The organism is Actinomadura pelletieri DSM 43383, assembly GCF_003634705.1.
GTDB lineage: Bacteria > Actinomycetota > Actinomycetes > Streptosporangiales > Streptosporangiaceae > Spirillospora > Spirillospora pelletieri.
The window spans coordinates 513,084-570,754 of sequence record NZ_RBWU01000002.1; the positions used below are offsets into that span (position 1 = coordinate 513,084).

48 protein-coding genes (2 of these 48 cut by a window edge) are annotated in these 57,671 nt (G+C 69.9%); 31 read left to right on the top strand and 17 right to left on the bottom strand.

All coding sequences use genetic code 11. The features are described from left to right. A protein-coding gene (fxsT, locus tag BZB76_RS09155) for an FxSxx-COOH system tetratricopeptide repeat protein (RefSeq protein ID WP_121433862.1) crosses the window boundary here: on the bottom strand, nucleotides 1-1,680 show its 5' portion. Its footprint begins 849 nt before the window's first position; only the first 1,680 of its 2,529 coding nucleotides appear in the window; it begins with the start codon at nucleotides 1,678-1,680; its stop codon lies off the left edge, out of view. 706 nt (nucleotides 1,681-2,386) lie between these two features. Between fxsT (BZB76_RS09155) and BZB76_RS09160 the strand changes: the two genes are divergently transcribed. The 5 genes from BZB76_RS09160 (at nucleotide 2,387) to fxsT (BZB76_RS09180) (ending at nucleotide 12,699) form a co-directional block, all read left to right on the top strand. Beyond that, complete coding sequence (locus tag BZB76_RS09160) at nucleotides 2,387-4,063, top strand: tetratricopeptide repeat protein (protein WP_147449383.1); 1,677 nt, start codon at nucleotides 2,387-2,389, stop codon at nucleotides 4,061-4,063. Nucleotides 4,064-4,425: 362 nt separating this feature from the next. After that, nucleotides 4,426-5,805, top strand: a complete 1,380-nt coding sequence (locus BZB76_RS09165) for an MFS transporter (protein ID WP_170180555.1) — start codon at nucleotides 4,426-4,428, stop codon at nucleotides 5,803-5,805. 217 nt (nucleotides 5,806-6,022) lie between these two features. After that, nucleotides 6,023-7,498 carry a VMAP-C domain-containing protein gene (locus BZB76_RS09170; RefSeq protein WP_147449384.1) on the top strand — a complete coding sequence of 492 codons (1,476 nt, stop codon included), beginning with the start codon at nucleotides 6,023-6,025 and terminating at the stop codon, nucleotides 7,496-7,498. Nucleotides 7,499-7,519: 21 nt separating this feature from the next. Next, a complete protein-coding gene (locus tag BZB76_RS09175; RefSeq protein WP_121433866.1) occupies nucleotides 7,520-8,539 on the top strand; it encodes an AAA family ATPase in 1,020 nt (339 codons plus the stop codon). Then, entirely contained in the window at nucleotides 8,536-12,699 is a 4,164-nt protein-coding gene (gene fxsT, locus BZB76_RS09180; RefSeq protein WP_121433867.1) for an FxSxx-COOH system tetratricopeptide repeat protein, read from the top strand. Before BZB76_RS09175 ends, fxsT (BZB76_RS09180) begins: the two co-directional genes overlap by 4 nt. A 12-nt stretch (nucleotides 12,700-12,711) precedes the next feature. Here the strand turns inward: fxsT (BZB76_RS09180) and BZB76_RS09185 are convergent, their stop codons facing one another. After that, nucleotides 12,712-13,932, bottom strand: coding sequence for an FxsB family cyclophane-forming radical SAM/SPASM peptide maturase (locus BZB76_RS09185; RefSeq protein ID WP_121433868.1), 1,221 nt, complete (start codon nucleotides 13,930-13,932; stop codon nucleotides 12,712-12,714). Next, nucleotides 13,932-14,150, bottom strand: a complete 219-nt coding sequence (locus BZB76_RS09190) for a hypothetical protein (RefSeq protein ID WP_121433869.1) — start codon at nucleotides 14,148-14,150, stop codon at nucleotides 13,932-13,934. Before BZB76_RS09190 ends, BZB76_RS09185 begins: the two co-directional genes overlap by 1 nt. A 229-nt stretch (nucleotides 14,151-14,379) precedes the next feature. Between BZB76_RS09190 and BZB76_RS09195 the strand changes: the two genes are divergently transcribed. The 4 genes from BZB76_RS09195 (at nucleotide 14,380) to BZB76_RS09210 (ending at nucleotide 19,045) form a co-directional block, all read left to right on the top strand. Continuing rightward, a complete protein-coding gene (locus tag BZB76_RS09195) occupies nucleotides 14,380-15,390 on the top strand; it encodes an effector-associated domain 2-containing protein (protein WP_121433870.1) in 1,011 nt (336 codons plus the stop codon). A gap of 7 nt (nucleotides 15,391-15,397) precedes the next feature. Further along, nucleotides 15,398-16,060: a Crp/Fnr family transcriptional regulator gene (locus BZB76_RS09200; RefSeq protein WP_121433871.1), complete on the top strand. Its 663-nt coding sequence runs from the start codon at nucleotides 15,398-15,400 to the stop codon at nucleotides 16,058-16,060. A 67-nt stretch (nucleotides 16,061-16,127) separates the two neighbouring features. Next, nucleotides 16,128-16,880, top strand: a complete 753-nt coding sequence (locus BZB76_RS09205) for a hypothetical protein (RefSeq protein WP_121433872.1) — start codon at nucleotides 16,128-16,130, stop codon at nucleotides 16,878-16,880. Continuing rightward, entirely contained in the window at nucleotides 16,877-19,045 is a 2,169-nt protein-coding gene (locus BZB76_RS09210) for a hypothetical protein (protein WP_121433873.1), read from the top strand. The genes BZB76_RS09205 and BZB76_RS09210 overlap by 4 nt, the downstream gene beginning before the upstream one ends. A 149-nt stretch (nucleotides 19,046-19,194) precedes the next feature. Here the strand turns inward: BZB76_RS09210 and BZB76_RS09215 are convergent, their stop codons facing one another. The 5 genes from BZB76_RS09215 to BZB76_RS09235 form a co-directional block, all read right to left on the bottom strand. Further along, nucleotides 19,195-20,259 (bottom strand): sugar ABC transporter substrate-binding protein, encoded by a 1,065-nt coding sequence (locus BZB76_RS09215; RefSeq protein WP_121433874.1) that lies wholly within the window; start codon nucleotides 20,257-20,259, stop codon nucleotides 19,195-19,197. 470 nt (nucleotides 20,260-20,729) lie between these two features. Continuing rightward, a complete protein-coding gene (locus BZB76_RS09220; protein WP_211342914.1) occupies nucleotides 20,730-21,794 on the bottom strand; it encodes a sugar ABC transporter substrate-binding protein in 1,065 nt (354 codons plus the stop codon). Between the two features lie 313 nt (nucleotides 21,795-22,107). Then, complete coding sequence (locus BZB76_RS09225) at nucleotides 22,108-23,610, bottom strand: sugar ABC transporter ATP-binding protein (protein ID WP_121433876.1); 1,503 nt, start codon at nucleotides 23,608-23,610, stop codon at nucleotides 22,108-22,110. Between the two features lie 15 nt (nucleotides 23,611-23,625). After that, entirely contained in the window at nucleotides 23,626-24,693 is a 1,068-nt protein-coding gene (locus BZB76_RS09230; RefSeq protein WP_211342915.1) for a sugar ABC transporter substrate-binding protein, read from the bottom strand. A 23-nt stretch (nucleotides 24,694-24,716) separates the two neighbouring features. Then, nucleotides 24,717-25,781: an ABC transporter permease gene (locus BZB76_RS09235; RefSeq protein WP_121433877.1), complete on the bottom strand. Its 1,065-nt coding sequence runs from the start codon at nucleotides 25,779-25,781 to the stop codon at nucleotides 24,717-24,719. Between the two features lie 202 nt (nucleotides 25,782-25,983). Here BZB76_RS09235 and BZB76_RS09240 point away from each other — a divergent pair, with 202 nt between their 5' ends. The 13 genes from BZB76_RS09240 to BZB76_RS09295 all read left to right on the top strand — a co-directional run bounded on the left by BZB76_RS09240 (nucleotide 25,984) and on the right by BZB76_RS09295 (nucleotide 37,149). Next, entirely contained in the window at nucleotides 25,984-27,516 is a 1,533-nt protein-coding gene (locus tag BZB76_RS09240) for a GMC family oxidoreductase (RefSeq protein WP_121433878.1), read from the top strand. Nucleotides 27,517-27,539: 23 nt separating this feature from the next. Further along, complete coding sequence (locus tag BZB76_RS09245; RefSeq protein ID WP_246006842.1) at nucleotides 27,540-28,391, top strand: EI24 domain-containing protein; 852 nt, start codon at nucleotides 27,540-27,542, stop codon at nucleotides 28,389-28,391. Between the two features lie 75 nt (nucleotides 28,392-28,466). Then, nucleotides 28,467-29,624: a hypothetical protein gene (locus BZB76_RS09250; RefSeq protein ID WP_121433880.1), complete on the top strand. Its 1,158-nt coding sequence runs from the start codon at nucleotides 28,467-28,469 to the stop codon at nucleotides 29,622-29,624. 125 nt (nucleotides 29,625-29,749) lie between these two features. Beyond that, entirely contained in the window at nucleotides 29,750-30,220 is a 471-nt protein-coding gene (locus BZB76_RS09255) for a MarR family winged helix-turn-helix transcriptional regulator (RefSeq protein WP_211342916.1), read from the top strand. Nucleotides 30,221-30,508: 288 nt separating this feature from the next. Further along, nucleotides 30,509-32,137 (top strand): serine/threonine protein kinase, encoded by a 1,629-nt coding sequence (locus tag BZB76_RS09260; RefSeq protein WP_121433881.1) that lies wholly within the window; start codon nucleotides 30,509-30,511, stop codon nucleotides 32,135-32,137. A gap of 29 nt (nucleotides 32,138-32,166) precedes the next feature. Further along, nucleotides 32,167-32,934, top strand: coding sequence for an SDR family oxidoreductase (locus BZB76_RS09265; RefSeq protein WP_121433882.1), 768 nt, complete (start codon nucleotides 32,167-32,169; stop codon nucleotides 32,932-32,934). Nucleotides 32,935-32,968: 34 nt separating this feature from the next. After that, nucleotides 32,969-33,574, top strand: coding sequence for a hypothetical protein (locus tag BZB76_RS09270; protein ID WP_121433883.1), 606 nt, complete (start codon nucleotides 32,969-32,971; stop codon nucleotides 33,572-33,574). An 82-nt stretch (nucleotides 33,575-33,656) separates the two neighbouring features. Next, on the top strand, nucleotides 33,657-33,830 hold the full coding sequence (locus BZB76_RS34665; protein WP_170180556.1) for a hypothetical protein: 174 nt from the start codon (nucleotides 33,657-33,659) through the stop codon (nucleotides 33,828-33,830). Nucleotides 33,831-33,944: 114 nt separating this feature from the next. Further along, nucleotides 33,945-34,289: a DUF6507 family protein gene (locus BZB76_RS09275; protein ID WP_121433884.1), complete on the top strand. Its 345-nt coding sequence runs from the start codon at nucleotides 33,945-33,947 to the stop codon at nucleotides 34,287-34,289. A 178-nt stretch (nucleotides 34,290-34,467) separates the two neighbouring features. Then, nucleotides 34,468-35,148, top strand: coding sequence for a hypothetical protein (locus BZB76_RS09280; RefSeq protein ID WP_147449385.1), 681 nt, complete (start codon nucleotides 34,468-34,470; stop codon nucleotides 35,146-35,148). 59 nt (nucleotides 35,149-35,207) lie between these two features. Then, nucleotides 35,208-35,870: a hypothetical protein gene (locus tag BZB76_RS09285; protein WP_147449386.1), complete on the top strand. Its 663-nt coding sequence runs from the start codon at nucleotides 35,208-35,210 to the stop codon at nucleotides 35,868-35,870. Nucleotides 35,871-35,915: 45 nt separating this feature from the next. After that, entirely contained in the window at nucleotides 35,916-36,827 is a 912-nt protein-coding gene (locus tag BZB76_RS09290) for a DUF6177 family protein (RefSeq protein ID WP_147449387.1), read from the top strand. A 25-nt stretch (nucleotides 36,828-36,852) separates the two neighbouring features. Then, nucleotides 36,853-37,149, top strand: coding sequence for a Fe-S cluster assembly protein HesB (locus BZB76_RS09295; RefSeq protein ID WP_117398996.1), 297 nt, complete (start codon nucleotides 36,853-36,855; stop codon nucleotides 37,147-37,149). Between the two features lie 41 nt (nucleotides 37,150-37,190). Here BZB76_RS09295 and BZB76_RS09300 read toward each other — a convergent pair whose 3' ends face one another. Beyond that, complete coding sequence (locus BZB76_RS09300; protein WP_121433888.1) at nucleotides 37,191-37,382, bottom strand: hypothetical protein; 192 nt, start codon at nucleotides 37,380-37,382, stop codon at nucleotides 37,191-37,193. Between the two features lie 87 nt (nucleotides 37,383-37,469). Here BZB76_RS09300 and BZB76_RS09305 point away from each other — a divergent pair, with 87 nt between their 5' ends. The 5 genes from BZB76_RS09305 (at nucleotide 37,470) to BZB76_RS09325 (ending at nucleotide 43,874) form a co-directional block, all read left to right on the top strand. Continuing rightward, entirely contained in the window at nucleotides 37,470-38,117 is a 648-nt protein-coding gene (locus BZB76_RS09305; RefSeq protein WP_121433889.1) for an MBL fold metallo-hydrolase, read from the top strand. Then, entirely contained in the window at nucleotides 38,114-38,782 is a 669-nt protein-coding gene (locus BZB76_RS09310) for an HAD family hydrolase (protein ID WP_121433890.1), read from the top strand. The genes BZB76_RS09305 and BZB76_RS09310 overlap by 4 nt, the downstream gene beginning before the upstream one ends. 144 nt (nucleotides 38,783-38,926) lie before the next feature. Continuing rightward, nucleotides 38,927-39,130 (top strand): PspC domain-containing protein, encoded by a 204-nt coding sequence (locus BZB76_RS09315; protein WP_121433891.1) that lies wholly within the window; start codon nucleotides 38,927-38,929, stop codon nucleotides 39,128-39,130. A 152-nt stretch (nucleotides 39,131-39,282) separates the two neighbouring features. Beyond that, entirely contained in the window at nucleotides 39,283-42,696 is a 3,414-nt protein-coding gene (locus tag BZB76_RS09320) for a DEAD/DEAH box helicase family protein (RefSeq protein ID WP_147449388.1), read from the top strand. 71 nt (nucleotides 42,697-42,767) lie between these two features. After that, nucleotides 42,768-43,874: a winged helix DNA-binding domain-containing protein gene (locus BZB76_RS09325; RefSeq protein ID WP_246006843.1), complete on the top strand. Its 1,107-nt coding sequence runs from the start codon at nucleotides 42,768-42,770 to the stop codon at nucleotides 43,872-43,874. A gap of 563 nt (nucleotides 43,875-44,437) precedes the next feature. Here the strand turns inward: BZB76_RS09325 and BZB76_RS09330 are convergent. Further along, entirely contained in the window at nucleotides 44,438-45,169 is a 732-nt protein-coding gene (locus BZB76_RS09330) for a DUF7873 family protein (RefSeq protein ID WP_121433893.1), read from the bottom strand. Between the two features lie 147 nt (nucleotides 45,170-45,316). Between BZB76_RS09330 and BZB76_RS09335 the strand changes: the two genes are divergently transcribed. Together BZB76_RS09335 and BZB76_RS09340 are read left to right on the top strand one after the other, a co-directional pair. Next, nucleotides 45,317-45,697 (top strand): hypothetical protein, encoded by a 381-nt coding sequence (locus BZB76_RS09335; RefSeq protein WP_211342917.1) that lies wholly within the window; start codon nucleotides 45,317-45,319, stop codon nucleotides 45,695-45,697. Between the two features lie 42 nt (nucleotides 45,698-45,739). After that, nucleotides 45,740-46,270: a hypothetical protein gene (locus BZB76_RS09340; protein ID WP_121433895.1), complete on the top strand. Its 531-nt coding sequence runs from the start codon at nucleotides 45,740-45,742 to the stop codon at nucleotides 46,268-46,270. On the opposite strand, the gene lysX is transcribed toward BZB76_RS09340, so the two are convergent. Further along, nucleotides 46,267-49,596 (bottom strand): bifunctional lysylphosphatidylglycerol synthetase/lysine--tRNA ligase LysX, encoded by a 3,330-nt coding sequence (gene lysX / locus BZB76_RS09345; protein WP_246006844.1) that lies wholly within the window; start codon nucleotides 49,594-49,596, stop codon nucleotides 46,267-46,269. The two genes, BZB76_RS09340 and lysX, sit on opposite strands and share 4 nt — an antisense overlap. 134 nt (nucleotides 49,597-49,730) lie before the next feature. Here lysX and BZB76_RS36345 point away from each other — a divergent pair, with 134 nt between their 5' ends. Together BZB76_RS36345 and BZB76_RS09355 are read left to right on the top strand one after the other, a co-directional pair. Beyond that, nucleotides 49,731-51,707 (top strand): serine/threonine-protein kinase, encoded by a 1,977-nt coding sequence (locus tag BZB76_RS36345; protein WP_281273859.1) that lies wholly within the window; start codon nucleotides 49,731-49,733, stop codon nucleotides 51,705-51,707. A 135-nt stretch (nucleotides 51,708-51,842) separates the two neighbouring features. Beyond that, nucleotides 51,843-53,288, top strand: coding sequence for a serine/threonine-protein kinase (locus BZB76_RS09355; RefSeq protein ID WP_121433896.1), 1,446 nt, complete (start codon nucleotides 51,843-51,845; stop codon nucleotides 53,286-53,288). On the opposite strand, the gene BZB76_RS09360 is transcribed toward BZB76_RS09355, so the two are convergent. The 6 genes from BZB76_RS09360 to BZB76_RS09385 form a co-directional block, all read right to left on the bottom strand. Beyond that, nucleotides 53,172-53,792 (bottom strand): response regulator, encoded by a 621-nt coding sequence (locus BZB76_RS09360; protein WP_121433897.1) that lies wholly within the window; start codon nucleotides 53,790-53,792, stop codon nucleotides 53,172-53,174. The two genes, BZB76_RS09355 and BZB76_RS09360, sit on opposite strands and share 117 nt — an antisense overlap. A gap of 87 nt (nucleotides 53,793-53,879) precedes the next feature. Further along, on the bottom strand, nucleotides 53,880-54,545 hold the full coding sequence (locus BZB76_RS09365) for a response regulator (RefSeq protein ID WP_121434589.1): 666 nt from the start codon (nucleotides 54,543-54,545) through the stop codon (nucleotides 53,880-53,882). Nucleotides 54,546-54,586: 41 nt separating this feature from the next. Next, nucleotides 54,587-55,879 (bottom strand): sensor histidine kinase, encoded by a 1,293-nt coding sequence (locus BZB76_RS09370; RefSeq protein ID WP_147449389.1) that lies wholly within the window; start codon nucleotides 55,877-55,879, stop codon nucleotides 54,587-54,589. 58 nt (nucleotides 55,880-55,937) lie between these two features. Next, on the bottom strand, nucleotides 55,938-56,912 hold the full coding sequence (locus BZB76_RS09375) for a cytochrome P450 (protein ID WP_147449390.1): 975 nt from the start codon (nucleotides 56,910-56,912) through the stop codon (nucleotides 55,938-55,940). Between the two features lie 110 nt (nucleotides 56,913-57,022). Beyond that, nucleotides 57,023-57,670 carry a response regulator gene (locus BZB76_RS09380; RefSeq protein ID WP_121433900.1) on the bottom strand — a complete coding sequence of 216 codons (648 nt, stop codon included), beginning with the start codon at nucleotides 57,668-57,670 and terminating at the stop codon, nucleotides 57,023-57,025. Beyond that, nucleotides 57,667-57,671 carry the end of a sensor histidine kinase gene (locus BZB76_RS09385; protein ID WP_121433901.1) on the bottom strand. 862 nt of this gene lie beyond the right edge of the window, so only the last 5 of its 867 coding nucleotides appear in the window; its start codon lies off the right edge, out of view — the gene reads right to left on this strand; the stop codon is at nucleotides 57,667-57,669. Before BZB76_RS09385 ends, BZB76_RS09380 begins: the two co-directional genes overlap by 4 nt.

Below are 57,671 nucleotides of genomic sequence, written 5' to 3' on the forward strand. Positions count from 1 at the left end.
CATCACCTCCCGGTACACGCCTTCAAGCACACGCCGGGCGCTCCTGTAGTCGCTTCTGAGGCCATGGTTGAGGGCGAGGCTGTTGACGGCGCGCCAGGTGCCCCAGTTCCGCTCTCCCAGCTTCGTCCGGAAGCGGTTCAGCGCGTCCACGTCCATGTCGAACGCCTCTGAGAAGTCGCCGGTCGCCCTCAAGCTGGCGGCTTGACCGCGCAGCGCCCGCAGGGTCGTGTCGTGGTCGCGTCCGAGGGCCTTATCCGCCGCGCTGAGCGTCTGTGCGCCGCGGTCGGCGGCGTCCTGGTACTGGCCCAGTTCGCGGAGAAGATCGTTCAGTTCCACGTGCAGCGTCAGAACGTCCTCGTGGTCGGGGCCGGAAATCCTCGTCCACTCCTCGATGAACGACTCGACGTAGGAGCGAGCCGAAGCGTAGTCGCCCGAGGAGTACAGGTAGTTGATCATATTGAGGGCGAGTCGGCGGACTGCGGGGTCCCGGGACAGCCCGACCTCGGCCGGTCCGATATGTCCGAGAGCATTCTGATATTGGGGCCAGTTGCTCGCGGCGTTCGGGATCGACGGGAGGTAGTTGGCCAGAAGAAGATGCACCTCGTGGCGCAGGCGCTTCTGTTCCTCCTCTGGCAGTTCGTCGCGGACGAGGGCCTGAATCAGCCGGTGCACCTGGATCGTCCGAGCTTGGACATCGAGCCTCGCCAGGGCGAATCGCCCCAGCTCGCCGACGGCCCGGCTCAATCGGATGGGATCGCTTATCAGATCCAGGAGCGGAGCGCTCAACTTGGACGTGGTCATGCGAAACACGTCCCGGGGGATCGGCTCTGGACCGAAAAGAGCGCAGTAACGGAGAAGAATGAGGGCCTCAGGCATCTTCTCCTCAAGGCTGGCCACCGAAAGCGCCCATGCGGCCGTCATCGACACCGGGTATTCGGTGGGTTTGCCTTGAGAGAGAAGTCTTCTGGTGCGTTGCTCCAGGAGATCCAGATACTCGGAGACGGCGATACCGGTCTCGGCATGGAGCGCGCCCGCCTGCTCCAAGGCGAGCGGGAGGTCGCCCAGTTCCTCCGCGAGTCGGTCGGCCTCGGCCTGCGTGATCCCCCGCGGCACTCGTCTGGTGAGGAACTCGACGCTCTCCTCACGGGTGAAGACGTCGATCGGGACGGCGTCGACGACACCCGCCCACCGATGGTTCCGCGAGGTGATCAGCACATGCCCGGGGCCGTGCGGGAAGATCTCAGTCAGTTCCTCGGGCTCGTCGGCGTTGTCGAAGATCAGCAGCCAGTCGCCATAGGGCTCTCCTCGACGCAGGGCGTCCAGCACGGCGTTGGCGGCGTCCTCGACACCGCTCACCGCCGCAGACGGAAGATTGAGATGGGGTGCCAGGCTCGCCAGCGTGGAGCGCACCAGTACGGGCTGGTCGGCCGCGATCCACCAGACCAGGTCGTATTTGGAGCGGTAACGGTAGGCGTACTCGACCGCCATCTGGGTCTTGCCCACGCCGCCGAGGCCGTGCAACGCGTGCGGGACCACGGCCGTCACCTGACCGGCCAGACCTTCGTACAGGCGTGCGAGCAGGTCCGTGCGGCCGGTGAAGTTCTTGTTGCGGGGAGGGATCTTTCCCCAGACCTGGGGGACTCTATCAGGGACGCCCGATGTATCCGGATTATTGATCACTTGATCCCCTTACGTCACGCCGGTGCCCGTGGCCGGCCCCGCATCACGTCAAAGTTAAGCAATTGCCTCAATCAAGACAGTATCTTGCAGCCGCCGGTTCCGGTCTGTGTCATCAGCCACTGAATGGAGTAATCATTTTTCGGGCGCGCCTCTCTCTCGTTTTCGGAAACCCGAATTATGGAGATCAAGGTTCTGCATCTGGCGGCCGGGTCGACTTTCTGGAACCATGGTTGCGGTATTCACATGCCTGCCCGACATGCGTTGCCAATGACACCGAAGTGGTGTCTCCTTCAGGGAGGGCCGATGCTGACGCGTTCCTTCAAGCTATCCAGTGACATCCTCATGAGGAGTTCCGGAGACCGAGCCCCTGGTCTTCAGCGTGCGGAAAGGGAACTGGAGAGACCAGGGCTGCTGGCGCGTGGATTTGACAATAAGTCCGGTGGTCGTAGAGGTGGTGGCAACAATCTGACGATGCCCACGGCTTCTGGGACGGGTGTCAGCCCACGGGTGTGATGACCTTCGAAATGAGGACGATCAGTGCCCATGTCCCCATGGGCGAATAACGGCTGACCGGCTCTCGCTTTTCGGGTGCTCCCATTGGAAGGACACGGCGGTTGTCGCATTATCCGGCCATTCTGGACGGCTTACGTTACGCTCCGGCCGGCCGTCCGACACCGCCTCTGGGTGCCTGCCTCAGGGATTAGACATGATCGCGCAGTTCCCGTTCGACCCGCCTGGCTCGCAGGCGAATGGACGCGCGTTCGACGAGCCGGATCGTGAGATCATTTGCGGCCGGGCAGCGGAGACTCGTGAAGTCGTGGGCTTGTGGAGGACGAACCGGCTCACCGTACTCAGCGGCAGGGCCGGCGCGGGCAAGACCTCGTTGTTGTGCTCGGGCGTCCTTCCGTCATTGCGGGCGGAAGGGGCGCACGTGCTGTCGCCGGCGCATGTGGCGCACTGGCCGTCCTTCCCGATGGCGGCGCTGCCCGAGTACAACCGCTACCGGATGGCGGTACTGGCCTCCTGGTACACCCGTGCGTCACCCGTCCAGATCTCCGAACTGACGATCGAGACCTACGTGCGCAAACATCAGCGTATGGACCGGTTCGGCCATCGGGTGCCCACCTACGCGGCGATCGACGGGGCCGAGGCATTGCTGTCCACCCCTGGCCGGTATGAGCGACACCGCCGGGACTTCGCCCTAGAACTCGCGACGGCCATGGAACGTTCGCCGGATCTGCATCTGCTTCTGGCGGTGCGCGAGGACGCCTTCGACGAGATCTCGGAGTTCGCCGCCCGGCTCGGCCATGCTCGACCGGCCGTGTGCACCATCGAGCCGCTGAAGCCGGAAGCCGCGCAGGAGACCGCCGCGTCTCTGCTACGCCGGTCGGGGTGCCTGAACGAGGTCGTCGCCGGGGCGCTGGGACGAGACTTAGTGCGCGAGCTGCGGACGGTGCGGACCGCGCGGCCGGTGGGCGGTGTTCAGACCACCTCTCGCGTGGAGCCCGTTCTGCTCCGGCTTGTATGCGATCGCCCGCCTGAGGAACTCCCCGGCGACACGCAGATCTCACCCGAGCGGCTTCGCGCGGAGGTCAATCGTGTGCTGACCGAGTTCTGCGCCCACAGCCTGACCACGATCGCCGCCGACCACAGCCTGCCGCTCCGAACGCTGTCATCAGTGTTCCGTACCTCGTTCGGCGGACCGCAAGGCCAGGTCGGAGTTCTGGCGGATCGCCTGTACGAGGCTGTGCCCGAGCCGGTCGTCCACGCGCTGCAAGACTGCCATCTCATCAGGGCGCACATCCGAGACGGGCGCCGGTACTACGAGCTCCAGCATCCTCGGCTGATCGAACCGATCGAGGGGCTGGAAGAGAGGGCCGTCCCCATCCGCAGGCCGGGCCCGTCGGCGCGCCTGTGGCAAGCACGCGAGGCGCTGGCCGCGGGTGATTCCGAACTGGCGCGTCACCATGCGGAAGCGGTCACGCGATCCTGCGGCGAGGGAGAGATCAGGGTTCTCGGCGACGCGACGACCTTCCTGGGGGATATCGCCTTCGACCGGGGAGACACCAGTACCGCGACGGCGCGCTACCGGGAGGCGGCGGCGATCTTCGAGGCCATTCCGGACAATACGGCGGTCGGCTGGCTCCTCGCGGGCATCGGCCGGGCACTGCTGGAGAGCGCACCGGGTGAGGCGGTCCGGGAGCTCCGCACCGCGGCGAGCCGGCTTCCGCATGAGCTGTCGATTCAGACCGCCCTTGGCCGGGCCCTGTGGCGATCCGGTCGCACGCACGCCGCCGCCGCGGTGTTCGAAGGCGTGCTGGGCCATGACGCCACCAATCGAGAGGCGCTCACCGCCAAACAGGCCCTGTCCGGCATCGCCTAGGCGGAAGCAACCACTGCGGCCGCCGAACGCATCCGTCGTGATTCGGGATCCCATTCACTGAAAATCCCGAACTAAGGGCAATGTCCTCTTCCGTGCCTACAATGTAGGAACTGAGAAGCTTGGCGTGTGACGTAGGGGTGTTACTCGGTCGCCAGCGTGGTCTCACCATTTCACTACTGCTACCTTACTGATCTCACCTTGCGCCTTCCTGAGATGACAGACGAGATAATTTTAGTCACTCATGGTAATTGCTTTATGCCTGGTTCGGCTTTCCTGAACGCTCTGACTGGGCATTGTGATAGTGAGCATAAGCCGGGCGTGTGCGACGGGTGACCGTAGATCTAGGGAGGAGAAAGCGGGCGGTGACCAGCGCAGCATCCGGAACTAGTTCGAGTCACGGCGGAGCCGACGATTCCGAGGGAAAGAACGATTCATGGCGCCGTGATTTCAACCTGCTGTTGGGCGGCTCGGCGCTTTCTCAACTGGGCACGCTCGGCGCCGCCGCGGCCAACCCGCTGCTGGCGCTGGCGCTGACCGACTCACCGATCATCGCGGGCTGGGCGGCGGCCGCGAGCACGCTGCCGGGACTGTTCTTGCACCTCCCGGTCGGGTTGCTGGTGGATCATTACGACCGCAAGCGAATCATGCTGATCAGCCAGCTGATTCGCGTCGCCAACTCGGTGTTGCTGTTCATCGGCCTCTGCGCCCTCGCCGAGCCCTGGCCGATTCTTATCGTCGCGGCGGTGATCGACGGCTCATGCGCGGTGTTCTTCCGACTCGCCGAATTCGCTGCAGTGCGCTTTGTCGTGCCTGACGGCGAGGCGGAGAGTGCGATGGCCAAAAACGAGGCCAGGCATCATGTGGCCCTGGTCTTCGGACGGCCGTTAGGCGGTTTTCTCTTCACTGCCGGGCGTGCCCTGCCCTATATCTTAGACGCGCTGACCTCTCTGATCTCGGTCGTCTCCATCCTGCTGTTGAAACGGAAAAACCTTCAAAGTTTCGAGCTGGGCAGGTTAGAATTCTGGAAGTTGTCGAAAGGGAAGGCGGTGCCCTCCTTCAAGGAGGGGATGCGACGGATACGTGACGATGAATTTCTTCGCACATCGCTGGGCTTCTGCACCATCGCCAACGTCGGATTTCAGATCATCATCCTGGTGCTCGTCGTCGAGGCCGAACGGCAACGGTTCTCCGGGACGACGATCGGCCTGATGCTCGCGACATCCGGCATCTGTGGGGTTCTGGGCGCCCTGACCGCGACCCGGGTGGTGCGATGGCGCAGGCCGCGCTCGACCGTCCGGTGGAGCGTGACGCTCTGGGCCCCCTGTCTGGTGATCGTTGCTTTTACCGCGGAGATGCCGCTGATAGGAATATTTGTATGGGGTGCGTGCAGTCTCACGGGGGCCTATATCAACGTCGCGCTGGCAATGCACCAGAGCAGGGTCATCCCGCAGAACGTTCTGGGTCGGGTGGAGGGGGTCGCCCAGTTCCTCACGACCGGTGCGGTGACGCTCGGCGCCTCGGTCGCGGGATACGTGATCGAGGCGCTCGGAACCCGGGTGACCGCGGCGCTGGTGGCCGTGGTGTTCGTGCTGATCGCGGTCGGTGTGTGGTCTCCGGTCGCCTTTGCGCAAACATCCTCCCAGAGGGACCCCTCGAAAGCCGACAGGAAGGCACGCGCCGCGGTGGCCGGTGACCCCGCGTCCGGTCGAGGAACCATGGTACGGATGGGCGAGGACGGCTGAACTCGATCGTCCGCCTTCGCGACGGGTACGCACACGTGCGCCGCGTGATTTGTGCGTCGTGCCACATTCGGCTCGACCTGTTCCGGTCACTTCTTGATTGACGAATCGGCATCCGTCCGAACCGCGGTGCCGGGGTACGCTTCCTGAGTCGGATCTCGCCGGTGCTCTTTCTGTTGTGTTTCGGGTGGAGGCGGTGCGTTTGCGGACGTCGCTGAATGTGGATGATCAGCATCGGCTCGTCGAGGCGATGCTGAAAATCGAGGCGATGCGCGTACAACGCGGTCGTGCCGTTCTCCTGTCGGCATTGGAGCGGGATCTCGGGCACCGGTTACCTCTCGTCCAGCACGACCAGGAGGTGCTCGACCTTTGGGCACTGGTCGACGCGCTGCTGAACCATCCGGGAGCCGCCCAGTCTCTGGTGCGGATTCTGGAGGTCTTCTACGGGAACAGTCTGTCGGTGCGGGCCTTCGGTGACCTCGTCGCGGAGTTGCTGCCGGAGCCCTGGCTCGATCAGGGTGAGCGTCGCGTTCTGCACGAGCTGATCACCTCGCTGGAGCGAAGCGATCCGGGCCTGTCGCATCTGAGCCGTTTTCCGCTGCTCTATCGGCGAGCGGTGGGGCCTGCCTGGCCGCTTCTGGACCGGGAGGTCCACAGTCTGCACGACGTCGTCGCGCTTCTGGAAGAAATACCCGCGGGCGGAGACGGTGTACCGCCGCTCCTGGCCTTCGTCAGTGATCTGGCAGAGTACGCCGATTCCCGGACGGCGCCCCATTTCCGCGGTTGGGTCCATCGCCAGGTGGAGGCCCAGGGGGTGGACGAGGCGATCCTCGCGTGCCGGTCGGCCGCGTGCCGGTCGACCTCGGTGGAGGCGCGATCCCGACCCGAACCGTCCGAAACCTATCTGATCATCGAGTGTGCGCCCGACGCGCTGGAACCGGACCGCTACCTGGTCACCGCGTGGCTCCAGGTCGGCCGCGAACCCGGTAGCACGCTGCGATGCGACGACGAGGCGATGTCGATCAGCCGGATTACCGACCTGCTGGAGCAGCTCCTCACCTCGGAGAGTTCGGTGGTCGGACGGCGGGACCCCGATCTCACGATCGAGTTCGTGCTGCCCCGGCCGCTGCTCGACCATCCCGTCGAACAGTCCAAGATCAAGATCGCCGGGTTCGAGCACCGTATCGGCATCAAGTACCCGGTGGTCGTGCGCAGCCTCGACCGGATGCGGCTGGCCGCGACCCACCACGGCTGGCGGCACAAGTGGGCGTGGCTGCGCGGCAACGCGGTCGACACGCCGGTCTGCCTGGTGACGCGGCGCGGCGAGTACGACCAGGAGGAGCTGTACTCCAAGCTCTCGGAGGCCTCCCCGGCCGTCCTGGCGCTGGCCTACCCGCCGTGGGGCGGTGAGAACGAGGAACCGGACGAGCACTGGATCGGCCTGCTCGCCGGCACCCCGGTGATCGCGTGGTGCCGGGACGGGCGCGACCCGGCCCTGTTCGCCCGGGAGGTCAAGGACCTGCTGGCCGCTGACCTGATGAAGCTGCCCCGCCGGACGATGGAGTTGCGGCGGCAGGCGCTGTCCGACGTCCGGGAGGGCCCCGGTCCGGGCCATCTCGGCCTGCATCTGACGCTGGTGTTCGACGACGCCGACCGTATACCCGAGCCGTATGTGCGGCTCCGTCCCCCCGCGTAGCGCGTCCCTTGGAGACCTCCAATGACCACGGAGAAGGAACAGCCGACGGCAGGTGACTGGCGCATCTACCGGGGTGACAGCCGTCCCCACGAGAGGGTGCGGCGGTTACCGCCGCCCCCGCCGTGGCGCCGGTTCGCCGCGGTCGACCCGTCCGACGGGCACCGCCTCGGAGACCTGCAGCGGGCGACCTCCTACCGTCCGGACGAGAGCGTGATCGACAAGGTCAACGCGGCGATCCTGCTGCGGCGCCCGCTGCTGGTGACGGGCAAGCCGGGGTCGGGCAAGTCCACCCTCGCCTACAACGTCGCCTACGAGCTGGGGCTGGGCTCCGTCCTGAACTGGTCGATCACCAGCAACACGACGCTGGAGTCCGGGCTCTACGACTACGACGCGATCGGCCGGCTCCACGAGACGAGCCTGCGCGGCGCGGGCGGCCGGGCGGACACCGCCGAGCCGCCCGACATCGGGCGCTATATCCGCCTCGGCCCGCTCGGTACCGCGCTGCTCCCCGGCGACCTGCCCCGCGTCCTGCTCATCGACGAGCTGGACAAGAGCAACATCGACCTGCCGAACGACCTGCTCAACGTGTTCGAGGAGGGCCGGTTCACGATCACGGAGTTGCAGCGCCTGCCCGAGGAGCAGTCCCGCATCCATGTGATGACGGCGGACGGCGGCCCGCGGGTGCCCGTCGACCATGGCGAGATCCGGTGCGCCAACTTCCCGATCGTCCTCATCACCAGCAACGGGGAGCGCGAGTTCCCCCCGGCGTTCCTGCGCCGCTGCGTCCGGCTGGTGATCGAACCGCCCACCCGGGAACGGCTCGCGGAGATCGTCGAGGCGCATCTCGGCGCGGACGCCAGAGCGGCGAGCGACCAGCTCATCGAGGACTTCCTCGCCCGCAGGTCCGAGGGCGCGCTCGCCACCGACCAGCTCCTCAACGCCGTCTATCTCGCGACCTCCGGGAGTCGGCCGCCGGAGAGCACGCTGGCCGAGATCCTCGACACCGTGCTCCGCCAGATCGAGTCACCGGGCGCGGGATGATCGAGCGGCTCGTCGAGGTCCTGCGGGCGCTCGACCCCCAGCCGACGGCGGAGGAGACGGCCGACGCCCTCTGGCTCGCCGAGTGGTTCCGGGCGCATGAGGGCCCGGTGCGCCCGGCCTCCGAACGCCCCGGTGAGCCGGACGGGAACGAGCCGCCGCGCTCACCGCCGACCGCCCGTCCGGCCGACCCGCCGGGGGCGCCGGAACGCGAACCGTCGCCGCCGCACCCCGTGGAGGCGGGCCTCTACCTGACCGGGCAGGAGGTGCCGGCCGCGTCGTTCCCCGTGCGGATGCCCGCGATGCTGGCGATCTCGCGGACGCTGCGGCTGTCGCGTGCCCTGCGACCGTTGCGCGCGACCGTCCCGTCCCTGACCCGCGGGCATCTCGACGAGGAGCAGACGGCGCAGCGCATCGCCGAGACGGGCGTGTGCGAGCCCGTGCTCGTCCCCGCGCGGGAACGCCGGTACGACCTGGCGCTCGTCGCGGATGTCGGCGCGTCGATGGTCGTCTGGCGCCGGACGGTCGAAGAGCTACAGGCCCTGCTCCACCAGCTCGGCGCGTTCCGTGACCTGCGCACGTGGTACCTGGACACCGACGGCCCGCGGCTGTCGCTGCGCACCGGCTCCGCCTTCGGCGTCGGCGCCGACCGCGACCCGGCCGAACTGGTCGACCCGACGGGACGGCGCGTCACCCTCGTCGTCAGCGACTGCATCGGCACCGCCTGGCGGGACGGCCGCGCCGCCGCGCTGCTCGACCGGTGGGGCAGGGCGGGGACCGTCGCGATCGCCCAGCCGCTTCCGCAGCGTCTGTGGCGGCGGACCAGGGCCGCGGTCGAGCAGGTGCGTTTCAGCGCGTCGGGGCCCGCGGTCGCCAACGAGCTGCTCGGCGTCGCGCGGGCTCGGTTCCAGCCGCCGGACGACCGCCCGGCGGGCATCGCGATCCCCGTGGTGGAACTGAGCGAGCGTTGGCTGCGGTCGTGGGCGAACATGATCGCCTTCGGCGGCCGGAACGTCATGGGCGCCGCGCTGTTCACCGGACGACCCGTCGCGCACGTCCCGGCCGCCGACGACGAGTCCGAGGTGCTGTCGGCGGAGATGAAGGTGAAGCGGTTCAGGGCCTCGTCGTCGCCCACGGCGTTCAGGCTCGCCACCTTTCTGGCGGCGGCCCCGCTGCAGCTGCCCGTCATGCGACTCGTCCAGCGGGCGATGCTTCCGGCGTCCACGTCCGCCGACCTGGCCGAGGTCTTTCTCAGCGGGCTGCTCCGGATGGACGGTCGTCCGGCGGGTGGCGGCGAGGAGGAGATCGCGTACGAGTTCCATGACGGCGTCCGGGAGGTCCTGCTCCAAGGGTTGCGCAGACGCGAGGTGTACCAGGTGCTGCGCGCGGTGTGGGAGGTCGTCCGCGACCGGATCGGCTCGTCCATGGACTTCCCGGCGCTGCTCGCCGCGGTGGCCAGCGGAGAGGCCCGTCTCCCGCCCGACCTGCCGTTCGCGCAGGTGGCGCCGCAGGCGTTGATGGGGCTCGGTGGCCCCTACCGGGAGCTGGCCAGGAAACTGACCGCGGGTGACGCGTCGCCCGCCGCGTCCCGCGACCAGATCCCGCTCACCCGGTCGGCGGACCGGACGTCCGCGACCGGCGGGCACGGGGGCATCGAGCGCGCCCCGCTGCTCCGCAGCGGGCTCCCACCGCGCAACCGCCATTTCACGGGACGCGACCGGTTGCTCACCGACGTCCACGAGGCGCTGCGTGACGGGATGGCGGCGCTGCTGCCGCACTCCGAATCGGCACTGGGCGGCGAAGGCAAGTCCAACCTGGCGGTGGAGTACGCCTACCTCCACGCCGACGACTACGACCTGATGTGGTGGGTGCCGGCCGAGCAGACGACGTCCGCCCGAGCGGCGCTGGCGCTGCTCGCGCGGCAGCTCGGCATGCCGATGAGCGACGACATCAAGGACACCGTGGACGGCGTGCTCAGAGCTCTGCGCGACGGCCGGCCCTTCCGCCGTTGGCTGCTCATCTACGACAACGCCCGGGACCCGGAGCAGGTGTTCCCCCTGACCCCGCTGTCGGTAGGCGGCGGTGACGACGGCGACACGGGTCCGGTGCCCGGAGGCCATGTTCTGGTGACGTCCCGCGACCGCGGCTGGGAACGGCACGCGACCGTGGTGGACGTCGGGGTCTTCGAACGGCCGGAGAGCATCGCCCTGCTCCGCCACCTGGTGCCGCACCTGCCGGAGCCGGAGGCCGACATGCTCTCCGCACGCGTGGGCGACCTGCCGCTGGCGGTCTGGCAGGCGGCCGCGTGGCAGGTGGTCACGGGCGGCACCGCCGAGGAGTATCTCCAGCTCTTCGACCGGCGACTCGCCGAGTTCGCCGCCTCGGACAAGGTGAGCGACCTGCCCGCTCCGCTGGCCGCGGGTGCCAGCCTGAACCTCGATCTGCTCCGTGCGTCGAACCCCGTCGCGGGCCTGCTGCTGGAGTTGTGGGCGGTGTTCGATCCCGAACCGGTGTCCAGCGCGCTGCTGGCGGCGGGGCGAACGACGGCGCTGCCCCCGGAGCTCGCGGGACTGCTGGCCGACGAGGACCGGCTTCGCGACGCGATGCGCGACATCTCCCGGTTCTCCCTCGCCCGGTTCGACGAGGAGACGGGCAGCCTTCAGGTCCATCGGCTCGTCCGGGCGATCCTCGACGACCGGCTCGGGGAGGACGGGCGGCGACGCGTCCAGGCCCGTGTCCACGCCATCCTCGTCGCGGCGACGCCGGACGAGCGACCGGAGGTGGAGTCCACCTGGGAACGCCGCGCGCAGATCACGCCGCATGTCGTGCCGTCCGGTGTCTTCGACGCCGACGAGTTCGCGATCCGGCTCGTGGGCATCGACCAGGCGAAGTTCCTCTACCAGTCCGGGGAGTACGAGGGCAGCCGGCGGCTGGCGGACATCGCGCTCGACCGGTGGCGCGAGCGCTACGGCCCCGACGACGACGCCGTGCTCGACATCTCCCGTGTCCTGGCGAACGCCCTGCGGGGGCTCGGCGACAGCCGGGCGGCCGCCGATCTCAGCGAGGACAACCTCGCGCGGACCCGCAGGAAGTTCGGCGCCGACCACGCGCAGACGCTCTTGGCCGCCACCGCATTCGGCGCCGATCTGCGCTTTCGTGGCGAGTTCCGGCGGGCCCACGATGTCGATCTCGACGCCTGGCGGCGCATGCGGCAGCTCTACGGGGACGACCACTCAGACACCCGGCTCGCCGCCACGAACCTCGCCGTCGACCTCCGGATCCTGGGAGAGTTCCAGAAGGCGCACGACATCGACCTGGACGTGTGGCGAAGAGAGAACCAGTCCTATCGCCAACGCTTCCGCGCGACCCATTGCTACGCCCGGGATCTGCACGCCCTAGGGCTGTACGGGCGTGCGCACGGGTTGGAGGCGGCGAGCCTGGCGAATCTGCGGCCCGTCCTCGCCCCCGGCCACGCGATGGTCCTGCAGGCGAAGATGAGCCACGCGGGCACGCTGCGCAAGCTCGGACGGTACGGGGAGGCGCATCGCCTGGCCACCGAGACGTTCGCCGCCCATGCCCGCCGCTTTCGGGAGGAGCATCCGAACCGGCTGGCCAGCAAGGTCTGTCTGGCGCTCACCACGAACGCCGTCGGACGCCCCGACGAGGCGCTGCGACTTCTCGACGAGGCGTTGGAGGGGTACCGCCGGGTGATGGGGGAGCGGCATCCCTTCGTCCATGTCTGCGCGGTGAACCGGGCGGCCGTCCTGCGGCGGCTCGCGGAGGTGTACGCGGCGCACGAGGCAGACCGGACGGCCCGCTCCCTCCTCGCGGACGGCATCCTCGGCCCCAACCACTTCTATACGCTGTGCGCCACCGTGGGGCTGGCCAACGACTTCTACCTGCTCGGGGAGTTGGACGCCGCGGTCCGGCTGCTGTCCGAGGCCTGGGAGAAGGCGACCGTCTCTCTCGGCGAGCGGCACCACTACTCGCTGGTCGTCGCGCTCAACCTCGCCCGTGCTCGCGAGGGGACGGGTGAGGGCGACCAGGATGTCGATCCGATCCTGGCGTCGCTGGAGGAGGTGCTCGGTCGGGACCATCCGGACGTGTCGGCCGCCCGACGCGGCGAACTGCTCGAATGCGACATCGAGCCCACCGCGCTGTGAGACCGCCCGGGGTCAGCGGCTCGACGTCGACGACGCGAGTTCCAAGTCACGCTGGACGGTGCGTCCGATGTGGTTGATGAGCGCCAGCAGGTCGGGGCAGTACACCGAAGGGTTCAGGAAACCGGTTCCCTTCCGGTATCGGTGCGCGTAGGCGCCGCCACCGCAGATGTCACGAACCGCGCACTTCCCGCAGGTGACGGGTAAGGCAGCCCGTCCGATCTGGCGGGCGACCACGCCCGGGTGCCACAGCGCGTCGTCGAAACGGTGGTCGAAGACGGTGAGACCGGTCTCCGGGGCGCCGTCGTAGGACGTCTTCAGCGTGTCGACCTGCTGGAGTGTTCCGTCGGTGTCGACGACGAGCATGGTGACCGGTGTGAGCCCGATGTTCTCGCTGCGGCTCCCCCCGCCCAGCAGCAGATTGACGATCTCCTCGAACAGCCGGACGCCGGTTTCCTTCCGGGGCGCGTGATACCAGCGGTCGAACACCGCGATCAGCCATTCGGCGTAGGGAGCGTCGTCCACGGCGGTGCGGCGGTGGGGCGGAGGGGCCGACCAGGTCCCGTGCGGCAGCAGGAAATCGACGCGCGGTGGACGCGTCTCCAGCAGAGCCTCGTACGTTCGGATCGGGTCGTTGTCGAGGTCGACCGCGCAGAGCAGCCCCCGGTACAGCGGCCGATGCGAGGTCGCGAGCCGGTTCAGGCCGCGCATGACCTCGGCGTGGCTGCCGCGCCCGTTCGCGCGGCGCCGATGCCGGTCATGCCCGGCACGGTCGCCGTCGAGACTGACGGACACGCCCACGTCGTGGTCCGCCAGCATCGCCAGCATCGATTCGGTGAGCAGGACGCCGTTGGTCTGGGTGCTCACCTCGACCTCGCACCCGGACGGCACGGACGCGCGGAGTCGTTCGATGGTCGCGGCGATCGTCGTCCGTCCGGCCAGGAGCGGCTCGCCGCCGTGCAAGACGACGGCCACGCGGGGGAGCGCATGGTCCCGTGCGTGCTCGCCCAGCCGCTCGGCCGTGGCGTCGACCACATCCGGTCGCATCACGGTCGGCCGCGTACGCCACGTCTGGTCCGCGCTTTCGTAGACATAACAGTAATCACAGGCCAAATTGCAGCGACCATGAATCTTGAGCACGAACTCAGAGAAGGGCCTGGGACACCAACCGCCGGCAACAAGAGCGGGAATGTCAAGGCCGGAAAACGGCCATTCGCCGGTTCCGGCGCCGGGCATCAGGGGTGGTGCCAACCGCGGTCGAGACGACTGTCGAAGCCGGCCTCGGTGACTCCCGTGCCGCGCCGCTCCGCGTTGCGGCGCCGCAGCGCGTCGGTCAGCGCCTTGCCCGCGCCCGCGTCCACGCGGTCGGTTTCGACGGCAAGGCACCGGATCGTCTCGATGGAGAAGGCGCGGCCGTTGAAGCTTGTTACACCATTGTCATGAGTGACCGGCACAGCCGTCTCCCCCTCTTGTTCGCCGTCCGAAAGCGTTGTGGTTTTTGATCGGCTCAGAGACAGCCTCGCGCCGCAACGTGACGATCATAGGGATCGGACACCCCCGGGACAAAGGAATCGCCGGGATAACACCCGGGAATTTTGCGGACGCCCTTGCCGCCCGTGGGGGCGTCGAGGACGCTGGGGGAGGACGGGCCCGGGGGAGCGGCGCCGGAAGGGAGAGCGGCCGATGGGACGAGAGGTGACGCGCACGGCCACGGGCGGACGGCCGCCGCAGGGGGCCGCCACGTTCTTCCTGTGTGATGTCGCGGGGTTCTCTGACGCCGCGCGCGCCGATCCGGTGCGGGTGCGGGTGCGGAAGGCGATGTACGAGGGGCTCGACCAGAGCCTGGCGGTCGCCGGGGTGCGCCTGGACGACTGCTACCACGAGGACCGCGGGGACGGCGTGATGGTCATCCTGCCACCCCACATCAAGGTCGAGTCACTGCTGACGGGCGTGATCGATCGGCTGCGCTCGGAGGTGCGGCACCACAACGAGGCGTCGAGCGAGGCCGCGCGGATGCGGCTGCGCGTCGCCGTCAACGTGGGGGAGGCCGAGTCGGACGGACGCGGGATCGTCAGCACCGCCCTGACGCACACGTTCCGGTTACTGGACGCCGCCCCGCTGAAGGACGCGGTACGCGAGGCCGACACCGGCATCGCGGTGATCGTGTCGCGGCGGGTCTACGACGATGTGGTCCGCCACGGCCGCGGGCAGGTCGATCCCGGTGACTACTACCGGGTGCGGGTCGAGGTCAAGGAGACCGTCGACGAGGCGTGGGTCATGGTGCCGGGCGTGCGACCGGTGGTCCCGCCACCCCGCAGCCCGGCCTCCGGCAGTCCGGCGGTGCCGGAGCGGGACGCGGAACTTCCCGGCAACGCGACCGCGCCGCCGCCGGAGCCGTCCATGGCCCAGAAGTTCCAGACCGTCGAAGACCTGCTGGAGATCCCCCGCCTCCGCACCGAACGCGGCCGTGACCAGCTCGTCGGGGCGTTGTCGGCGGACATCGCGGGCGCCGTTCCCCGGTCGGGGGAGGCGCGGCCCGACCTGTTCGCCATACTCCAGACCTGTCTGGACTACCCCGGCGGGCTGCAGCAACTTCTCCAGGCGGTCCAAGGGTTCGTGGGGGAGTCGTTGGCGGTGCGCCGCCTGGAACAGTCGATCGCGGGCATGCTCCGTCCGCCACGGGACGACCGCTGATCCGGCGATGCACCGAGAGCAGGAATCCGCGGACGTGTGGAAACGGGCCTGGGCGACGCTGGTCGAGGAGGGCGTGGAGCAACGGTTCCACGCGGGTGACACCCTGCTCCACCAGGGCGATCGTCCATCGCACGTTCTTCTCCTGCTGGCGGGCAGGGTGAAGGCGCTGCTGACCCTCCCGGACGGGCAGGTGCTGCTGCTCGCCGTCCGCGGGCCGGGTGAGCTGCTCGGCGAGATGGCGGTTCTGGGCCGGGACGACCGGTCGGCGACGGTCATCGCGGTCGATCCGTGCGTCACGCGCGTCCTGTCCGCGGACCGGTTCCGGGCGCTGGTGCAGAAGTCGGGCGTGGAGCAGGAGTTGCTGCGCAGGGCGATGCGGCGACTGCGCGAGGGGGAGGAGTGGCGGGCCGAGACGGCGGCGCTGCCCGCCGGGCCCCGGGTGGTGCGCGCGCTGCTGCGGCTCGCCGTGCCGGGCGGGGACGGGCCGCCGGGCGTGGGGCTCGGCCAGTCGGAGATCGGCCAGGCGGTCGGCCTGTCCCGCGGCGTCGTCGCGGCCGAACTGGCGCGGCTCCGGGAGCAGGGCGTCATCGCGACCGAACGCGGCCGGACCGTCATCGTCGATCTTCCCCGGCTCCGCGCCCTGGCCGCATCGGGACGCGGAAGTGTCTGAATTCTGACACTGCGTTCCCCAGGTCATGGGCAAGGTGGGGGCATCTGTTCCCGACCGGAGAGTGCCCATGGATGACTTCCGCGCCGTTCTCGTCGTCGACGCCGAGAGGTTCAGCGCTCATCGCGACGTCGATCTGCCGGACGTCCACAAGGAGATCCGGGAGGTCCTGGCCGTCGCCTGCGCGGACAGCGGGCTGCGCGGTATATGGGACAACGTCAAGTTCAAGGAGAGCACGGGGGACGGAATCCTCGCGGTGCTTCCGCACGAGGCGGTGCCCGCGCTCATCGACCCGTTCCCGCGGCGCCTCCAGAGCGCCCTGGCCGAGAGCGCCCCGAGGTTACGGGCGCGTGGGCTGCGGCTCCGGCTGCGGGTCGCCCTGCACGTCGGGCTCGTGGACGACGAACGCGTCGACGCGCCCGGCATCTCCACCGCCGTCATCGACACCTGCCGCCTGCTCGACTCCGCGCCGTTGCGACGCGCCCTCGACCGCAGCGACCCGGAGGTCACCTTCGCCGCCCTACTGATCTCCGAGGACCTGTTCACCGCGTACGTGCGGGGCGGACGGAGCAGCCTGCGCGAGAGCCAGTTCGAGAAGGTCCAGGTCCAGGTGAAGCGGTACGACCGGTCGGCCTACCTCTACGTGCCCGTTCCGTCCAGGACTCAGCGGCCGGACGAGGACGACCCGCCCGCCGAGAAGCGCGCCGCGCCCCCGCCCCCGCCGTCGGGGACGTCCATCAGCGGCATCACGATCCCCGGCGACGGGACACAGAACGCCTTCGGGAACACGGTCGGCGGAGACCTGCGCCAGGACCGCCGATGACGACGATCGACGAGGTCACCGTCACCGGTGACGGAACCCAGAACACGTTCGGCAACACCGTCTCCCGCGATCTGATCGTCAACCAGCTCAGCTTCGTGCGCGGGCGTCCTTCGATGGTCCTGTCCGAGGGCGAGATCGAGGATCGTGTCGCGGAGTATGTGCGGGCCCGCAACCACGCCCTGATCGTGGACGTTCTCGCGCGGAACCACGCGATCGCGCTCGTCGGCCCCCCGGGCGCCGGGGTGGCGACGACGGCGATCGCGGCGCTGCGGGAACTGCGCTCAGATATGCCCATCCGCCTGTTCTCCACGGGGGAGGACGATGTGGAGGGGATCCCGGGCGCGGAGCGCGGTTACCTGGTCCGGGCCGGCGACGAGGACGAGACGCGGCTGCGGTCCTGTCTGGAGGCGGTCCGCGCGTCCGGCGGGTTCCTGCTGGTCGTGGGCACCGAGGGCGAGCAGGAGCCGTTCGCCGAGTTCCTCCCGGTGGTCGCGGTGGAGCCGCCGCCGGCGGAGGCCGTCTACCGGCGCCGGCTGGAACGTCGCGGGTTCGGCCGGACGGGCTGGCCGGGCTGGCCCCGGGCCGGGGAACTGCTGAAGGGCGCGCTGCCGGGGGACGCCCGCCGCCTCGCCGACCTGGTCGCGACGGCCGGTGACGAGATCGAGGTCGAGCGGGCCTATCTCGGCTGGAAGGACCAGGTGACCGGCTGGTTCGCCGACCATCCCGGGCTACGGGACCAGACGCTGCTGGTGGCCGCGGCGACGATCGCCCCGGCGGACGAGACGAGCGTGTACGGGGCCGCGCTGTCCCTGGCCCGCCAACTCAAGATCAATGTGGAGGGCGGTGGGCTGGCCTGGTGCCCGTCCACTGGGCTGAGTGAACTGCTCGGCGCGGACCGGGCGGACGAGGGGATCGTGTTCCGCCGCCACGGCTACGCCGAGTCGGTCCTGCGGCATGTGTGGGACGACTATCCGCTGGCGCGTCTGGACCTGCTGTCCTGGCTGTCGACGCTGCCCACCGACGATGTGGTGGCGCTCGCTCCCGGTCTTCGACAGAAGCTCGTGGAGGTGTTCGCCGATCTCGGTGCCGAGCACGGGGCCGCGGAGAAGATCGTGCAGATGGCGGAGGCCTGGGCGGGGGACCGGCACCGGTCGGCGGACCTGGCCTATGTGGCGCTGGCCCGGACGTGCCTGCACCCGCTGGTCGGGGGGCGGGTCCGGAAGCGGCTGTACGACTGGTCCAGGTGGCGGCAGGCTCCGCAGACGTTGAAGCTGACCGTGGCACGGGTCTGCCAGGTCTTGGGCGAGACCCATGTGACGATCGCGCTGACCCGTCTGAAGCACCTCGCGACCCACGGCAACGAGCAACTGCTCGACGAGGTCCTCGATGTGGCGAGGACGCTCGCCGTGGCGCATCCGCGCGCGGTCTGCTACGCGGCCATGGACTGGTGCAGGACGTCGGTCGACCTGGCGTCGAACCAGGACGGTGCGCGCCGCGCCCACGCGGGGTTGCGGCTGTTGCTCGATCTGGCGCCGGCGGGGTGGACGGACGCCGTACTGAAGGTCATCGGGCATCTCGCCTGCCATCGCGGGGAGCGGATGCGGCAGGTCGCGTCCGACGCCGCGCTGGAACTGGCGGTGCGCCATCGGGGCGCGGTGGTCGGCGCGGTGATGGCTTGGGTGGTCAACGCGGACGACCGTCCGTACGAGGAGGCGGCTTCTCGCACGGGGTTCGGCACGACGCTGTTCCTGCGTCTGGCGGCCGAGCGGGACGCCGCCGGGCTCGCCGTGACGCTGACCGGCCCGGACGCGGTGGCGCCGACGGCGTGCACGCCCGCGTGGAGCGTGGCACTGGCCGCCGAGGCGGGGCCGGCGGCCGGGCACGACGGCTTCGCCGAGGCGGCGGCCCTCTGGCTGGACACCGCGGTGGCACGGCCGGACCTGCGGTCCTGGATCGTGTCGATGTTCGAGGCGGCGACCGGCGACGACCCGGTGCGGTGCGCGTACATGGTGGGCTTCGTCCGCGGCTGGGCGGGCGAGCGCCGGTCCTGCCGAGACGTGCGGGACGACGTACTCGTCCGGCTCCTTCGTCCCGAGTGGCGGCGGTGGGTGCTGGCGGGCTGGGTGTGGTTGCGGCGAAGGTTCGAGGCCACGCACCGGTCGTGATGGCCCTGGCCGCCCGGCGCCTGCGGACGCGCCGGGTCCGGTCATGGGGAGGGGTGTCTTCGGGACGGTTCCGTCCCGAAGACACCCCTCAACCCGGGCTCGTGCCGAGGTTTCGTGTCAAGGATCCCTGTGCGCTGGGGATCCCCGGGTCAGTTGGCCTGTTTGAGTGGCTTGAGATACTTGCCGGGTTCGGCGAGCTGCTTGTCGGCGATGGCCTTGAAGAAGGCGATCCGGGTCTGTTCGTTGGCCTGCCGCTTCATGACGTCGTCGACGTTGCCGGAGTTGACGATCAGGGTGCCGGGGTTCCACCAACCCTCGGGCAGTTTCTTCCCGTCGCGCCTGCTCCGGACCATCATCTCGGTCGCGATATAGCCCTTGAGCCAGTGCTCGGGCGAGGCGAGGGCGAACAGGGACCCTTCTTTGACCGCCTTCAGCGCCGCGGGCTCCAGGTCGCAGGAACCGGCGAGGAATTTACGACCGGTCTGCTTCTTGATCAGGGGTAGGGAAACGCCGGCCTGGGCGCCGACTCCGAGGAAGCCGATGGCCTTCGGATTGTTCTTGACGAGTGCGTTCCAGGCGTTGTAGTTGGCGGTCGGCTCCGACTTGGTGTCGAACGGACCCTTGATCGTCAAGGTGGGGCGTTCCTTCTTGACCACCTCGATGATGCCCTTGACCCGCTGTTCGAGCACGGGCAGGCCCGGGACGGGGTTGCCGATGACGAGATCGCCCTTGGTGCCCGCCGGAACGTGCTTGATGAACTCCTCGCCGAGCGTGCGTCCGACCTCGGTGTTGCTGTTGCCGACGAACAGGTTCGTCTTCGTCCCGGGCGGCGCGGCGGCGTCCACCGCGACGGTCGGGATCTCGTTCTCCGTCGCCTGCACGAGGGGGCGCGTGAAGAGATCGGGGGCCAGGGCCTGCAGGGCGATGCCGTCGGTGGAACTACGGATGGCCGAACGGAACAACTCGACCTGGACCGGGCCGTTGACGCCGGTCGGCGCGGACGCGTTGAGCGTGACGTTGCCGTCCGCGGCGGCGGCGGCCTTGGCGCCGTACGCCATTTCCTGGAACGGGTTCTGCGTGGTGGTCGAGTAAATGAATCCGATCTTCAGTTTGCCGGACTTCTTCGCCTCCAAGCCGCCCGAACCGGAACCGCATCCCGCCAACGCGACGGTTCCTATCAGCACTGTGGCAAGAGTTAAGGGTCTGATCTTCACGTTCGCTCTCCTCGCGGGGGTGTTCAGAGACCGTTCCTGTGGCTCTCATGCCGCCTACCACGGCGTAGCCGGAGGTCGCCCGCGACGGTGGAGGGAAAGAAGCCACCGATGCCCCAGGCGTACCGGCTGACCGCGAAGGTTGCAGTATTGCAGACCGATGATGACGACGTTGGGCATAACGATAGAAAGGCGACTTGTGGTCACGCAGGGCGAGCGGCGCATTGCGGAAAGCCGACGGACGTTTTTTGGTCAATTCTTGACCGAAAAGAACGGTTGACCGCTCGGCGCTCGAACGCCAAGGGGCGTGCCGGAGCGGATGCCGCTCCGGCACGCCCCTTGGGCCGCCATGGAAGACCGGGACACCGTCCCGGATGCCGGTCTCTCGGGTCAGGCCGCGCCCGAACCGCCGGCGAGCGCGGGAACGCCGCCGAGAACTCCGGTGATGTTCTGTGCGCTCGGTTCCGTCGGATTCAGTTGGCCTGGTCGAGCGGCTTGAGGTACTTGTCGGGGTCGTCGAGCTGCTTGTCGGCGAGGGCCTTGAAGTAGGCGTTACGGCTCTGTTCGTTGGCCTGCCGCTTCATGACCTCGTCCACGTTGCTGCCGTTGACGACCAGGGTGCCGGGGTTCCACCAGCCCTGGGGCACCTTCTTCCCGTCGCGCTTGCTCTGGATCAGCATTTGGATCGCGATGTAGCCCTTGAGCCAGTGCTCGGGGGAGGAAAGGGCGAACAGGGACCCATCCTTGACCGCCTTCAGGGCCGCCGGGTCGAGGTCGCAGGATCCGGCGAGGAACTTGCGTCCGGTCTGCTTCTTGATGAGAGGCAGCGAGACGCCGTCCTGGGCACCGACACCGAGGAAGGCAATGGCCTTCGGGTTGTTCCTGACGATCGCGCTCCAGGCGTTGAAGTTGTCGGTCGGCTCGGACTTGGCGTCGAACGGGCCCTTGATCGTGAGGGTCGGACGTTCCTTCTTGATGACGGCGATGAGCCCCTGGATGCGCTGTTCGAGCAGGTGCAGTCCGGGGATGTCGTTGCCGATGACGACCTCGCCCTTGGTGCCCGCGGGGACGTTCTTGATGAATTCCTCGCCGAGCGCGCGTCCGACTTCGGTGTTGCTGTTGCCGACGAACAGTTTCGTCTTCGTCCCGGGAGGTGCCGCGGCGTCCACGGCGACGGTCTGGATGTCGTTGTCGGCGGCCTGGTTCAGCGGACGCACGAAGAGGTCGGGCGCGAGGCTCTGGAGGGCGATGCCGTCGGGGGAACTCCGGATCGCGGAGCGGAACAACTGGACTTGGACCGGGCCGTTGACGCCGGTCGGCGCGGACGCGTTGAGCGTGACGTCGCCGTCGGCCGCGGCGGCGGCCTTGGCGCCGTACGCCATTTCCTGGAACGGGTTCTGCGTGGTGGTCGCGTAGATGAATCCCAGTTTCAACCGGCCCGACTTCTTCTCCCCCGCACCGCCCGATCCGGAACCGCATCCCGCCAACGCGACGGTCCCGATCAGCATGGTGGCCAGGGCAAAAGATCTGATCTTCACGTTTGCTCTCCTCGGGGTGTGCAGAGACCGGGCCTGTCGCTCCCACGCCGCCGACCGCGGCGCAGCAGACCGTCACGTACGACGATGGCGGAAGCGGATCGCCAATGCCGCACACGTTCCAGTTGGCCGGGAGGTTGAAGTATTGCAGATCGTCTATGGCCGCCTTCACCGGAACCCCGCGGCCCGACGGCCGATGGTCACGCGGAGCGAGGGGACCATCGACCACCGGTTCGAGCCGCCATGAGGCGTGCCGGGCCGGACGGAGTCCGACCCGGCACGCCTCACCGGCTCTCGTGCCCCTGTGCGGGCGGGATCACTTCCCGTTGCCCGTGTTGGAGATCCGGACGATGGTGTGCTGGTCCAGGTCCGAGCCCGACAGATGGGCGGCGACCTTGCCGCGGTGGAACACCAGGACGCGGTCGCAGGCGGTGGTCAGCTCCTCCAGGTCGGTGGAGGCGAGCAGGACCACGGCTCCTTCCTCGGCGGCGGTCCGGATGAGGTCGTGGATCTCGGCCTTGGCGCCGACGTCCACACCCCGGGTCGGGTCGTCCAGCAGCAGAACCGTGGGAGAGGCGTCCAACCATTTGGCGAGGACGACCTTCTGCTGGTTGCCGCCCGACAGCAGCCCGACCCGCTGTTCCACGTCCCGGCACCGGATCCGGAGCCGGTCGGCGTGACCGCGGGCCCGTGTCCGCAGCGCCTTGCCGCGCACGACGAGGCCGTCGCGGCTCAGCCCGACCGAGCGGACCTGCCCGATGTTCTGCCAGATCGGCTGGTCCAGCATCAGACCACGACCGCGCCGGTCGCCCGAGACCACGGCGACACCCGCGCCGATGGCCCGCCGCAGACCCTTGGGAACGGGACGGTCACCGGGAAGCCGGACGGTGCCGCTGGTCGGGCGCCGCAGCCCCGCGACCAGTTCCAGGACCGCCAGATGCCCGGCACCCGCCAGACCGGTGACGCCGACGATCTCCCCGGCGTGAACCTGGAGGTCCACATCGGTGAGGACGTCGTCGACCGAGACGTTCCGCAGGCTCAGCTCGATCTCCGACCGCACGGTCCGCGGGGCCGCCTCGGCCGCCGCCACGGCCTCCGGCCGCGGACCCAGCATCGCCGAGACGATGTCGTCGATCTCCAGGTCCTTGCGGTCGGCGCCGCTCAGCACCGTCCGGCCGTCCCGCAACACCGTGATCATGTCGCTGAGCTGCATGACCTCTTCGAGGATGTGCGAGACGAAGACGACCCCGACCTGGCGGTCGCGCAGGACCTGCAGGATGCCCAGCAGCCGGTCCGAGCCGTCCCGGTCCAGCGCCGAGGTCGGCTCGTCCAGGATGAGCACGCGCGGGTTGGTGAGCAGAGCGCGGCAGATCTCGACCAGCTGGCGCTGTCCGAGCGACAGCTCCCGGACGAGGGTCCGCAGGTCGACGTTCAGCCCCAGCTCGGACAGGATCGGCCGGGCCGCCTCGACCATGGCGCCGCGGTTCAGGAACGGGCCGCGCCGTGGTTCGCGCAACGGAAAGAGGTTGGCGATGATGTCGAGGTCGGGGAAGAGGTTGAGTTCCTGCGACACCACCGCGACGCCGTGCCCGACGGCGTCGGCGGTGGAGTGGAACGAGACGGGGGAGCCGTCCAGGGTGAGCGTCCCGGAGTCGGGACGGATGGTGCCCGAGAGCACCTTCACCATGGTCGACTTCCCCGCCCCGTTCTCGCCCAGGAGCGCATGCACCGACCCCGGCTCGACATTGAGCGAGCCGTCGGCGAGCGCGGTGACGCCGCCGTAGGTCTTGGTGATGTTCTGTGCGCTCAGCACGGTCATGTCAGCACCGTCAAATCAGTTGGCCTGGTCGAGTGGCTTGAGGTACTTGTTCGGGTTGGCGATCTGCTCGGCGACGATCGACTTGAAGAACTCGGTCCGGGTCTGCTCGTTGGTCTGCCGCTTCATGATCGCGTCGATGTTCTCGGAGTTGATGATCAGGGTGCCGGGGTTCCACCAGCCCTCGGGCAGCTTGGTGCCCTCGCGCTTGCTCTTGGCCAGCAGCTCGATCGCGACATAGCCCTTCAGCCAGTGCTCCGGCGAGGACAGGGCGAACAGGGACCCGTCCTTGACGGCCTTCAGCGCGGCCGGGTCGATGTCGCAGGACCCGGCGAGGAACTTGCGTCCGGTCTGCTTCTGGATCAGAGGCAGGGAGACGCCGTCCTGGCCACCGACACCGAGGAAGGCGATGGCCTTCGGGTTGGCCTTGACGATGGAGTTCCAGGCGTTGAAGTTGTCGGTCGGCTCGGACTTGGCGTCGAACGGACCCTTGATCGTCAGCTCGGGCCGCTCCTTCTTGATGACGGAGGTGAGGCCCTCGATGCGCTGTTCGAGCAGGCGCAGACCGGGAATGTCGTTGCCGATGACGACCTCGCCCTTGGTGCCCGGCGGGACGTGCTTGATGAACTCCTTGCCGAGCGCGATGCCGACCTCGGTGTTGCTGTTGCCGACGAACAGCTTGGTCTTCGTCCCGGGAGGCGCGGCGGCGTCCACCGCGACGGTCGGGACGCCGTTGTCGGCGGCCTGGTTCAGCGGACGCACGAACAGGTCGGGCGCGAGGCTCTGCAGGGCGATGCCGTCCGTCGAGTTGCGTAGCGCGGAACGGAACAGCTGAACCTGCTGCGGGCCGTTGATCCCGGTCGGCGCGGCCGCGTTCAGCGTGACCTTGCCGTCCGCGGCGGCGGCGGCCTTGGCGCCGTACGCCATTTCCTGGAACGGGTTCTGCGTGGTGGTCGCGTACATGAAGCCGAGCTTCAGCGTGCCCGTCTTCTTGTCTCCCGAGCCGCCTTCGTCGCTTGATCCGCAACCGGCCAGGGCGACCGTACCTATCAGCACTGTGGCCAGGGTGAATGACCTGATCTTCACGTTTGCTCTCCTCGCGGGGGTGTTCAGAGACCGAGCCTGTCGCTCTCACGGCGCCGACGGCGACGTACCAGGCTGTCCAGCGCGACGGCGGCGAGAATGACACCGCCGGTCGCGAACGCGCTCCAGTTGGCGGGGATGTTGAAGTACTGCAGACCACTGGTGACGACGCTCAGGAGCACCGCGCCGAGGCAGGCGCCGATCACGGTCGCGCTGCCACCGCGCAGCGGCGTTCCGCCGATGATGGCGGCGGCGATCGCGGAAAGTTCGAATCCGGTACCGATGTTGGGGTCACCGGACGTGAAGAAGGCCAGCCCCAGGACGCCGGACAGGCCCGCGAGCAGACCGATCAGGACCAGCGCCTGCATGCGCACCTTGGGGATGGAGATGCCGGAGAACGTCGCGGCGTCGGGGTTCGAGCCGATCGAGCGCACCCGGTAACCGAACGGGGTGAACCTCAGGACCAGCGTGAGCAGCACCGCGACGATGATCAGCACCCACACGCTGGTCGGGACCCCGAGCGTCTTGCCGCCGAGAATCGTGAAGAACGAGCTCTCCAGCGGCAGGCCCGTGACCTGCTTGCCGTCGCTCAACGCGAGTGTCAGTCCGCGGAAGACCGACAGCGTGGCCAGCGTGGCGACGATCGCCGGAATGCCCACGAACTGCACGATCAGCGCGTTGATGAGGCCGAGGAAGCCGCCGAGCAGGATGCCGAGGATCGCCGCCGGCCAGGCCGGCAGTCCCTCGTTCATCATCACCCCGGTCGCGATCACCGTGAGCCCGAACGTCGATCCCACCGACAGGTCGATCTCGCGCATCGACAACAGGTAGGACATACCGCAGGCGAGCAGGCCCACGTAGACCGCCGACTGGAGGGTGTCCAGAAGCTGGCCGACCCGGAAGAACTCCGGGTGCAGGATGCTGATGAAAGCGACCAGCGCCAGGGTCGCGATCAGGACGCTCGTGGCCTCCCCACGCCCGGCCCGGACGGCCAGTACCGGAAGCTTGGCCTGGGTCAGTGAAGCGGCCTGTCCCCAGCCCCGTGCCGGTTCGACCTTGTTGTCCGTATCGGACTGCCGTTGGGCGGTCACTTGCGGCTCCCTTCTTCGTCCCCGTTGGACGGTGCCGAAAGTTCACCGTCTTCCCGGTCGTTGCTCTTGGCTGTGACAGAACAGTCCTTGTCTGTGACAGCACGACCAGCGGAAGCCCGCATTTTGCCATGAATCCTGCGCCTTACGCTGCCTCCACGTTTCGGTGGTTGATATCGCCCACGGAATCATCGGGAGGCCCTTCATGTCCCAAGAGCGTCGTCACCAGGCGGACGTGATCGTCGTCGGTGCGGGTTCCGCCGGATCGGTCGTCGCGCGACGGCTGGCCGACGCGGGACGGAAAGTGCTGGTCATCGAGGCGGGACCGCATCGCGACGAGCCCGCGGTGGACGACCCGGCCCGCATGCACGAACTGTGGGACTCGCCCCTCGACTGGGCATTCCGCACCGTCCCGCAGGAACACGCGGAAGGACGGCGCCTGCACCTTCCGCGCGGCAAGGTCGTCGGTGGGTCGCACGCGCTGAACGCCATGATCTGGGTGCGGGGAAACCCCGCGGACTACGACCATTGGGCTTCGCTGGGGAACAAGGGCTGGTCCTGGCGGGACGTCCACCCGATCTTCGCCCGGATCGACGGGCTCGGCGGCCCCGAGGGATTCGACGGCGAACCGGACCGGATTCTCGACGTCGTCACCGAATACGAGCCCGCCCCGGTGCAGCGTTCGATCGTGGAGGCCGCGCACCAGGCCGGGCTGCCGGTCAACCCGAACTACAACGGCGAACGCCAGGACGGCGTGTCGTTCATGCACTTCACCCTCCGGGACGACCAGCGGCTCACGACCGCCCGCGCGTACCTGGAGCCGGTGCTCGGACGCGGCGCCACGATCGTCCCGGACGCGAACGTCCGGCGGCTGATCCTCGAAGGACGCCGGTGCGTGGGCGTCGAATGGGACCGCGACGGTGAGGTGGAACGCGGGTACGCCGACGAGGTGGTCGTGTGCGCGGGCGCCATCGGGTCGCCCGTCCTCCTCCTCCGGTCCGGGATCGGCGACGCGGACGCGCTCGGCGGCTCGGGCGTCGACACCGTCGCGCATCTGCCCGGTGTCGGCCGCAACCTCCAGGACCACTGGCTGGTGCCGGTGATCGCCTCGACCGACCGTCCGTCCACCACGCCGCCGGGACTGCCCCACACGCAGAGCCACCTGTTCTGGCGCAGCCGCCCAGACCTTCCGGTGCCCGACCTCCAGCCGCTCCATTTCGGGGTGCCGCTGTACGAGTCCTGGATGGACGGCCCTCCGAACGGCGTCTCCCTCATGGCGGGGCTGGTGCGTCCGGAGTCCCACGGCGAGATCCGCCTTGCCCCCGACCCGGCGGACGCGCCCCTGATCGACCCGCGTGTCCTCTCCGACGAGGCCGACCTGGAGGCGCTCGCCGCGGCCGTCCGGCTGTGCCAGGAGATCATCGCCGCTCCGGAACTCCGCGACACGTGGGGCGCGCGGGAGCTGTACCCCGGCCCGCTGGGGGAGGGCACCGACGGCCTGCACGCCTATGTCCGCAGGTCCGTCGTCACCTACCACCACCAGGTGGGGACCTGCAAGATGGGCGTGGACGACGACGCGGTCGTCGACCCGGACCTGCGCGTCCACGGCGTCGAGGGACTGCGCGTCGCGGACGCCTCGATCATGCCGACCGTGCCGACCGGCAACACCAACGCGCCCGCGGTCATGATCGGGGAGAAGGCCGCCGCCCTCATGATCGCCGCGGCTCCCGGCCTCTAGGGACGCCCGATATGGTCGGGGACGTGAGCCAACCGTACGTCCCTCCACCGGCACCGGCACCGGCGCGCGGACAGTCAGCGTTCAGGGATCTGTTCACCGGTGCCGGATATCTGTTGCGCGGCGTCCAGTGGATGGCGCGCCGTCCGGGGCAGTGGCTGTTCGGGCTGATCCCCGCGCTGATCGTCCTCGTCGTGTACGCGACGGCGCTCGTCTTTCTGGCGTTCCAGATCGACGATCTCGCCGGATGGGTGACCTGGTTCGCCGACGACTGGTCGGACGGGGCGCGGACGGCGGCGCGGGTGGCCGCCGGGGTCGCGATCTACGGCGCGTCGCTGTTCGTCGCCGTGCTCACGTTCACGGCGGTGACGCTGCTGGTCGGGGACCCGTTCTACGAGGCCATCGCCGTCCGCGTCGAGGAGTCGCAGGGCGGGGCGCCGCCGGAGCCGGACGTTCCGCTGCTCGTCCAGATCGGCCGGGCGATCAAGGACACGGTGCTGCTAGGGGCGATCGCGCTGGGACTCGCCGTGGTGTTCTTCCTGGTTGGCTTCCTGCCCGTGCTGGGACAGACCGTCGTGCCCGTGGTCGCGGCGCTGGTGTCGGGCTACTTCCTGGCGGGAGAGCTGACCTCGGTCGCGTTGGAGCGGCGGGGGATCCTGCGCGCCGAGCGGTTCGCCCGGATGAAGGCGAACCGTCCGCTGGTCGTCGGGTTCGGCGCGGCGACGTTCCTGACCTTCATCATTCCGCTGGGCGCGGTGCTGATGATGCCGGGCGCCGTCGCGGGCGCGACCCTGCTGGCCAGGGAACGTCTCGCGGACGGCCCGGAGACGCCGGAGGTGCTCACGGCGCCGGACGGCGACTCGATCTGGAGTGACTGAGGCGAAGGAAAGTTGTGTCCTGAGCGTGATTGCCCGCCGGAACCCAACTGCTGATCTTGGCGTAACGTGTGCCGCATGTCCGATCAGGGGGAGCGCGGCGTGCGCTGGACCGACATGAGCGACGACGAGCCGCGGGACGGATCGTCCCACGATGTCTGGGGCAAGGTCGAGGAGCAGCCCGCCGAGCCCCGCGACGAGCCCCGCGACGAGCCCCGCGATGAGGACGTCCGGGTCGCGCCCGTCCCGGGGGACGAGTCGCCCCAGTGGGAGGGGTCGCTGTTCGACGGGCCGGACGGCGGCGACGATGACGGCCCCGGCGTCGCGGGATACGTTCCGGCCGTCCCGACGGGCGCGGGAACCCCGGCCAAGCCCGGCAAGCCGAGCAGCGGCAACTGGCAGATGCCGGACTGGATGGCGGACGAGGCCGCCGCCGACGCCAAACTCGGCGCCTCGACCGGGTCCCGGCACGACGCCCTCGACGGCGGTGGCGGTCGGTCCCGCGTCGTGCTGTTCGGTGGGGTGGGCCTGCTCCTGCTCGCGCTGGTCGCGGCCGGCGCCACCTATTTCGTCAAGAGCGGCGGCGACGACGAACCGGCGGAGAAGACGGACGGTAAGGCGGGCCGGGCGGCGGCGACCGAGGAGCCGGCGGTCGCCCTGGTCGAACTGCCGCCGGACAAGAGGCTCAAGGCGTTCCCCGGCCAGCCGAGCAAGATGCTGGGACGGGTCGACGACGTCCACTCGGGCCTGTCCTACCCGCGGTTCGCCGCGCCGTGGATGGTCCCCACCAAGAAGAACAAGCTGGGCACGCCGGGATGGTCCGGGCAGCAGATCCTGGTGACCGAAAGGAACGGCGGGCGGCTCTGGTACGGCCAGCTCATGACCGGGACGCTGGGGCCGAGCCTGCAGAGCGCCTACCAGGGCCCCGACAGCGTCAAGAACGCCGCAGGGCTCGCCGCGCAGGGACACGAGGCGCGGTACTACGCGTTCCCGCACCGGACGGTGCCGTTGGCGTCCCAGCCGCTGAACGTGGACGGCCGCCAGGGCTGGATGATCGCCTCGTACCTCACCTACCAGCGGGACGGGGTGCGGGCGACCGGGGAGGTCCTCGCCACGGCCGTGATCGACACGGGCCGCCGGACGCCCGCGGTGGTGTTCGCGTCGGTGCCGAACACGCACAAGAAGAAGTACCCGGACGTCAACGAGTTCTTCCGCCGGCTCAAGATCGCCTCCTGAGCAGGATTTCGCGCCGTTCCGGGGCCGCTCCGGCGTTCGTCGGGGGCGAACGCTAGACTCTCCCGTGGAGAGTCGCTCTTCATTTGTGTCTCTCTACCTTAGAGTGAGTAGGGAGGGTGAGGCCCGTGTCGGCCTCGGAACGCGAGCGGTTGGCGGCCGAACTTCAGCAGGCCATGCGGCGCAACACGATGTTCACGGTGTTGCTGCACCATGCCACCGCGAGCAAGGCCGGTATGAACGTCACCGACGCGCAGTGCGTCAACGCGCTGTCGCTGGACGGTCCGCAGACGCCGGGTCAGCTCGCGCAGCTCATGGGCATCACGACCGGGGGCGCCATCACCGCCGTCATCGACCGGCTGGAGAAGGCGGGATTCGTCAGACGCACCCGCGACCCCGACGACCGCCGCCGGGTGATCGTCGAACTCGTCGAGGAGAACGTGGGCCGGTTCGGCCGCTACTTCGCGCCGATCGGCCGGTCGTTCCGTGAACGTCTCGACGAGCACACCGACGAGCAGATCGCGGTGCTGCTCGACTGGATCCGCGGGTCCAACGAGGACATGCCCGGCATCATCGAGGAGATCAGGAAACTTTCCTGACGGCGTCGGCGCGGTTCCGGGACCGCCCCCGTCCGTCCCGGAACCGCGTCGGCATGGTCCGGGACGGCCGCGGCGGTCCCCCCGGCCGCGGCGGCCGTCCCCGGAGTCCCTGATCGAGTCGACCCGATCGGTGACACCAGAGAAGTCACCGCCTACACCCCAGGTCACACGGCCTCTACCCGGTGACTTCGGTCACATGTCGGCAATTCGGTCATCGCGCTACGCGGCCCGCCGAGTTTCCGTAAGATCGCCCGAGGTGAGCATGAGGCACGCACGGGGGAACGGCGGGTGAGCGTGGAGGCGCTGCGTCCCGAGGACCCGGCCGAGATCGGCGGCTACCCGCTGATCGCCCGTATCGGCGCGGGCGGCATGGGCCAGGTGTATCTCGGACTCACGGGCGGCGGCAGGCATGTCGCCCTCAAGGTGATCCGCGAGGACTTCGAGGGCCCGCAGGCCCTCGCCCGGTTCCGCCGCGAGGTCGCGACCGTCGAACGGGTGCGCGGCCGGTTCACCGCCGCGATGGTCGGCGCGGGCCTGGACGCGCCGCCGTACTGGCTGGCCACCGAGTACGTCCCCGGCCCGACGCTCCGGCAGGCCGTCGCCGAGCACGGCCCCCTGCCCCCGGACACCTGCCGGCGGCTGCTCGCCGCCCTCGCCCAGGGACTGCTGGAGATCCACCGGCACGGCGTCCAGCACCGCGACCTCAAACCCGGCAACGTCATCCTCGCCCCGGACGGTCCCCGCCTGATCGACTTCGGCATCGCCCGCGGCGAGGGGCAGACCCAGATCACCCAGACGGGCGCGTGGAACGGCACCCCCGGCTACGTGGCGCCCGAGGTCGTCCGCGAGCAGGAGTCCGAGCCCGCGTCGGACGTGTTCTCCCTCGCCGGCACCATCGCCTACGCGGCGACGGGACGCCCGCCGTTCGGCGGTGGACGCATCGAGGCGATCATCCACCGCACCCTCGACGGGGACATCGACCTCGACGGGGCCGACCCCCACCTGGCCGACCTCGTCCGGCGCTGCGCCTCGAAGGACCCCGGTTCCCGGATCTCGCTGGAGCGGCTCCTGGAGACCGCGGCGCCCGCCGGAGCCCTCGCCGACGACCCCGCCTACCGGCGGCTCGTGGGCGCCCCGGCGCCGGTGCCCACCAGCATCACCGACGCCGCCGCGTTCGGACTCGTCCCGCCCGAACGCACCCGCACGACAGTGGCGGGCGGCATGCCGATCCGCTCCCGCGCCGCGATCACCGCGGCGTCCGCCGGAATAGTCGCGATCGTCCTTGGCGGCGCCTTCGCCGCCCGATCGATCTTCAACGGCGACGACGGCTCACCCGCCGGCACCAACGCCCAGCCCGGAACCAACCAGAACGGGACGAATCCGGGCGACGGTTCCACCACGACACCCTCGGCGGGCCCGTCCACCTCGCGCACTCCGGGGCCCGGCGGACGTCCCCCGGACGTCATCCTGGTGAAGAAGCCCACCCAGGACTTCCGGGAGGTGACGTTCTCCCCGAAGGACCTCACCTGCCTGCCCGCACTCCGCCCCGAACCCGAGGACGAGACGCTGGCCTACCAGTTCCAGGTCTCCGCGCCCCGAACCCCCTACTCGGGACGTTCCGTAGAGTTCGGCGCGCGCTTCAAGTACGGGGCACCACCGAACTACTACGTGGCCGCCCAGGTCCGCCCGCCGGGACCGCACGGCAGCGCCGGACCCGGCTGGATGCAGAGCAAGCCGTACCTGTACCGGGGCGACCCGGGAGTGGACCTCACCTTCCCCCGCGACTTCCAGTGGAACGGCTCGGGCGCCGGAGCCGAGACCGAGCTGAGGTCGGGCGTCTGGACGGTCGTCTGGTTCCACGTCCACCCCAACGGCGACGCGTACTACATCGGCTGCGACGGCTTCACCGTCCGCTGAGCGAGCCGGACTCTGGAATCGAGGGGCACATGCGAACCGGACTACGGGGAAGGACGGCCCTGGTCACCGGGGCCTCCCGTGGCATCGGCCTGGCCATCGTCACCGCACTGGCCGCCGAGGGCGCCAATGTGGTCCTGTCGTCCCGCGGCCAGGAGGCCCTGGACGAGGCCGCGAGGCGGATCGCCGCCGCGCACCCGGACGTGGGCGTCCTCGCGAAATCCGCGCACGTGGGCGACGCGGACCAGGCCGCCGCCTGTGTGAACGCCGCCGTCGCCGAGTTCGGCGGCATCGACGTCCTGGTCAACAACGCCGGAACGAACCCCTACTACGGGCCGCTGGCCGACATCGAACCCGCCGCCGCGGAGAAGACCGTCCAGGTCAACCAGTTCGCGGTCGTCCAGTGGACACGACTCGCCCTGCGCGCGTCCCTGGCGGAACGCGGCGGCGCGATCGTCAACATCGCCTCGGTGGGCGGCCTCGTCACCGAGGAGGGCATCGGCTACTACAACGCCACCAAGGCCGCCGTCATCCACCTCACCCGCCAGTTCGCGATGGAACTGGCCCCCAAGGTCCGCGTCAACTGCGTCGCCCCGGGCCTCGTCAAGACGCGCCTCGCCCGCGCCCTCTGGGAAGGCAAGGAAGAACGAATCAGCCGCAACACCCCACTGGGCCGCATCGGCGAACCCGAGGACATCGCCAACGCGGTCGTCTTCCTCGCCGGCGACACCGCGTCCTGGATGACCGGCCAGACCCTCATCGTCGACGGCGGCTCCACCATCCGCGCCTCGATCACCTAGAGCACCCTGTCACTTTCACCCACGGCCCTCCGTTATGAACACCGAACCTCCAGCCCGCCATTACGACCCCGGACGGTGGCTGGCGCAATTCGCCGACCGAATCCTTGTGGTCTGCCCGCGATGCAACGGCCGCGCGCTCATTGTTCCCCGCCCTGGTCTGCCCGCCCCCGAATACTCCAGTGAGCTGCTGTTCCAGCCACGCCGCCTGGCCTGCGGACGGTGTGGTGCCGCCGCCGACTGGGAGCCGGAAAGACGTGGTACCGGCCTGATCGGCGCGGTCCTGGGCGGTACGGAGGACCCGTTCTTCCACCGACCCCTATGGCTTCAGACACGTTGCGTCGGCCACACCCTATGGGCTTACAACGAGGAACACGTCACCGAACTGTCGGCCTATGTAGGCGCCAAGTTGCGCGAACGCGGTGACATCCGTCCAACGATGGCAATGTTCGCGCGCCTGCCAGTTTGGATGAAGCGATCCGACAATCGCCGCGAGGTCCTGGCCGGCCTGGAGACACTGCGAACTCTGGCCACCCGTTCGACCCCCGCCGACCGCTCCGACGCCGCACACGAGCGCGACGACCGCCCCCGCCCGCACGGAAGCATGTACTTCCGAGGCGGCCCCTATGAGGGCCCCTCCTGAGAAAGCGCCATGCCAAAAGGGTCCGACCGAATACCCGGACGTCGCCCCCTGCTGTCGGCCCGTTATGTAACGATGGTCCACGATGGACATCGAACCGCCCTCCTTTGACGACGCGGAAGCCTTCTCTCAGCAGTTCGCGGCGGAGACCGAGAAGATGAACAGGTGCCTCGACCTCCTGAACGACCTGGCGGAACGCGCCGCGTCCGAGCCGCCACCTCCGGGCAACTTCCGCCCGGACAAATTCCGTCCCCGCTGATTCGGTCCTCCGAAATCCGCAGGTCCTCCACAACCAAGGCTGAAATCTGCTGACATCGTCCGATAAGCCCCTTTACCCTCGTCATTGAGGTTGTCAGAGCAACGGGGGGCGCCTATGGCGATCGACGGCTGGAATATCGAGGTGGCCGGTATCCGGGCCGCCGTCGCACGGACCATCGCGGCGATCGAGCCCCTGGAAGGCCAGGCGAAGACCTACCTCGACGCCGCGTCCTCCGCGGGCACCGCTTCCGGCAGCGGCCGGATCAATGAGGCCTTGCTGGGCTTCGCCCAGCACCACAAGTACACGCTGGCCCTCGCGACCAAACGCACCGCGAACTGCGTCAATGGCGTCACCCGCGCGACCAACGCCTATCTCCGCGGCGATGCGGAAATGGCCGAAGCCGCCCAGCGCAACGCCCGTATCGCCCCCACCCCCGCCGACCTGGGAAAGCGGAAATGATCAACCCGGACGGCATCGAACAGATCCTGCGACCCTTGGACCCGGCGGGCCTCGGGCATGCAAGAGACAGTCGAACGTAAGTTTGCCGAGTGGGAGAAGAGGAATCCCGGAGGAAGCCCCAACGATTTCTTCACGCAGCCCGAGTTTCGCACGATAGAGTCGGCCACGAAGGACCCTAATGAATGAATCCACCGGTGGTCAGGACATGATCTCGCCAGAGTTGGTGGACGTGGCTTGGCCGTGGAGTGTGAACAGCACGCCCGGAGCGGAGCGCGATCCGTCTCTCAGTCACACACCCGAAAAGATGGGCGCCGCCATTGACTCCTTGCGCGCCCTTCTCCGCTTTCTGGAACGACATGGGACCAAGGCTGAGGCGGCCCGCGAGGCGATACCAAAGCTGGATGAGATGCCGTGGGGCCTGATGGATTCGGAGTTCGATGAACTGATGCCCACGATGACCGACCTGACCCGGTCGAACTTCCGGCGGTGGGTCAAAGAGAAATTCAATCCGGCCTGGATCGGTGCCTCTTGGGACGAGCCGCCCGACGAAGTCGTCGAGGCGGTGGGCTGGATCTGGACTACCGGAAGCGTGCAAATCGCTATGAAAGCCGTTTCTGAGTGGCTGGTGCAGGAGTTTCGGCGGGACGAGGAGAACCCGGCTCTCCCGAAATTTCTGGAGATGGTTGCCGCGAGTGTACCGAAACTGGGTCATCACAGTCTCTTTATTGTGGGGATCATGTGCAGGGCTGGAAAGGAGAAGGCTCTTCCCTATTTTGATCGTCTTGGGCGGGACGAGCGCATTCCTTCAGATATCAGAGAGAGCGTGATGGATCGGTATAGGCTCATGGCAAAAAAATGACGGAAACCCGATCTAGTTGAGCGGCTTCGCTGATGAGTGGGCGTGGTGAAGCGCGGGACTTGGTCGCGGCGGAGTCGGCGGACGTGCCTCCGCCGTGGGATATGAACAGCGGTGAGGAGCTGGATGACCTTCTGGAGCGGCGACTCTCCGTCGATGCCCGGCAGATCAGGGCCGCCCTGATCTCCTACTCCGCGTTCCTGCGATTCGTGGAACTCCGGAGCGCGACGGTGGCTGCCGCGAAGGATGCCATGCCCGAGCTGGCCAACGCCTACTGGTTGGGATGGGAGATCGAACTTCTCCAGATCATGCCCAGGATGTCGGATCTCACGTGGCGGAACTTCAGGAGATGGGCCGAGAGATTCGATCCGGCGAGTATCGGGAAGAACTGGGACGAACCACCTGAGCAGTACATTGAAGCGGTGGCGTGGATATGGACCGGCGGCAAGGTCGACGGCGCCATGAGCACGGTGGAGGAGTGGTTGATCGCCTACTTCAGGCGAGTTTCGGAGCCGTTCGGGCTAACTGATTTCCTGGAGATCGTCACCACGTTCATTCCGAAGGTGGGCCGGTTCGGCGCCGGACTGGTCGGTGTTGCGGGGCGCGCGGGACAGAAGGAGGCTCTTCCGTTCTATGCTCGCCTTCTGGGTAACCCTGAATTGCCCTCCGAAGTTCGAGACGAGGTCGAACACTGGCGCGACTACTGCTCAAGCCTTCCCGGCTGAAGAAAGCGCGGTCGGTGGCGATCTTTATGTCATTTGGGGGCGGGTGTGAGTAAAGATGTGGTGGCGTTGTTGGGGCGGGAGCCTCGGGAGGAGAAGGTGCGGGCGGCGGTGGAGGTCGCCGGGGGTGTCCCGCGGGTTGTGGAGGGTGCGTCGTTGTCGGTGCGGATGGGGGAGGCGTTACGGGTCTGTGCGGAGAGCGGGCGGGAGTTCGCGCTGGCCACCGGGCCCGGTCGGATGACGTTGCCGTTGCGGCTGATGATGGGGCCCGGGGCCCGGTGGGTGGTCAAGAGCGGTGATGGGACGTACTACGACGGGCTGAGCGGGCTCCGGTTGGAGTGGGACGGGGAACGGTTCGTCCCGGGCGAGGAGATCCATCCGGTGTTCGACGACGGAGTGGAGCCGGAGGGGCGGCAGGTGCTGGTGACGGGCACCGTTCGGCATGAGGCGTCCGAGAAGCTGATGCTCGGCGGCGTCGTCGAGGTGGTCTATCGGTGGTTGGTCGGGAGCGGCCCCCACGGGTGGGGGACGTGTGAACCGGCGGCCGTTGCCTGGGAGCCGGCATCGGTGACCGAGTACTGCCGAGGGAAGGCGCCCGAGCCGGCGTGGTTCGTGCATGTGGGAGACGGGGCCATCGGCACGTCGGAGGTCGCGCGGGCGGTCGGTGGGATCGAGGAGACGTTCACCGTGGCGGTCGCGGAGGATGTGGTGCGGGCGTTCGGGAAACTCGCCGAGGTCGTGTGCTCGCGGTATTCGCTGGTGTCGCTGACCGTGCAGGCGATGCCGGGGCGCAGGGATCTGGCCGCCGAGCCGTACTTCCGGGGGTTGCCCGCACCGATCGGGTTGGCGGTCGGAACGGAATGGTTCGACGTGGGGGGCGGGTGGGGGAGCTTGTGGAACGGCTGGGTTCGGCGAGGTTTACCGGTATGGGGATCGGGGAGGGTGGGGCAGATCCGATGAAAGACAGAGACGTGAGGAGCTGATCGTGCTCACGCTGACCAGCGGTGCCGTCCAGGTCATCCGTACCGTGACCGCGAATCCGGAACTTCCGCCGGAGACCGGCATCCGCATCGAGTCCGGGCTCGACGGCTCGGACGCCCTGCGGCTCTCGGTCGCGCCCGCCCCGGAGGCGGGCGACCAGGTCGTGGAAGAAGAGGGCGCCAAGGTGTACCTGGAGGCCGGCGTCGCCCAGATGCTCGATGACAAGACCCTCGACGCCCAGGTCGACCCGCAGGGCGATGTGGCGTTCACCATCGCGGAGGGGCCCGGGACCCCTACCTGACGGGCTCGCGGAGCCGGGGCGCCGGTCCCGGCGCCCCGGCTTCAGCGCACCGCCGCGATCACGGCCACCACGGCCAGCACGAACGCCACCGTGGTGAGGACCATGAACGCGGCGACGACCACGCAGGCCAGACCGCGTGGCTGGTCGCGCCATGACCCGAAACGGTCACGCGCCTGTCGGTCCAGTTCCTCCCGCGACGGCCGCCCCGCGTCCTCGGAATCGGGGGAGGGCATGGGCGTCACGGTCGCCAGTCTGGCAGACGCGGCGACGGACGCGGGGTGGTCCGGGCGATCGGACGGCCACCGTGAAAAGATCTCCGGATGCGTCTCACGAAGCTCGGCCACGCATGCGTCCAGATCAGTAGGGACGACCGGACGATCCTGATCGACCCCGGTTCGTTCAGCGACGCGTCCGAGGCCCTCGCCACCGCCGACGCGGTCCTGATCACTCATGAGCACTTCGACCACTTCGACGCGGACGCGCTGCGCGCCGCCATGGCCGAACGTTCGGACTTGCATGTCTGGACGTCCCGCGTCGTCGCCGAGAACCTTGCTGACCTCGGTGGACGCGTCCACCAGGTCGGTCACGGCGACGCCGTCACCGTTGCGGGATTCGACGTCCACGTGTACGGGGACGAGCACGAGATCCTGCACCCGGATGTGCCGCCGATTCCGAACACGGGGTTCCTGATCGAGGGTGAGGTCTTCCACCCTGGGGACGCGCTGACCGTCCCGTCGGAGCCCGTCCGAACGCTGTGCCTGCCGGGCAACGCGCCCTGGATGAAGATCCCCGAGCTGTACGCGTACACGCGGGAGGTCCGGCCGGAGCGCGCGTTCGTCATCCATGACGGGCTGCTGAACGACATCGGCCTGAAGGTGATGCAGACCCATGTGACCAAGGCGGGCGAGGAACTCGGCAGGGAGTTCGTCCGGCTCGCCCCCGGCACCACGGTGGACCTGACCGCATGAAGCCTGGTCCGCCGCCCCTTCAGGCGGTCTTCTTCGACATCGGCGAGACGCTGATCAACGAGGGGGAGATCTACGGGCGCTGGGCCGACTGGCTGGGCGTGCCACGGCACACGTTCCTGACCAAGCTCGGCGCGGTGCTCGCGACCGGCGGCACGCACATGGACGTCTTCGAGTACTTCCGTCCGGGGTTCGACCTGCGGGCGGAGGAGCGCGGGCGGCGGGAGGCCGGCGTCCCCAACGGGTTCGGCCCGGACGATCTGTACCCGGACGCCCGCGCGTGCCTGTCCGGGCTTCGTGACCAGGGTCTTTTCGTGGGGATCGCGGGGAACCAGCCGGTGGAGGCCGCCGAGCAGATCGCGGCGCTCGGGTTGGACGCCGACGTGGTCGGGATCTCCGACGTGTGGGACGTCCAGAAACCGGCCCGCGAGTTCTTCGAACGGTGCGCGCAGCTCGCGGACGTGCTGCCCGACCGCGTCCTGTACGTGGGGGACCGCATCGACAACGACGTCCGGCCCGCGCTGGCGTTCGGGATGCGGGCCGCGTTCCTCAGGCGCGGCCCGTGGGGGCACATCCAGGAGGACCCCGAGGCGTTGCGGCGCTGCCTGTTCGTCCTGGACGATCTGGCCGGTCTCCCCGAACTCGTCGCCGCCCATAACGCCCCCTAAGGGACGTCCCCTAGCCCCCGAGTATGGCGTGGAACAAGTCGTACGACCGATGTGGCGTCCGCTGTCCGGTTCGTAGCGTGGAAGACATGGCCGTGAAGGGCGCGGCCATGTTCACACTTCAACGATTCGGGGAGAGAAGACCTCATGAACGGCTTGTATCGTCCGCGCGACGGCAGGATCATCGCCGGTGTCTGCGCGGGGCTCGCGCGCCGGTTCGGTATGACGCCCACGACCGTCCGGCTGCTGTTCCTGCTGTCGTGCCTGCTGCCCGGCCCACAGTTCGTCGTCTACCTGGTGCTCTGGGTGATGATGCCCACCGAGGACCGTTACATGGCGGGCGTCCGCTGACGCATGATCATCGTTGACCCTTGGCCGGGCCGTCTCGGAGGTGTTAGATCGTGGCACCACCGTGAATCCGTTTCGTCCCCGGTGGCCGGACCCGTTGGGTTTTCGGTGACCGGACGGAGAGGATTCACCCCTTAGGGAGGGAAGGAGCCGCGGTGCCTGAGGAGGGCGGCCCGGGTCCAGGCCGGTTTCCCGGCGGGGGGACGGCCCCCCGCGAGCTGTCGGTGCCCGCGGATGGCACGCTCCCCGGGGAACCGCAGGGGGACGTCGACGAATCCGAATACGCGGCGCGACTGCTGCGTTACCTGCGCGATCTGGCACGCGCACGGCGCCGCCCGTCGCGGGACGTGTCCCGGCACGACCACGTCTACTGGCTGTGCGAGCTGCCCGGCGACGTCTACGTGGAGACGGACGCGGGGCCGGGCGACGTTCTGTTCAGCGTTCCCGTCATCCCGCTGACGCCTCCGGCGGTGCTGGAGGAGTTCGACGGTTGGCTGGGCCTGCGCAACTGGTACCGGATTCTGCGTGAACTGGCCGACCAGGAAGTGGTCCTGGCGACCGGACTGCTCGCCTGGCGTCCCGTCGTCCACGACCATCTGCTGAGCACACCCGTGCGCATCGTCGTGGACGAACGCACCGAACGTATCGACGTCATCCTGGCCGGGCACACGACCCTGCGCGACAGGGAACTGCTGTCGGGCCATCCCGGGTTCCGCGCCGCCGACTCGGTGTCGTACGCGGTTCGGGACGGGCAGGGGTTCGGGTTGCACGCCTCGGTCGGGGACGTGCTGCGCACCTGGTGTTCCGCCGCCCTGTCCGCGCCCACCGGTTACCGCGACGACTGGACGCCCGACCCGGGTGAGACCGCGCCCGTCCCGCAGATCAGGCTGGCTCCGGCGCTGGTCGTCCGCCCGCAGGGACGCGCGGCCGTCGCCGACTACCACGCCACGCTGCTGCGGCTCCTGCCCCGCGGCGTTCCGGAGGGCCTCGCCCGGCTCGCCTCGCCGTCCCGGCGGCCGCATGTCATGCACGTGCCGGAACGCGAGCCGCAGACCGTTCGGGACCTGGTCGTCGGCCTCCTCGGCCGCGGTCACCGTGTGCTGGTCGCCACGTCCGGCGCGGCGGCGTCGGGCGCGCTGCGCGCCGCGCTGCCGGAGGGACTCACCGGCCTCACGGTCGCCGACCCGGCCACGGCGGTGCGGACGGCGGACGAGATCCTCACCCGTCCGGCCCCGGACGTGGACGCGCTGACCGAACAGGAGAAGGCCGCCGCCCGGCACGCCGCCCGCCTCCGCGACCGGCTCCGCGACGGTGTCGACGACGCCGTCGGTGACGGTGGGCAGGGCCCGGAGGCGGAACTGCGCGCCGAGGCCCCGGAGCTGGCGTGGATGCCGGTGCGCCCCGACCTGCCGCCCGGCCCGCCGATCTCCCGCGCCGAGGCCACCGAACTCGTCGTGCTGCTCGCGGAGGAGACCGCCGAACGCAAGGCCCGCACCGCGCAACGGGACGTCGACCCGGGCACGCTGCCGAGCGCCGCCTACGTCCGGACGCTGATCGAGGCGGAGTCCGCCGCTGCGGAACGTGCCGAACGCTCCGAGACCGACCTGTCGCGGCGGCTCCGCGACACCGACGTCACGTTCCTCGCCCGGCTCGACGGCAACGCCTCCGTCGTCGGCGCCGCCCTCCGCGACCTCGGTCTGGACGGTCATCCCGGGGGCTGGAACTCCGCCGACCTCGCCGTCCGGGCCTTCGGGGACGCGCTCGCCGGCCGCCGTGCGCTCATCTGGACGCGGGTCGCGGAGATGACGTCCCGCGTCGGATGGGCCGACCAGGCCGTCGCGCAGGCGACCGGCCATCGCATCGACCTGCCCGCCGACGCGGACCTGCGGGCCCTCGCCGCGGCCGCGTACGACCTGCGCGCCCACCTGGTGGGCGGCGGCGCGCTCAAACGCGGCCCCCTGCGCTCGGCCGCGCAACGCCAGGCGGAGCCGTTGCTGGCCACCGTGCGGGTGGACGGAGCGTCGCCCACCACGCCCGAGCTGCTCGACCTCGTCCACACCGACCTCCTGGTGCGGATCACGTGCCGGGAACTCCAGTACGTATGGGAGGCGGCGGGCATCTCGTTCCCCGCCGACCTGCCGCCCGCCGAACGGGTCGCCCGTTTCGTCCGCGCCCACGCGCGCCTCGGCCGCGTCCTGGACGCCATGCCCGCCGTGGACGAGACCAGGGCGCTCCTCAACCGGTTCGGTATCGCCGTCCCGTTGGAACACCCCGTCCACTGGCACGAGTACGCGGCGGCGCTCCGCAACGCGCTGGACGGCCTCGGCGTCGACCGCGCCGCCGCCGACCTGGACGCCCTACGCGACTCGATCGGCCCGGTCGGCGACGCCGACCCGCCCGAACTGCGCGCCGCGCTGACCGCCATCGGCGCCCGCGACCCCGACGCCTACGCCCGCGCGCTCGGCGCCCTCGCCGAGGCCCGCCACGAACGCTCCCTCCAGGTCCGCTGCGAGGAACTGCTCACCCGCCTCCGGGCGGCCCATCCCGACCTCGCCAACCTTATGATCGCCACCGATGGCGACGAGGCATGGCACGACCGCGTCCGCCGCTGGGACGAGGCCTGGTCATGGGCCCGCTCCGCCGCCCGCCGCATCGCCGAGCGGACCGAGTCGGAGGAGGAGCGACTCCGCGACGCGCTCGCCGAGGCCGAGGAACGCCTCCGCGACATCCGCGCCGACCTGACCGCCGCCCACGCCTGGGCGGCCGTCCGGACGAACCTTCCCGAGACCGCCACGAACCCGCCGGACATCGTCCCCGTCTGGATCCTCCCGCTCTGGCGCGTCCCCGAGGTCATCCCGCCCGCCCCCGGGTCGTTCGACGTCGCCATCGTGGACGGCGAACACGAGGCCGGTGCCGAGGCCCTCTTCCTCCTCTGGCTGGCCCCGCGGATCATCCTGGTGGGCCCACCTGGTTCGAAGCTCCCGCCGCTGGAGGGCCCGTCCCCGTCCACGGATCTGCCACCCCACCTTCAAGGGGTGATAACGCCGACGTCTCCCCTGTTCTCGGCCCTCACGACTCGTCCGCCCACACCCCCGGCCCCACGCCCGCCCGCACCGCCGCAAGTGGAGCCCGACCGCTCTCCCGTCTTCGACGAACGCCCCGCCGCCCCGCTCCCGGACACCAATACCCGCCAACCACAACCTGTCGAGACCGTCCCGGTCGAATCCGTGCCGGTCGAATCCGTGCCGGTCGAATCCGTGCCGGTCGAGACCGTCCCGGCCGAGACCGTGCCCGCCGACCCTGCCGCGACCGCGCCCGTCCCCATTGTCCGGCCGGACGACGCGTCCACCCCCGAGGCGGCCCAGGTCACGCGTGGACGGTCGATCGTCACCTACAAGCGGCCCGAACTGGTCGAGCTCGTCGGCCATATCGCCGATCGCGAACCGGACCTGACCGACGACCAGATCGTGGAGTTGGCCACCCGCCTCCTCGGCTGCCCGCCCGACGAGGAACTCCTCGTCGGCGCCCGCCTCCGCTACGCCGTGCAGGCGTACCGGGGCCGCGCCTGACCCGACCCGCCTAGAAGCGGAATGTGGCATTCCGTTTCTGATATAGTGGATCGGAACGATTCGTTCCACCGATGGCAGGGGTCACGATGCGGGTACTGGACCGGCGGACGCTGAACCGGGCGGCGCTGGAGCGGCAGCTTCTCCTGAAGCGATCCGACATGTCGGTCAGGGGCGCGATCGAACGGCTCGTGGCGATGCAGGCACAGGAGAACAACGTGCCGTACTACGGGCTGTGGACGAGACTGACCGGGTTCCGGAAACAGCAGCTCACGGACCTCATGACGGATCGTTCCGCCGTACGGGGGACGATGCTCAGAGGCACCCAGCACCTCGCGTTGGCCGACGACTACCTGTGGCTGCGTCCGCTCGTCCACCACTGCCTTCTGCGGGCCCGCCAGGCGGGCTTCGGCCGCGTCACCAAGGACTGGGACCTCGACGAACTCGCCACCGAGGCCCGCAAGCTCCTCGACGGCCGGGTCCTGACCCGTCCGCAACTCGCCCGTGAACTCGCCGAGCTGTGGCCCGACCGAGACCTGATGGCCCTCGGCTGGTCGGCGCAGGCGCTGCTGTCGGTCGTCCACCCACCGCCCAGCGGGACCTGGAACGTGATGGGTGCCACCCCGTTCGCCTTGGCGGAGGAGTGGATCGGCCGTCCGCTCCACGAGGTCGGCCCCGCTCGGCTGATCCGTCGCTACCTGGCCGCGTTCGGGCCCGCGTCCGTCAAGGACTTCCAGATGTGGTCCGGCCTGCGCCGGACCGACTCCGCCTTCACCGAACTGCGACCCGAGCTGCGCGTCCACCGGGACGAGAACGGCGTGGAGCTGTTCGACCTGCCCGACGCGCGGCTTCCCGACGACGGGCCCGCGCCCGTCCGGTTCCTTCCCGGGTTCGACAACCTGGTCCTCGCCTACGCCGACCGCACCCGCCTCATGACCGACGAGCACCGCAGGATCGTGTGCGTGGGCTCGGAGATCAAGCCCACGCTGCTGGTGGACGGGCGCGTCCACGGACTCTGGACGCTCAAGCACGACAGGAAGGCGGACACCGCGACCCTGAGCGTCGAACTCTTCGCGCCGCTCCCAGACGAACCGGCCGTCGAGGAAGAGGCGACCCGCCTACTGACCTTCGCCACCCCCGAGGCGACCCACAAGCTCCACATCACCGCCTGGACGAGCTGATCACCTGCTCCCAAGGGTGAATCGAGAAGGCGGTTGCCCTGGCCTTGAGCGCCGAGCGCCGCTTCTGGGCGAACCGGCGGTCGAGGAGGAGTCCCGCCTGTCGGCCTTCGCGGTCCCCGAGCCCCGCTGACGGGATCCGTGTCGGCGACTGGACGGGCTGAGTGCCGGCCCTAGGGGAGACGGCGGTGGACTCCGGGGGATACCCTGCCCCCGGAGCCCTTTGGGTGCCGTCGTGATGTGCCTTCGGCGATGATCCGACGACCGATGAGATTCCTTCGCCGCGCTCTACCGTTGAGCTACCGCGGCACGAGAGCCGCGGGTCAGATTCGAACTGACACTTCGGGAAAGGCAGTCGCCGCCGCCTGAGGGGAACGGCATATGCTGATTCTGGAGCGAGAGTCTGAGATTGACGCGGCCGCCTCTACCGGACTTGGGCCACCCGGGCGCGAATGCCCGGGGGTGGATTCGAACCACCAGTGTCACCGCTTGTCAGACTGAGCCTCATCCTCAGCTTTTCGCGCCCTTGCGGGCGCTCCCCCCGCGCTCCAGCGGGGGGAGTCTGGTCATGCGAACAGGTAACCGAAAATCGCGTCGCCGGCCTGCCGGTCGTCGACCTCGGTCGCGTTCGCCTCCTCTCGGGCGTACTTGACGGCGGACTGGAGCCGGTCGACGCGGTCGCGCAGTTCGTTCACGCGGCGCGCGGGCAGTGCGCCGGAGAACGCGACCTTCGTCCAGGTTCCGACGATGACGTCCTCGGTGAACGCCTCGACCTGCGCGGGGTGCTTCTCCGTCGCCTCGTAGAGCACGTGCGCGCGGGGCACCTTCTTCGTTCGGGACGTCTCGACCGGCTCGGTGCGCCACACGTCCTGGCCCTCGTCGTAGGTCCACGACTCGGCGGAGTCGAGGACGGGCAGTTTGTCGACGAACGAGTTCAGCTCGGCGAGCTGCTTCTCCAGGAACAGCAGGTAGGTGACCGGGACCTGGGCCAGGATCGTCCGCCCGTCCACGACCACGTCGGCGCGGGCGTCGCGGTTCGCCCAGTCCTTGGTGGCGACCACGTCGAACAGTCGGGTCAGGGACTTCGCGACGTCCCGCAGCGCGTCCTCCGACCGCACCTGGACCTTGGTGGACTCCGGCGGAAGCGTCTCGCCCTCGTCGTCCTTCGGCCGGTACACGCGGGAGATTCCGGCCAGCAGCGCGGGCTTCTGCAGGGTGCGCAGAACATCGGCGATCTCGCGCTGAGCGCGGCTCTTCGCGCCTTTCTCGATGGCGATGATCTGATTGAGCTTTGCCACGTCTACCGTCCTTCTCCGTCATGAACGGGGCCTACGGTACTGATCGCGGCGAAGAATCCTCAATTGATTTTCCGGGCGTCCGAAGTCACGGTTGGTGGCCGTGAAATGTGGTGGGCAGGGGTGGTGGAGTCGGGCATAATCGCGGGCGTGACAACAGAAGAGCTGGTTCAGGTATGGCGTGACGTCATTCGGGGCGACGACAAGTCCTGGGTGCTGTTCGAGCACGGGACGTGTGTCATTCTCATGGAGCCCGAGGAGGACCTGGCCGCGCAGGCGGTCGAGTTGTTGAGGGAGTACGGGCCCGTCCATGCGGGTGGCCCGGCGGGTGATTTCGGCACGCTCGACCTCACCGCGGCGCCCGGCTGGGCCGTGTACGGGCACCACGACGACATCCTGACCTATGTGGCTCCCGAGGAGGTCGAGGAGGGGGCCGAAAGTGTGGCCGTGGGCCTTTTGGGGCGGTCCAAACGGGATCGGGACGGACACGAACTCAATGCCGTCCACGTGGAGGACAGGCGGCCGGGCTGAAACCGCCGCCTGATGTCCTAAGAAGTCTGTACAAATGTCCGTGTGGCCGAATGGGACGGGGAGGCGCTGGCGCGGCTGAGGTCCGCCGTGCATCGCGGGGACGTGGACGCCGGGCTCGACGTCCTGCGGGAGCGTCCCCTGGCACCGGTCCTCCAGTACGCCGGTGACGTGGCCGTGGCGGCCGTGGCCCAGGGACGCATCGAGGGCACCTGGCTCGCCGCGGAGTGTCGTGCGTTGCTCGCCGAGCGGGCCCTGCCGGGGGACGAGGTGCTCGCCGCCGAACTGGCCGCGCCGCCCGAGCACGGGGCCGCCCTGGTCCCGCTGCCGGTCGACCTCGGGGCCGTGGCGGCGGCGATGGACGACGGCCTGCACGTCCTCGATCTCGAACGCGGCGACGTCCTGCCTCTGGACGAGGTCCTCTTCGACGAGGTGCCCGACGATGAGCCGCAGAATGCCGGGCGCTGGCTTCCGATACCTCCGGCCGTCCTGCCGGAGGGGGAGGACGCGCGGCGTGGCGCGGGCCGGGCATGGCTCGCCGGACAGGGTTACCGTCCGGCTCCCCGAACCCTCTAGCCGCCGGGACGGGCCAGGGGGAAGGGGATCGTCTCCCGGATGCTGCGGCCCGTCAACGTCATCAGCAGACGGTCGATGCCCAGGCCCAGACCGCCCGAGGGCGGCATCGCGTACTCCAGGGCGTGCAGGAAGTCCTCGTCCAGCTCCATCGCCTCGGGGTCGCCGCCCGCGGCCTGAAGCGACTGTTCGGTGAGGCGCCGCCGCTGTAGGACGGGGTCGATCAGCTCCGAGTAGGCGGTGCCGAGTTCGAGCCCGAAGACGATGAGGTCCCACTTCTCGGCCAGCCGCGGGTCACGGCGGTGCGGGCGGGTCAGCGGGGACGTCTCCGCCGGGTAGTCGCGAACGAACGTCGGCTCGGTCAGCTCCTCCTCGACCAGGGCCTCGAACAGCTCCTGGACGACCCTGCCCTGCCCCCACTTCGGGTCGAACCCGAGCCCGAAGCGTTCGGCGTACCCCCGCATGACGTCGAGCGGGGTGTCCGGCGTGATCTCGTCGCCGAGGGTCTCGGACACCGACCCGTACACGGTGACCTCCCGCCACGGTTCGGCGAGGTCGTACTCGACCCCGTCCCGGACGACGACCGTGCCGCCGAGCGCCGCGCGGGCCGCGTCGACGACGAGGGAGCGGGTCAGGGTCGCCATCGTGTCGTAGTCGCCGTACGGCTCGTACGCCTCCAGCATCGTGAACTCGGGGTTGTGCTTGTGCGACACGCCCTCGTTGCGGAAGTTGCGGTTCAGCTCGAAGACACGGCCGACTCCGCCGACCAGGAGCCGCTTGAGATACAGCTCGGGCGCGATCCGTAGGTAGAGCCGCATGTTGTAGGCGTTGATGCCGGTCGTGAACGGGCGGGCGGACGCGCCGCCGTGGATGGGTTGCAGCATCGGCGTCTCGACTTCGAGGTACCCGCGGTCGCGCAGGCCGTCGCGGAGGGCGGCGATCGCGTCGCCGCGCATCCGCAGCATCCGGCGGGCGTCGTCGTTTACGATGAAGTCGACGTATCGCCGCCGGACGCGGGCCTCGGGATCGCTCAGGCCCGACCGCTTGTTCGGCAGGGGGCGCAGGCATTTGGCGGCGAGCGTCCATGACGACGCCAGCACCGACAGCTCCCCGCGCCGCGAGGTGACGACCTCGCCGCGCACGGCCACCTGGTCGCCGAGGTCGATGAGGGTCTTCCAGCGGTGCAGCGAGTCGTCCCCGAGCGCGTCGGCGGTCAGCATGACCTGGAGGTCGGCGGTCTCGTCCCGCACCGTCACGAAGATCAGCCTGCCGTGTTCGCGGGCGAGGACGACCCGTCCCGCGATCGCCGCGCGCACGCCGGTGCGCGTGTCCGGGGGCAGATGGACGAAGCGGGCGCGGACGTCGGCGGCGAGGTCGGCGCGGTCGCAGTGCAGCGCGTACGGCTCCAGCCCGGCGGCGCGGATCCGGTCGAGCTTGGCGTGCCTGACCCGTTCCTGTTCCGACAGCCGCCGCCGGGGCACGCAGGGCGTGTCGGCGGCGTCCTCGATCTCCTTGATCTTCTCGACGAGGTCGCCGGACGGGACCATCGCCGCCGCGCGATCCAGCTTCGGCCGGTTCAGGTTCGGCAGGAACCCCTCGGCGCGGGCGTACGCGAGCCCCAACCGGACGAGGTGGCGGCTCTGCGTGTAGCAGACGTAGCGTGGACGCCAGTCGGGCAGGTATTTGGAGTTCGCCAGATACAGCGACTCGAGTTGCCAGAACTTCGACGCGAACGACAGGAACCGGTAGGACAGCCGCGCGACGGGCCCGGCGCCGATCTGCGAGCCGCGGACGAACGCCGACCGCAGCGTCGCGAAGTTCAGCGAGAGCCGCTGCGCGCCGACCGCCGCCGACCGCTCGGCGAGCTTGGCGACCATGTACTCGTTGAGCCCGTTCTCGGCGGCCGGGTCGCGGCGCATCAGGTCGAGCGACAGGCCGGCGCGTCCCCACGGCACGAAGCTGAGCAGGCCGCGCAGGTCGCCCCGGGCGTCGAACGCCTCGACCATCACGCAACGGCCGTCGGTGGGGTCGCCGAGCCGGCCGAGCGCCATCGAGAAGCCGCGTTCGGCGGCGTCGCCGCGCCACGCGTCGGCGCTGCGGATCAGCGTGGCCATCTCCCACGCCGGGATCTGCGAGTGGCGGCGCACGCGGACCGTGTACCCGGCGCGTTCGACCCGCCGGACGGCCTGCCGGACGGGCCGCATCTCCCGTCCGTCCAGACTGAACGCGGTGAGGTCGAGGACGGCCTCGTCGCCGAGTTCCAGCGCGTCGAACCCGTGCCGCCGGTAGACGTGCGCGCCGCGCTCACCGACGCTGACGGCGCCGGGGATCCAGGCGTGCGCGCGGCACTCGGCCAGCCACGCCTCGATCGCCTGGTCCCAGGATTCGGGATCGCCGAGCGGGTCGCCGCTGGCCAGGGAGACCGAACCCTCGACCCGGTAGGCGATGGCCGCCTTACCGTTCGGTGCGACCATGACGTCCTTGTCGCGGCGCAGCGCGAAGTAGCCGAGCGAGTCCTGGTCGCCGTGCTCGGCGAGCAGCGAGCGGGCGGCGAGCTCCTCCCGCGGGCCGAGAACGGGGTCGCGGCGGCCCGGTTTGAACATCGCCCAGAACGTGACGATCAGCAGCCCGGTGCCGAGGACCCACAGGATCGCGTCCACCCAGAGCGGCACGTCCACGTCGATCGGCTTGCCGGTGACGCGCGGCCCGAGAACGGTCTGCGAGATCGCGTAGACCGGATGCGTCCAGAAGTCGCCGTTGCCGTCGCGGTCGGTGACGGTGACGGTGAACGTCCCGATTCCGCAGGTCACGACCAGTAGGCCGGTGAAGACCCGCGCGGCCAGACGCCGGTTCGCGCGGTCGGGCAGCGTGGTGAACTGCCCGCGCGCGGCGACCACCAGGGTGAGGACGGCGAGATGGACGGCGGTGGTCCCCACCAGTCCGGGCGCGATGACCTCGTCCGGGTCGAGGGCGGCCGTCAGCAACGCCGCGACGCCGAGCGCGGTCGGCAGACAGAAGATCAACAGCAGTAGTCGCCACGCGACCCGTTTGCGCCGCCGGACGCCCATCGACAGCAGGATCCAGAGGAGCCCGAGCGGCACGCTCGGGAACCAGCCGAGATACCCGATCCAGCGCAGCGCCCAGATGTCGGCGATCTCAAGGATGAGACCATAGGAGCCCCACGCGAGCAGCGACAGGATCCCGGAGAGTCGGGTGTACCAGAAGAAGATCGTCGGAGCGGCCCGGACCAGCCGGCGCCACTCACCGCGCAGGCCGATTCCACGGCCGCCGCGCGCCACGGCCGGGTCAGTCGTCGTTACGAAGGCCACGTGGATCACGTTTCCGTGTGCGGATGACCGTCCGGAGGCGAACCCGCGGGTGAAGCCGGACGTCGTACGGGTAGGGGGATGTGGCGTGCAAGCTTGGTCCAAGATTCTCAGCAAAAGTCGATATGGTCGCGGATATGCCAAATGAACCCACCGGTGGGCGGTTGCTCGCCCGCCGCTACCGCCTGGTCACCCAGGTCGGCCGAGGCGGCATGGGGACGGTCTGGCAGGCACACGATGAGGTCCTCGGTCGTGACGTCGCGGTGAAGGAGGTCATCCTCCCGCATGGTCTCACCGACGAGGAACGCGCTGTCCACCACAAGCGCACGTTCCGTGAGGCGCGCACCGCCGCGCGGCTCGGCCACCCCGGCGTCGTCACCGTCTATGACGTCGTCGAGGAGGACGACCGGCCCTGGATCATCATGGAGCTCATCAGGGCGCGTTCCCTGGACCAGGTGATCAAGCAGGACGGGCCGCTGGAGACCCGCCGTGCCGCGGAGATCGGCCGGCAGATGCTCGCCGCCCTGCACGCCGCGCACGGCGCCGGTGTCCTGCACCGCGACGTCAAGCCCAGCAACGTGCTGATCACCGGCACCGGGCGGATGGGCGAGCGGGCCGTGCTCACCGACTTCGGCATCGCCACCGCGTCCGGCGACGCCACCCTCACCCAGACCGGCCTGGTCATGGGGTCCCCCGCCTACATCGCGCCCGAACGGGCCCGCGGCCGGGTCGCGGGTCCCGCGTCCGACCTGTGGTCGCTCGGCGTCACCCTGTACGCGATGCTGCACGGCAAGTCGCCGTTCGAGCGGCCCGAACCGATGGCCGCGCTCGTCGCGGTGATCTCCGAGGAGCCCGACCCGCCGGAGATGGGCGGACGCCTCATCCCCGTCGTCGAGGGCCTGCTGCGCAAGGACCCCGACGAGCGGATGGACGCGATCGAGGCGGGCGCGCTGCTCGACGACATCGTCCGCCGGGAGACCATCGACACGCAGCGGACGATGGCCGTCGAGTACTCGGCCGACGACATGCCCGCGGGGACGGCCGATCCCGGTGGCCCGACCACCGTCGACCCGGTCGGCCCCCGTCCCGGCCCCGACGCCGCCGAGGCCCGCCCGGACCAGCTGACCAGCTTCGACCTGCCGCCCACGACCTCCCCGCGAACCGCCCGACCGTCCCGTTCCGCCCGATCCTCCCGCTCTTCCCGGTCCGCGACGTCCGGCCGGTCGGCCGAGCCCGGTTCGACCGCGCGGTTCGGGAGCGTCGGCGCCGACGGCGGCCGGGCCGGACCCGGCGAGACCACCCCCGACCCCGGCCGTGCGGCGACGTGGCGTTCCCTCTCGCCCCGGTCCTCCGCGCCCGCCGCCGGGAACTCCGCGACGGAACCGTCCGGCGACCCGGCGACGGCGCGGCACTTCGCGCCGTCCACGCACCCGGCCGGACGGCCCGCCCTCGCCTCCAACCGCAACGTCCTGATCGTCGCCGTGGTCGCGCTGATCATCATCGTGGTCGTCACGGGCATCGCGTTGGCGAACAGCCGTGGGAACGGGAAACCGGCCCGCAAGGAGGCCGCCACGACCCCCACGACGGGCGGCCAGAAGACGGGCGGCCAGAAGCAGTCCGCGCCACCGAGTTCGGCCAAGCCCGCCGACGCGCTTCCCGCCGGGTTCACCATGCACAAGGACCCCAGCGGCTACTCCGTACCGGTCCCCAAGGGCTGGAGCGGCCCCGAACGGAAGCAGGGCGGCGACCACTTCTACTCGCCGGACCGCAGGACCTATCTCCAGATCGACCAGACCGACGACCCCAGCGACAGCGCGATCGACGACTGGCGGCGGCAGGCACGCGGCGGTAACCGCTTCGCGGGCTACCGGGAGATCCGGATCGAGCCGACCGGGGACCATCCGCCCGTCCCCGACACCGGCGACGGCGACGACTCCGCCGACTGGGAGTTCACCTTCGACAACGGTGGCGGGCGCAAGCACATCCTCAACCGCGGTTTCGTCGCGGGAGGGCACGGCTACGCCATCCTCCTCTGCGCCCCCGAGAGCGACTGGGCCAAGGTGTTCGCCGACATGCAGCCGGTGTACCGCTTCTTCGAACCCGCGGGTGACTAGTGGCGGATCGCCTGTTCGCCGGTCGGTTCCGGCGCGAAACCGTGGCCGGAGGCCACGGGACGGGAACGGTGTGACGCATAATCGACACGTTCCGTCCCTCCGGGGTGGGCCGACCAGTGGGGGGTCCCTCTAGCAATGGCACAGGCACGTCTGCTCGGTAACCGCTACCGACTCGACTCGGTCGTCGGCCGGGGCGGGATGGGCACCGTGTGGCGCGCCCTCGACGTCATGCTGGACCGCGAGGTCGCCGTCAAGGAGGTCGTGTTCCCGCCGGGCCTCGACGAGGAGGAACGGGCCGTCCTGTACGAGCGGACGTTCCGGGAGGCACGGGCGTCGGCGCGGCTGAACCATTCCGGGGTGGTGACCGTCCACGACGTCGTCGAGGAGTCCGACCGGCCCTGGATCGTGATGGAGCTGGTCCTCGCGCCGTCGCTTCAGGACGTCCTCGAACGCGGCCCGATGGACCACAGCCGGGTCGCCGACATCGGGTTGCAGATGCTCGGCGCGCTCCGCCACGCCCACGAGAAGGGCATTCTGCACCGTGACATCAAACCCAGTAACGTTCTGATCACAGATGCGGGACGGGTGGTGCTCACCGACTTCGGCATCGCGCAGATGGAGGGCGACGCGACCCTCACCCAGACGGGCCTCGTCATGGGGTCCCCCGCCTACATCGCTCCGGAGCGGGCGCAGGGCGAACGGGCGGTGCCCGCCTCCGACCTGTGGGCGCTCGGCGCGACCCTGTACGCGGCCGTGGAGGGGCACTCACCCTACGAGCGGTCGGACGCGATGGCGTCGTTGCAGGCGGCCCTGAGCGAGCCGGTGCCGCCGCCGCGCAACGCGGGCCCGCTCGCGCCGGTGCTGAACGGCCTGCTGGCCCGCGAGCCGATGAACCGGATGACCGCCGCCCAGGCACAGCCACTGCTCACCCGCGTGGCGGCCCTGCGCCCACGGTCGTCGTCCCCCTCGTCCCCCTCGTCGCCTTCGGCGCCGCCCGCCCCGCCGCAGGCCGAGGAGACGGTGACGGACGAGCCGTCCGCGCGTTTCCTGCCCACCAGGGTGGACGAGCCGTCGGAGACCGTCCTCGACCCGGACGAACTCGGCGCGGTGACGCGCCGTGACCCCGGCGGGTGGGCGCCGCCGCCTCCGCCTCCGCCGCCCCCCACCCGACCCCCGGCCCAGCCGCCCGCTCAACCGTCGTCCTCGCCCCAGTCCTCGTCGCCGCCCGCGCCGTCCTCGTCCCCGTCGGCCGGGGCCTCGCAGCCTGCGCGGACACCGCCGCCGTGGGAACAGCCTCGGCAGTACTCGCACTGGCAGCAACCGTCCCCGCCGCCCGCGCCGGGCCCTTCCGACGGACGCGCCGAGCGCCGCCGGACCGTGGTCGTCGTCACGATCGCGGTGGTCCTCGTCGTGGTGGCGGTGCTGGCCGGGGCGTTCATCCTGCGCGGCAAGCTCCGGACCGGATCAGCCGCCGGCGGACAGCGCGTCCAGGGCGAGGCGCAGGTCGGCGACATGTTCGTCGAGCTCGCCGGCGGGTTCACCCGTCCGCAGCCGCTGCACATCGTCCTCCACCAGCCGTAGGCGCTCGTCGAGGGCCGTCAGCAGCCGGTCGCCGCCCGCCGCCGCGCCGTCGCCGTTGCCGTCCGCGCCTTCGGCGAGGCTCTGCCGCAGCAGCCGCGCCTGCCGCCTGAGCTGCAGGTGACGGCGGTGCAGTTCCACGAACACCGACACCTTCGCCCGCAGCAGCCACGGGTCGAACGGTTTGGTGAGGTAGTCGACGGCACCGGCCGCGTAGCCGCGGAACGCCTGCTCACCGGACTCGCCGCCGGCGGTGAGGAAGATGATCGGGATGTCGCGGGTGCGGGGCCGGGCCTTGATATGGGCCGCGGTTTCGAAACCGTCCATCTCCGGCATCACGACGTCGAGCAGGATCAGCGCGAACTCGTCGTTCAGCAGCTCCTTCAGCGCGGCCTGCCCGGACGTGACCGGGACCACCTCGACCGGCAGCGCGTCCAGCACGGCGGCGAGGGCGGTCAGATTCTCCGTTCGGTCGTCGACGGCCAGGATCCTCGTGTCGCTCGGCACCGGACTCCTCACGTCAGCGACGGCTCTGCCGTCCACCCTGCCACGACCCACCGTACGGCGACAGTGAATCGCCCAGAGTACGCATTTCTAGGGCAGCCAGCCGGGTTTGACGATCCCGGACTCGTAGGCGAACACGACGAGCTGCGCGCGGTCGCGGGCGCCGAGCTTCACCATCGTCCGGCTGACATGGGTCTTCGCCGTGGCCGGGCTCACCACCAGCCGGGCGGCGATCTCCTCGTTGGTCAGCCCCTCGCCGACCAGCGCCATCACCTCCCGTTCCCGCTCGGTCAGGGCGTTCAGCCGCGGCGACGGCGCCGGCTCCTTGGCGCGGGCGGCGAACTCGGCGATGAGGCGGCGGGTCACCGACGGCGACAGCAGCGCGTCGCCGGCCGCGACGGCCCGGACGGCGTGGATCAGCTCGACCGGCTCGGTGTCCTTGACCAGGAACCCGCTCGCGCCGCCGCGCAGCGCCTCGAACACGTACTCGTCCAGCTCGAACGTGGTGAGGATCACGATCCGCACGCCGTCGAGTCGCTCGTCGGAGGCGATCCGCCGGGTGGCGGCGAGCCCGTCGAGGCCGGGCATCCTGATGTCCATCAGGATGATGTCGGGACGCAGCCGCCGCGCCTGCGCCACGGCCTCCTCGCCGTCGCTCGCCTCACCGACGACCTCGATATCGGGCTGCGCGTCGAGCAGCGCCCGGAAACCGGCCCTGACCAGCACCTGGTCATCGGCCAGCAGGACCTTGACCACGGGGCGTCCCGCGTCCGGAGACCCACCGGAGACCCGCATGTTCAGTCCTCCCTCACGGCGGACGCGCCGTCCGGTTCCCGCGCCGCGGAATCGTCGGAGAGGGGGAGCCGGGCGCGCACCCGGAAACCGCCGCCGGGCCGCGGGCCGGCCTCGAACGAGCCGCCGAGCGCCGCGGCGCGCTCCCGCATGCCGCGGATCCCGCTGCCGCCCGGACGGTCGTCCAGCAGCGACACCCCCCGGCCGTCGTCGTCGACCCGCACCACGATGTCCCGTTCACCGTAGGCGATGTGGACGCGCGCCGTCACCGGGCCGGGCCCGGCATGGCGGGTCACGTTCGTCAGGGACTCCTGGACGATCCGGAACGCGGCCAGGTCGGTGCCCGCGTGCAGCGGACGGCGCTCCCCGGTGATCTCGCACTCCACCCGGAGCCCGGCGGAGCGGGCGCGGTCCAGCAGCTCGTCGAGCCGGTCGAGCCCGGCGGTGGGGGAGCGCGGCGCGGTCTCGCCCTGCGCCCGCAGCGCCCCGATCACCCCGCGCATCTCGGTGAGGGCCTCCTTGCTGGCGTCCTTGATCGCCGCCAGCGCCGTCCGGGCCTGCTCGGGATCGTCGTCCATCAGATGCAGCGCCACCCCGGCCTGCACGTTGATCATCGAGATGTTGTGGGCGAGGACGTCGTGCAGCTCGCGGGCCATCAACAGCCGCTCCTCGCTGGCCTGGCGGCGCTCCTCCTCGGCGCGGACCCGGGCCGACTCGGCGGCCCGCTGGGCCCGCATCCGGACCAGCTCGGACGTGATCAGCACGACCAGCACCCAGGCGATGACGAATGTCGCGCCGACCAGGCTGGGCTCCTGCGGCGAGAACCATCCCCGGGTGCCGCGTTCGTCCGCCGGGACGCCGATCAGCGCGGTCAGGCCGAAGAAGACGGCCAGGCCGGCGCCCGTGCCCGCCCAGGCGGCCAGACGGTGCCCGGCGACGACCGCGGCCATCAGCGCGACGGCGAGAGAGAGCGGCACGGGCCCGTAGACGTAGCCGCGCAGCAGGTACAGGGCGGTCACGGCCCCGGTCGCGGCGAGCGTGATCACCGGATGGCGGCGGCGCAGCAGCAGCAGCGCCGGTCCGCCCAGCAGCAGGCCGAACCCGAGCGGGTCCAGGTCCCGGTGGGCGATGTCGGACGACCCGCCGCCGTCGGCCCACGGCGGACCGGACCGCTCCGCCCGCCCGCCGCCGTGCCCCGCGCCCAGCGTCCCCAGGATCTGGACGACCACCAGGAGCAGCGGGACGACCCACACCGGCCACCCGGCGGGGCGCGGCCAGCGCGGCGGTGAAGTGCTCATGTCTGCACGGTAAGTCATCGGTGTCCGGGGTCACGTCGCCCGTGGGGAGGTAACCGCCCTACGCCCCGGGACGTAGGGGGCCATGTCTTCCGGCGGGCTGGGTCGTCCAGCGGACGGGAAGGTGCTCGAAGCCGTGGCGGGTGCTCGATCGCAGCGTCACCGGGGCGCCCGCGAGCTGGGGCAGGCCCGGACGCTCCAGCAGCGCGTCGAGCAGGGCGCGCAGGTGCACGCGCGCGAGCCGCGCGCCCATGCAGGCGCGGACCCCGAAGCCGAAGCACAGGTGGGCGCGGGCGCCGGGCGCGACACCGCCCGGTTCCGGGGACCGGCCTCCCATGAGGAACCGGTCGGGCTGGAACCGTCCCGGGTCGGGGAACGCCTCGCCGTCATGGTTCGCGGACACCAGCCACAGGACGACGCGTTCACCGGCCAGCAACGGCACGCCGCCGATGGCCGTGTCGCGGCGGGCGATCCGCCAGACCCGCAGGACGGGCGTCCACCACCGCAGCATCTCCTCGACCGCGCTGTCGATGAGCCGCTCGTCCGAGCGTTCCTCCTGGAGCCGGGCGTACTGGGTGGGGTGCCGGAGGAGGGCGTACAGACCGCCGGTGAGGGTGTTCCGCAGCGTCTCGGGCAGGTCGCGGACGACCTCGCCGACGAAGTCGACCGTCACCCCGGACGGCATCCGGGCGAGCATGGTCCGCGCCGGCGGGTCCATGTCGATGGGCGCGGGCCACTCGGACCGGACGCCGTCGAGGGGGGTGTCGCCGGAATCGTCCTCGTTGGCCGTGCCGTGCAGGGTGCCGTCGTCCGCCGGCACGAAGATCTCCGGGTGGGCGAGGGCGTACAGGACGTCGTCGTGGCGCAGCACGCCCCAGGCGCCCGACCGGCCGGCCGCGCGCCCGTCCAGCCACACCACCGGGGTCCGGGCCCGGAGCCGGTCCAGCCGGTCGTGCGGGACGCCGTGCGCGTAGGCGTCCGCATGGTCGAGCACACCGGCATCGGAGAGGGGGAGCGCGCCTCGCCCTAGAGGCATGGGAACCTCCTTCGCCAGTCGGGACGCTAACGCGTCCCGGTGGACGCCGGAAGGTCCGGTTCCGGCCGTCCGCCCGGCGGCGGCCCCGCCCGCCACCGCCGGGCCGGTCCTCAGCCGGCGAGCCACTCCCCGGTCTCCACGCTGACCAGGCCGTGCCGGGCCGCCTCGATCACCGCCTCGCGCTGCGAGTGCACCCCGAGCTTGCTCAGCACGCTCTGTACGTGGCTGCGGGCCGTGCTGCGGGTGACGCCCATCGCCTTGGCGAGCGCCTGTGTCGACTCGCCGCGCGCCAGCCGGGTCAGGACCTCACGTTCCCGCGGCGTGAGGAACCGCGCGGCCCGCTGCGCGTCGTTGCTGGGCCGCGGGCCGTTGCGCCGGGCGTCCTGGTCGACGACGATCTCGCCGTCGGCGACGCGGCTCAGCACGGCGAGGATGTCGCCGGTCTGCTGCCCCTTGTGCGCGAAGCCCCGCACGCCCGCCGCCAGCCCGGACTCCATCACGCCCGGTTCGAGGAACCCGGTGAGGACGATGAACCGTGTGCCCGGGGACGCGGCCCGCAGCCGTGCCATCCAGTCGAAGGCCGTGCCGTCGGGGAACCGCAGGTCGATCAGGCACAGGTCCGGCTGCCCGCCGCGCAGCAGCGGCATCGCGTCGGCGGGGGAGCAGGCCACGCCGACGACGCTGTGCCCGGCGTCCGTCAGCACCAGGGACAGCGACTCGGCGAACACCGCGTGGTCGTCGCAGATGACCATCTTCATG

Coding starts and splice junctions, on each gene's coding strand:
- BZB76_RS09315 (WP_121433891.1), top strand. CDS start 38,927: ATGAACGGCTTGTATCGTCCGCGCGACGGCAGGATCATCGCCGGTGTC.
- BZB76_RS09300 (WP_121433888.1), bottom strand. CDS start 37,382: ATGCCCTCCCCCGATTCCGAGGACGCGGGGCGGCCGTCGCGGGAGGAA.
- fxsT (WP_121433867.1), top strand. CDS start 8,536: ATGATCGAGCGGCTCGTCGAGGTCCTGCGGGCGCTCGACCCCCAGCCG.
- BZB76_RS09310 (WP_121433890.1), top strand. CDS start 38,114: ATGAAGCCTGGTCCGCCGCCCCTTCAGGCGGTCTTCTTCGACATCGGC.
- BZB76_RS09195 (WP_121433870.1), top strand. CDS start 14,380: ATGGGACGAGAGGTGACGCGCACGGCCACGGGCGGACGGCCGCCGCAG.
- BZB76_RS09280 (WP_147449385.1), top strand. CDS start 34,468: ATGAATGAATCCACCGGTGGTCAGGACATGATCTCGCCAGAGTTGGTG.
- BZB76_RS09270 (WP_121433883.1), top strand. CDS start 32,969: ATGAACACCGAACCTCCAGCCCGCCATTACGACCCCGGACGGTGGCTG.
- BZB76_RS36345 (WP_281273859.1), top strand. CDS start 49,731: ATGCCAAATGAACCCACCGGTGGGCGGTTGCTCGCCCGCCGCTACCGC.
- BZB76_RS09225 (WP_121433876.1), bottom strand. CDS start 23,610: ATGACCGTGCTGAGCGCACAGAACATCACCAAGACCTACGGCGGCGTC.
- BZB76_RS09250 (WP_121433880.1), top strand. CDS start 28,467: ATGTCCGATCAGGGGGAGCGCGGCGTGCGCTGGACCGACATGAGCGAC.
- BZB76_RS09210 (WP_121433873.1), top strand. CDS start 16,877: ATGACGACGATCGACGAGGTCACCGTCACCGGTGACGGAACCCAGAAC.
- BZB76_RS09325 (WP_246006843.1), top strand. CDS start 42,768: ATGGCAGGGGTCACGATGCGGGTACTGGACCGGCGGACGCTGAACCGG.
- BZB76_RS09380 (WP_121433900.1), bottom strand. CDS start 57,670: ATGAAGATGGTCATCTGCGACGACCACGCGGTGTTCGCCGAGTCGCTG.
- BZB76_RS09240 (WP_121433878.1), top strand. CDS start 25,984: ATGTCCCAAGAGCGTCGTCACCAGGCGGACGTGATCGTCGTCGGTGCG.
- BZB76_RS09160 (WP_147449383.1), top strand. CDS start 2,387: ATGATCGCGCAGTTCCCGTTCGACCCGCCTGGCTCGCAGGCGAATGGA.
- BZB76_RS09355 (WP_121433896.1), top strand. CDS start 51,843: ATGGCACAGGCACGTCTGCTCGGTAACCGCTACCGACTCGACTCGGTC.
- BZB76_RS09275 (WP_121433884.1), top strand. CDS start 33,945: ATGGCGATCGACGGCTGGAATATCGAGGTGGCCGGTATCCGGGCCGCC.
- BZB76_RS09175 (WP_121433866.1), top strand. CDS start 7,520: ATGACCACGGAGAAGGAACAGCCGACGGCAGGTGACTGGCGCATCTAC.
- BZB76_RS09370 (WP_147449389.1), bottom strand. CDS start 55,879: ATGAGCACTTCACCGCCGCGCTGGCCGCGCCCCGCCGGGTGGCCGGTG.
- BZB76_RS09375 (WP_147449390.1), bottom strand. CDS start 56,912: ATGCCTCTAGGGCGAGGCGCGCTCCCCCTCTCCGATGCCGGTGTGCTC.
- BZB76_RS34665 (WP_170180556.1), top strand. CDS start 33,657: ATGGACATCGAACCGCCCTCCTTTGACGACGCGGAAGCCTTCTCTCAG.
- BZB76_RS09185 (WP_121433868.1), bottom strand. CDS start 13,932: ATGCCCGGCGCCGGAACCGGCGAATGGCCGTTTTCCGGCCTTGACATT.
- BZB76_RS09265 (WP_121433882.1), top strand. CDS start 32,167: ATGCGAACCGGACTACGGGGAAGGACGGCCCTGGTCACCGGGGCCTCC.
- BZB76_RS09305 (WP_121433889.1), top strand. CDS start 37,470: ATGCGTCTCACGAAGCTCGGCCACGCATGCGTCCAGATCAGTAGGGAC.
- BZB76_RS09200 (WP_121433871.1), top strand. CDS start 15,398: ATGCACCGAGAGCAGGAATCCGCGGACGTGTGGAAACGGGCCTGGGCG.
- BZB76_RS09205 (WP_121433872.1), top strand. CDS start 16,128: ATGGATGACTTCCGCGCCGTTCTCGTCGTCGACGCCGAGAGGTTCAGC.